Annotated in this window: 50 protein-coding genes, 3 pseudogenes and 1 riboswitch (1 of these 54 running past the window's edge); of the genes and pseudogenes, 35 read left to right on the top strand and 18 right to left on the bottom strand. The window is 31.3% G+C overall.

The window, feature by feature from the left end; all coding sequences use genetic code 11:
• A protein-coding gene (purH, locus tag ABWP78_RS04140) for a bifunctional phosphoribosylaminoimidazolecarboxamide formyltransferase/IMP cyclohydrolase (protein ID WP_353169402.1) crosses the window boundary here: on the bottom strand, positions 1-542 show its 5' portion. The gene continues 985 nt to the left of window position 1, outside the view; the window shows 542 of its 1,527 coding nt (coding positions 1-542); its start codon is at positions 540-542; the stop codon falls past the left edge of the window.
• A gap of 155 nt (positions 543-697) precedes the next feature.
• Here purH and ABWP78_RS04135 point away from each other — a divergent pair, with 155 nt between their 5' ends.
• Positions 698-1,948: an ABC transporter permease gene (locus ABWP78_RS04135; RefSeq protein WP_353169400.1), complete on the top strand. Its 1,251-nt coding sequence runs from the start codon at positions 698-700 to the stop codon at positions 1,946-1,948.
• Positions 1,949-2,021: 73 nt separating this feature from the next.
• Here the strand turns inward: ABWP78_RS04135 and ABWP78_RS04130 are convergent, their stop codons facing one another.
• The 3 genes from ABWP78_RS04130 to ABWP78_RS04120 form a co-directional block, all read right to left on the bottom strand.
• Complete coding sequence (locus tag ABWP78_RS04130; RefSeq protein ID WP_353169397.1) at positions 2,022-4,733, bottom strand: carboxypeptidase regulatory-like domain-containing protein; 2,712 nt, start codon at positions 4,731-4,733, stop codon at positions 2,022-2,024.
• A 13-nt stretch (positions 4,734-4,746) separates the two neighbouring features.
• On the bottom strand, positions 4,747-5,613 hold the full coding sequence (locus ABWP78_RS04125; RefSeq protein ID WP_353169395.1) for a GLPGLI family protein: 867 nt from the start codon (positions 5,611-5,613) through the stop codon (positions 4,747-4,749).
• Positions 5,614-5,709: 96 nt separating this feature from the next.
• Positions 5,710-6,546, bottom strand: a complete 837-nt coding sequence (locus ABWP78_RS04120; RefSeq protein ID WP_353169393.1) for a GLPGLI family protein — start codon at positions 6,544-6,546, stop codon at positions 5,710-5,712.
• Between the two features lie 117 nt (positions 6,547-6,663).
• On the opposite strand from ABWP78_RS04120, the gene ABWP78_RS04115 reads away from it, so the two are divergent.
• Together ABWP78_RS04115 and ABWP78_RS04110 are read left to right on the top strand one after the other, a co-directional pair.
• Positions 6,664-8,343 carry a sensor histidine kinase gene (locus tag ABWP78_RS04115; protein ID WP_353169391.1) on the top strand — a complete coding sequence of 560 codons (1,680 nt, stop codon included), beginning with the start codon at positions 6,664-6,666 and terminating at the stop codon, positions 8,341-8,343.
• Positions 8,336-9,013, top strand: a complete 678-nt coding sequence (locus ABWP78_RS04110) for a response regulator transcription factor (RefSeq protein WP_353169388.1) — start codon at positions 8,336-8,338, stop codon at positions 9,011-9,013. Before ABWP78_RS04115 ends, ABWP78_RS04110 begins: the two co-directional genes overlap by 8 nt.
• Before the next feature lie 4 nt (positions 9,014-9,017).
• On the opposite strand, the gene ABWP78_RS04105 is transcribed toward ABWP78_RS04110, so the two are convergent.
• Positions 9,018-9,935 carry a GLPGLI family protein gene (locus tag ABWP78_RS04105; protein ID WP_353169385.1) on the bottom strand — a complete coding sequence of 306 codons (918 nt, stop codon included), beginning with the start codon at positions 9,933-9,935 and terminating at the stop codon, positions 9,018-9,020.
• 87 nt (positions 9,936-10,022) lie between these two features.
• Between ABWP78_RS04105 and ABWP78_RS04100 the strand changes: the two genes are divergently transcribed.
• Positions 10,023-10,784, top strand: a complete 762-nt coding sequence (locus ABWP78_RS04100) for a hypothetical protein (RefSeq protein ID WP_353169382.1) — start codon at positions 10,023-10,025, stop codon at positions 10,782-10,784.
• A gap of 3 nt (positions 10,785-10,787) precedes the next feature.
• Positions 10,788-11,402 carry a deoxynucleoside kinase gene (locus tag ABWP78_RS04095; RefSeq protein WP_353169380.1) on the top strand — a complete coding sequence of 205 codons (615 nt, stop codon included), beginning with the start codon at positions 10,788-10,790 and terminating at the stop codon, positions 11,400-11,402.
• A gap of 39 nt (positions 11,403-11,441) precedes the next feature.
• Here ABWP78_RS04095 and ABWP78_RS04090 read toward each other — a convergent pair whose 3' ends face one another.
• The 7 genes from ABWP78_RS04090 to ABWP78_RS04060 all read right to left on the bottom strand — a co-directional run bounded on the left by ABWP78_RS04090 (position 11,442) and on the right by ABWP78_RS04060 (position 23,816).
• A complete protein-coding gene (locus ABWP78_RS04090; RefSeq protein WP_353169377.1) occupies positions 11,442-13,913 on the bottom strand; it encodes a beta-mannosidase in 2,472 nt (823 codons plus the stop codon).
• 19 nt (positions 13,914-13,932) lie between these two features.
• On the bottom strand, positions 13,933-14,604 hold the full coding sequence (locus ABWP78_RS04085) for a copper homeostasis protein CutC (RefSeq protein WP_353169375.1): 672 nt from the start codon (positions 14,602-14,604) through the stop codon (positions 13,933-13,935).
• Positions 14,605-15,603, bottom strand: a complete 999-nt coding sequence (locus ABWP78_RS04080; protein ID WP_353169372.1) for an isoaspartyl peptidase/L-asparaginase family protein — start codon at positions 15,601-15,603, stop codon at positions 14,605-14,607. It lies immediately after the preceding gene.
• 5 nt (positions 15,604-15,608) lie between these two features.
• Positions 15,609-17,189: a beta-N-acetylhexosaminidase gene (locus ABWP78_RS04075; protein ID WP_353169369.1), complete on the bottom strand. Its 1,581-nt coding sequence runs from the start codon at positions 17,187-17,189 to the stop codon at positions 15,609-15,611.
• Between the two features lie 93 nt (positions 17,190-17,282).
• Positions 17,283-19,841, bottom strand: a complete 2,559-nt coding sequence (locus ABWP78_RS04070) for a sodium-translocating pyrophosphatase (protein ID WP_353169366.1) — start codon at positions 19,839-19,841, stop codon at positions 17,283-17,285.
• 387 nt (positions 19,842-20,228) lie between these two features.
• Positions 20,229-22,709, bottom strand: a complete 2,481-nt coding sequence (locus ABWP78_RS04065; RefSeq protein WP_353169364.1) for a DUF5686 family protein — start codon at positions 22,707-22,709, stop codon at positions 20,229-20,231.
• A 129-nt stretch (positions 22,710-22,838) separates the two neighbouring features.
• Positions 22,839-23,816 carry a pyruvate dehydrogenase complex E1 component subunit beta gene (locus ABWP78_RS04060; RefSeq protein WP_353169361.1) on the bottom strand — a complete coding sequence of 326 codons (978 nt, stop codon included), beginning with the start codon at positions 23,814-23,816 and terminating at the stop codon, positions 22,839-22,841.
• A gap of 252 nt (positions 23,817-24,068) precedes the next feature.
• Here ABWP78_RS04060 and ABWP78_RS04055 point away from each other — a divergent pair, with 252 nt between their 5' ends.
• The 12 genes and pseudogenes from ABWP78_RS04055 (at position 24,069) to porT (ending at position 33,560) form a co-directional block, all read left to right on the top strand.
• On the top strand, positions 24,069-24,815 hold the full coding sequence (locus ABWP78_RS04055; protein ID WP_353169359.1) for an electron transfer flavoprotein subunit beta/FixA family protein: 747 nt from the start codon (positions 24,069-24,071) through the stop codon (positions 24,813-24,815).
• A 37-nt stretch (positions 24,816-24,852) separates the two neighbouring features.
• The gene (locus ABWP78_RS04050; protein ID WP_353169357.1) at positions 24,853-25,821 is read left to right on the top strand and encodes an electron transfer flavoprotein subunit alpha/FixB family protein; all 969 of its coding nucleotides are present in this window, start codon (positions 24,853-24,855) and stop codon (positions 25,819-25,821) included.
• A 120-nt stretch (positions 25,822-25,941) separates the two neighbouring features.
• Positions 25,942-26,556 carry a bifunctional nuclease domain-containing protein gene (locus ABWP78_RS04045; protein ID WP_353169354.1) on the top strand — a complete coding sequence of 205 codons (615 nt, stop codon included), beginning with the start codon at positions 25,942-25,944 and terminating at the stop codon, positions 26,554-26,556.
• 22 nt (positions 26,557-26,578) lie between these two features.
• The gene (locus ABWP78_RS04040; protein ID WP_353169351.1) at positions 26,579-27,895 is read left to right on the top strand and encodes a nucleoside permease; all 1,317 of its coding nucleotides are present in this window, start codon (positions 26,579-26,581) and stop codon (positions 27,893-27,895) included.
• 60 nt (positions 27,896-27,955) lie between these two features.
• Positions 27,956-28,330, top strand: coding sequence for a four helix bundle protein (locus ABWP78_RS04035; RefSeq protein ID WP_353169348.1), 375 nt, complete (start codon positions 27,956-27,958; stop codon positions 28,328-28,330).
• A gap of 30 nt (positions 28,331-28,360) precedes the next feature.
• Positions 28,361-29,185: a thymidylate synthase gene (locus ABWP78_RS04030; protein ID WP_353169346.1), complete on the top strand. Its 825-nt coding sequence runs from the start codon at positions 28,361-28,363 to the stop codon at positions 29,183-29,185.
• 210 nt (positions 29,186-29,395) lie between these two features.
• Positions 29,396-30,238: pseudogene (locus ABWP78_RS04025) on the top strand (DNA adenine methylase).
• Positions 30,231-30,962, top strand: a pseudogene (locus ABWP78_RS04020) (type II restriction enzyme); the annotation flags it as partial. The pseudogenes ABWP78_RS04025 and ABWP78_RS04020, both read left to right, overlap by 8 nt.
• The gene (locus ABWP78_RS09800; RefSeq protein WP_502905458.1) at positions 30,948-31,517 is read left to right on the top strand and encodes a DUF7226 domain-containing protein; all 570 of its coding nucleotides are present in this window, start codon (positions 30,948-30,950) and stop codon (positions 31,515-31,517) included. The pseudogene ABWP78_RS04020 and the gene ABWP78_RS09800, both read left to right, overlap by 15 nt.
• A gap of 63 nt (positions 31,518-31,580) precedes the next feature.
• A complete protein-coding gene (locus ABWP78_RS04010) occupies positions 31,581-32,075 on the top strand; it encodes a dihydrofolate reductase (RefSeq protein WP_353169338.1) in 495 nt (164 codons plus the stop codon).
• 51 nt (positions 32,076-32,126) lie between these two features.
• Positions 32,127-32,858: a bifunctional demethylmenaquinone methyltransferase/2-methoxy-6-polyprenyl-1,4-benzoquinol methylase UbiE gene (gene ubiE, locus ABWP78_RS04005; protein WP_353169336.1), complete on the top strand. Its 732-nt coding sequence runs from the start codon at positions 32,127-32,129 to the stop codon at positions 32,856-32,858.
• A 3-nt stretch (positions 32,859-32,861) separates the two neighbouring features.
• A complete protein-coding gene (gene porT / locus ABWP78_RS04000; protein WP_353169334.1) occupies positions 32,862-33,560 on the top strand; it encodes a type IX secretion/gliding motility protein PorT/SprT in 699 nt (232 codons plus the stop codon).
• Between the two features lie 32 nt (positions 33,561-33,592).
• On the opposite strand, the gene ABWP78_RS03995 is transcribed toward porT, so the two are convergent.
• A complete protein-coding gene (locus ABWP78_RS03995) occupies positions 33,593-34,318 on the bottom strand; it encodes an RNA methyltransferase (RefSeq protein ID WP_353169332.1) in 726 nt (241 codons plus the stop codon).
• Positions 34,319-34,332: 14 nt separating this feature from the next.
• On the opposite strand from ABWP78_RS03995, the gene tamL reads away from it, so the two are divergent.
• The 3 genes from tamL to accD all read left to right on the top strand — a co-directional run bounded on the left by tamL (position 34,333) and on the right by accD (position 38,968).
• Positions 34,333-36,903 carry a translocation and assembly module lipoprotein TamL gene (tamL, locus tag ABWP78_RS03990; protein WP_502905456.1) on the top strand — a complete coding sequence of 857 codons (2,571 nt, stop codon included), beginning with the start codon at positions 34,333-34,335 and terminating at the stop codon, positions 36,901-36,903.
• Positions 36,904-36,973: 70 nt separating this feature from the next.
• Complete coding sequence (gene fbaA / locus ABWP78_RS03985; RefSeq protein ID WP_353169328.1) at positions 36,974-38,041, top strand: class II fructose-bisphosphate aldolase; 1,068 nt, start codon at positions 36,974-36,976, stop codon at positions 38,039-38,041.
• 72 nt (positions 38,042-38,113) lie between these two features.
• Positions 38,114-38,968 (top strand): acetyl-CoA carboxylase, carboxyltransferase subunit beta, encoded by an 855-nt coding sequence (accD, locus tag ABWP78_RS03980; protein WP_353169326.1) that lies wholly within the window; start codon positions 38,114-38,116, stop codon positions 38,966-38,968.
• Positions 38,969-39,032: 64 nt separating this feature from the next.
• Here the strand turns inward: accD and metK are convergent, their stop codons facing one another.
• A complete protein-coding gene (metK, locus tag ABWP78_RS03975; RefSeq protein ID WP_353169323.1) occupies positions 39,033-40,304 on the bottom strand; it encodes a methionine adenosyltransferase in 1,272 nt (423 codons plus the stop codon).
• A gap of 338 nt (positions 40,305-40,642) precedes the next feature.
• A riboswitch (SAM riboswitch) is annotated at positions 40,643-40,750 on the top strand.
• 105 nt (positions 40,751-40,855) lie between these two features.
• On the opposite strand from metK, the gene ABWP78_RS03970 reads away from it, so the two are divergent.
• The 6 genes from ABWP78_RS03970 (at position 40,856) to ABWP78_RS03945 (ending at position 47,974) form a co-directional block, all read left to right on the top strand.
• A complete protein-coding gene (locus ABWP78_RS03970) occupies positions 40,856-41,863 on the top strand; it encodes a homocysteine S-methyltransferase family protein (RefSeq protein ID WP_353169321.1) in 1,008 nt (335 codons plus the stop codon).
• Between the two features lie 3 nt (positions 41,864-41,866).
• Positions 41,867-42,376: a hypothetical protein gene (locus tag ABWP78_RS03965; protein WP_353169319.1), complete on the top strand. Its 510-nt coding sequence runs from the start codon at positions 41,867-41,869 to the stop codon at positions 42,374-42,376.
• A 14-nt stretch (positions 42,377-42,390) separates the two neighbouring features.
• Entirely contained in the window at positions 42,391-45,072 is a 2,682-nt protein-coding gene (gene metH / locus ABWP78_RS03960) for a methionine synthase (RefSeq protein WP_353169317.1), read from the top strand.
• Positions 45,073-45,143: 71 nt separating this feature from the next.
• Positions 45,144-46,100 carry a methylenetetrahydrofolate reductase [NAD(P)H] gene (gene metF, locus ABWP78_RS03955; RefSeq protein ID WP_353169315.1) on the top strand — a complete coding sequence of 319 codons (957 nt, stop codon included), beginning with the start codon at positions 45,144-45,146 and terminating at the stop codon, positions 46,098-46,100.
• Positions 46,101-46,154: 54 nt separating this feature from the next.
• Entirely contained in the window at positions 46,155-47,243 is a 1,089-nt protein-coding gene (locus ABWP78_RS03950; RefSeq protein ID WP_353169313.1) for an acyloxyacyl hydrolase, read from the top strand.
• On the top strand, positions 47,240-47,974 hold the full coding sequence (locus ABWP78_RS03945; RefSeq protein ID WP_353169311.1) for a head GIN domain-containing protein: 735 nt from the start codon (positions 47,240-47,242) through the stop codon (positions 47,972-47,974). Before ABWP78_RS03950 ends, ABWP78_RS03945 begins: the two co-directional genes overlap by 4 nt.
• Positions 47,975-48,006: 32 nt before the next feature.
• Here ABWP78_RS03945 and ABWP78_RS03940 read toward each other — a convergent pair.
• Positions 48,007-48,660, bottom strand: a pseudogene (locus ABWP78_RS03940) (ATP-binding cassette domain-containing protein); the annotation flags it as partial.
• Between the two features lie 117 nt (positions 48,661-48,777).
• On the opposite strand from ABWP78_RS03940, the gene ABWP78_RS03935 reads away from it, so the two are divergent.
• From ABWP78_RS03935 to aroA, 9 genes are all read left to right on the top strand, one after another.
• Entirely contained in the window at positions 48,778-49,455 is a 678-nt protein-coding gene (locus tag ABWP78_RS03935; protein WP_353169309.1) for a TetR family transcriptional regulator C-terminal domain-containing protein, read from the top strand.
• Positions 49,456-49,470: 15 nt separating this feature from the next.
• Positions 49,471-50,778 carry an ABC1 kinase family protein gene (locus ABWP78_RS03930; RefSeq protein WP_353169307.1) on the top strand — a complete coding sequence of 436 codons (1,308 nt, stop codon included), beginning with the start codon at positions 49,471-49,473 and terminating at the stop codon, positions 50,776-50,778.
• Between the two features lie 8 nt (positions 50,779-50,786).
• Entirely contained in the window at positions 50,787-51,470 is a 684-nt protein-coding gene (locus ABWP78_RS03925) for an SDR family NAD(P)-dependent oxidoreductase (protein WP_353169305.1), read from the top strand.
• Positions 51,471-51,587: 117 nt separating this feature from the next.
• Positions 51,588-52,673, top strand: coding sequence for a chorismate mutase (locus ABWP78_RS03920; protein ID WP_353169303.1), 1,086 nt, complete (start codon positions 51,588-51,590; stop codon positions 52,671-52,673).
• A 66-nt stretch (positions 52,674-52,739) separates the two neighbouring features.
• Positions 52,740-53,717: a ribosome small subunit-dependent GTPase A gene (rsgA, locus tag ABWP78_RS03915; protein ID WP_353169300.1), complete on the top strand. Its 978-nt coding sequence runs from the start codon at positions 52,740-52,742 to the stop codon at positions 53,715-53,717.
• Between the two features lie 26 nt (positions 53,718-53,743).
• A complete protein-coding gene (dtd, locus tag ABWP78_RS03910; RefSeq protein ID WP_353169298.1) occupies positions 53,744-54,196 on the top strand; it encodes a D-aminoacyl-tRNA deacylase in 453 nt (150 codons plus the stop codon).
• A gap of 1 nt (position 54,197) precedes the next feature.
• Positions 54,198-54,383 carry a hypothetical protein gene (locus tag ABWP78_RS03905; RefSeq protein WP_353169295.1) on the top strand — a complete coding sequence of 62 codons (186 nt, stop codon included), beginning with the start codon at positions 54,198-54,200 and terminating at the stop codon, positions 54,381-54,383.
• Position 54,384: 1 nt separating this feature from the next.
• Positions 54,385-54,711 (top strand): nucleotide pyrophosphohydrolase, encoded by a 327-nt coding sequence (locus ABWP78_RS03900; protein WP_353169293.1) that lies wholly within the window; start codon positions 54,385-54,387, stop codon positions 54,709-54,711.
• 2 nt (positions 54,712-54,713) lie between these two features.
• Entirely contained in the window at positions 54,714-55,973 is a 1,260-nt protein-coding gene (gene aroA, locus ABWP78_RS03895) for a 3-phosphoshikimate 1-carboxyvinyltransferase (protein WP_502905455.1), read from the top strand.
• Here aroA and ABWP78_RS03890 read toward each other — a convergent pair.
• The 3 genes from ABWP78_RS03890 to ABWP78_RS03880 all read right to left on the bottom strand — a co-directional run.
• Entirely contained in the window at positions 55,970-56,737 is a 768-nt protein-coding gene (locus ABWP78_RS03890; RefSeq protein ID WP_353169289.1) for an ABC transporter ATP-binding protein, read from the bottom strand. The genes aroA and ABWP78_RS03890 overlap by 4 nt on opposite strands.
• Positions 56,737-57,483: an MlaE family ABC transporter permease gene (locus ABWP78_RS03885; protein ID WP_353169286.1), complete on the bottom strand. Its 747-nt coding sequence runs from the start codon at positions 57,481-57,483 to the stop codon at positions 56,737-56,739. Before ABWP78_RS03885 ends, ABWP78_RS03890 begins: the two co-directional genes overlap by 1 nt.
• A 3-nt stretch (positions 57,484-57,486) precedes the next feature.
• Positions 57,487-57,671: hypothetical protein (locus ABWP78_RS03880; RefSeq protein ID WP_353169284.1), on the bottom strand; the 185-nt coding region annotated here is incomplete at its 5' end.

Raw genomic sequence — 57,671 nt, 5'->3', positions numbered from 1 at the left:
AAGGCTTTTGTAGCTAATAATTTTCTTTGTTCAGTAGAAGTAGCACCTTGATTTTCAGTATAAAAATTTAAGAATGTAGCATATTCATCTACAGAAGCAACAATTACAGTATCTTTAAAGTTTTTCGCTGCAGCGCGAATTAATGAAATTCCGCCAATATCAATTTTTTCAATACTATCAGCTTCACTTGCACCCGAAGCTACTGTTTTTTCAAATGGATATAAATCTACAATTACCAAATCAATCTGAGGAATATCAAATTCTGTCATTTGAGCTACATCGCCTTCGTGATCTTGACGATTTAAAATGCCACCAAAAATTTTTGGATGTAAGGTTTTTACTCTACCGCCTAAAATTGATGGATAAGAAGTTACATCTTCTACAGCCACAACAGGAACTTGCAAATTTTTAATAAAATCTTCCGTTCCACCCGTAGAATAAATCGTAACATTATTTTGATGAAGGGCTTTAATGATTGGTTCTAAACCTGTTTTGTCAAATACAGAAATTAATGCTGATTTGATTTGTTTTGTGTGAGTCATTATGTTGTTGTTTGTTTTGAACTGCAAAAGTAACAATTTGAATAAGATAAACCAATAATTCCATTCTGTAAATGAGCAACTTTTTCAAATAATTTTCCTTTAAAAATTGTAACAAATTGTACTTTTTGACTACAAATATTTAAGATGTTAATTTTATGATACTATATATACGTTTACTTAAAGAAAGTTTTGCTTTTGCTTTTAATGCTCTGAGAAGTAATAAATTACGAACATTTCTTTCTTTGCTTGGAGTTACTGTAGGAATTTTTTCTATAATTGCTGTTTTAGCTGCGGTTGATTCTTTGAAGAAAAATATTGTAGACAGTTTAGACGGGATGGATAAAAACACCATTTATTTATTCAAATATTCTTTTGGGCCAACGGAAGTAGAAGAATGGAAGCGTGATCAATTTCCGCATGTAAAATATGATGAATATCAATATTTGCAAAAAAGTATGACAGATATTGATAAAATTTCATTTAATTTTTTTACAAGTAATCAAAATATAAAATATGATGAAAATACAGTAAATTCTATTCGTGTAAAACCTTCTACAAATGAATTTTTTGAAATTGAACCTTTTAAAGTAGATAAAGGAAGATTGTTCAATGAGGCAGAATCTAATTCAGGTACCTCAGTAATTGTTATTGGTAGTGAAGTTGCGGATGGATTATTTAAAGGCAATGAACCTATTGGAAAACAAATTCGGTTATATGGTCAACGATTTACAGTAATTGGTGTGTTGAAAAAAATGGGTCAAAACGCCTTCGGCGATTCCAATGATGTAGCGGTTTTTTTACCAGTAAATAATATTAGAAAATTATATGGTGACAACAGTACAAATTTTACACCAGCCATATTAATAAAACCAAAAGCCGGAGTTGATATTGAAGAGTTTAAAGCGGAATTGACTAATAAAATGAGAAATATAAGAGGTTTGCGAGCGGGAGAAATTAATAGTTTTTTTGTAAACATTCTGTCTGGTTTTACCAATTTTATTGATGATATAATTGGTAAAATGAATATTGCAGGTTGGGGAATAAGTATTTTTTCTCTTTTAGTTGGTGGCTTCGGAATTGCAAATATTATGTTTGTTTCTGTTAAAGAACGCACTAATTTAATTGGAATTCAAAAAGCTTTAGGCGCAAAAAACCGATTTATCTTGTTTCAATTTTTATTTGAAGCTGTTATTTTGGCCATGTTTGGTGGTTTAATTGGAATCGTTTTGGTTTGGTTAATTGCCTTAGTTTTAACAAACGTTTTAGATTTTGAGTTTGTTTTGAGTTCTTTTAATATTTTATTGGGTTCAGGTTTATCGATAATAATCGGTTTAATATCAGGAATTTTGCCTGCTATTTCAGCTTCAAGATTAGATCCTGTAGAAGCCATTCGTACAGGAATGTAATTCTTTTATTCAATAAAAAAACCCGATTTGTTTTTGATACAAATCGGGTTTTTTGGTTTTATACTTGTATTAATTATAACACGTATTTTATGCTAAATACCACAAAACGCGGTTGCACATAAAAACTTGAAAAGTTTGTAGACCCACCTAAGGCATTAAAACTATTGTCGTTTAGTGCTGTTGTATTTAATAAGTTGGTAGCACTTATTTTATATTCAAATTTACTATCTCTTTTTTGATATGATAATGATGCGTTTAAAAAATCATATTCGGTATCAATAGTTTTCGCTTTATCCCTATTGTGATAAAAATTATATTCTGTTGTAAATGAAAAGGCATCTAAAAAGAAATATTCTAACGTTACAGATGGATTATCTATATAAAATATTTGTTCTTGATAATCGTTTATATCGAATTCATATGTCAATTCTATATTTGGTAATTTTTTTAAATTGGTTGAAAATCCAATTTTATAATTTTGTGTAAATGATTCAGTGTTCTGAATAAACTCAGAATTATCAGGATTTACACGAATATTATTATTTGAGCTTTTACTCATACTTGCTGAACCATCTGCTTTAAAATATCTTGCAAAAGATCTACCATAATTAAATCTTCCTGAAAGCGACTCATTTGGAAAATTGGAATTAATATTTACAGAACTTGAAACCTGATTAACACCAGTTAATAAAGCACGGTTAGTAATAATTTCGGTTTGTTTTGTATAGGTTATATTAGCAGAAATATTTTCCATATTAAACATACTAAATTTAAAAAAACGCAAAGAGTGCACTTGTGAAATGGAATTTTCTAAAAATCTATTTCCGCTATATAAACTGTTATAATTAGAAAACACGTATCCTTGAGCCAATTTAACTACATCTGTAAAATTATTGGTTAACGAGAAATTATAGGTTAATGATTGTGATTTTTTCATTTGCCATAAGGCATAAAAATCAGGTAAAACTGTATTGAAGCTCATTTTATTTGTACTGTTCAATTGGGTGTCGTTAGTATTAAATTTATGTAAGGTAACACCTGGATTAAAAGTAAATTTCCCTACCAACATTTTGTAATGTAAGCCAACAAAAGCATCGTTAAAAACATAATTTACTTGATTGGTGTTTTTGCTATCGGACAAATTATTTTGTGAGCCATTATCTAAAATTTGGAACATATTAGTATTAAAATTTTGATACGAATACGTGTTACCAATTGTAACATTAATATTACTTTTTGGTGTTACCATGTAATAATAATCAAACTTTGCATCTGTTTTGTTTGTTTTTACAAATCTGTTTTGACTAATATTATTTCTTGTTTGAGTACTATTATAACCAGATAAAATAAAAGGTTGTATTTGTAAATTGGCATTGTAAAACGGATCTTCTTGTTGAAATAAGTTTTGCATTTCAAAAGCAAATACATTTTTGTCATTAAGCGTATAATAATAGTTTAAGTTTTGATTTAAAGAAATAGGTTGTTGATTTTTTTCTGTTAAAATATTCCCTTGCAAACTAGACACTACATTTTGTCTTTCCAACTGATCTGATGTTTTAAGTAATGCATCATAATCAAGGTGCATTTTAGCAGATGGTACGAAGCTACTACTTAATTTAAATAATCCTAAATTGTTTCTCTGTCTAGAAATGTCTTTACGTGTTTCCGAAATATTTACTGTAGAACCATTTGGCAATCTATCTACACGATTATATATGTTGTCCGTTTGTAAATCGGTTTTGCTGTACGAATAAATACCAAATCCGCTAATTGTCCATACTTTTGATGGATTATAGGAAAAGTTCGCCGCACCAAATTTTGTATCAATATTTTTTGCACGATTGTTTCTCAATCCCAAAATTCCCAAATCGTTTGAAGAAACATTGAAACTAGAACCTCCTTTTCGCATCATATTTTTAAATCCTCCAGTAAATTTAAAATAGTCTTGTGTGGTAAGTGGTAACTCGCCAATATTATTTAAATTTCCAATCAAATTTACGCTATATTTTGGACTGTAATAAAATAATTTTGGATTAACGATACTTCTGTTTTTCGAGTCTATAATTCCTTCACCAGCTAGCACATCACCAAACCAAAAGTTGGTTTTTCCTTGTTTTAGTTTTATATTAATAGCAATGTTTTCTTCATTATTTTCTAATCCTTTTAAATTAGAAACTTCGTTATAATTTCTTAATACTTGTATTTTATCAATGGCATCGGCAGGTATGTTTTTTACACCTAATTTGGTGTCACCATCAAAAAAATCTTTTCCATTAACCATTAATTTTTGTGCTGTTTTTCCTTCTACGGAAATTTCACCGTCTTTGTTAACAGATACGCCAGGTAGTTTTTTAAGTACATCTTCTAATTTCTTTTCGGTTCCATTAGTAAACGAATCGGAATTATAAATAATAGTATCGCCACTTATTCTTACAGGCATTTCTCGAACAATTTCAACCGTTTCAATGGTGTTTGAACTTGATAAAACAATATTAAAAGTTTGATTTTCTTTTGTAGTCGTAATTTTTTGTTCAAAAGGCGCATAACCTATATAACCGGCTTTAATAATATATTCTGTATTGGCTTTTAAGTTTAATGAAAATTCTCCTTTTTCACTGGTGATGTTGTACGCATCCATCGCTTTTGTAACTTGGTTTATGGCCATTACATTGGCTGTTTCTATAACCAAATTGTCGCTATCTTTTAGAATTCCTGAAACTTTTACCGATTGTGCGTAACTCATTCCGACAAGAAATAAGCTTAGTACTAAAATTATTTTTTTCATTTAAGTCTGTTTGTTAATTTTTTGTTTCACGAAACATAATTGTGCCGCCATTGTCTTCCATTTGTTTTTGCATTTTTTTCTCGTATTTTTCATACTCTTTTTTGGAAATGACTTTACCAGAATTCGGAATTTTTATTTTAACTATTTCGTTGTTTTTTAAGCTTACTTTGGTGCAAAAGTAAATATAATTTTCATTTTCAAGTTGTAATATTAATCCCGGTAAGCCCCATACGCCATTTGGACCAAAACTAACAGGTATTTCACTCGTGTACCAAGCTGTAATGGTTTTTGGTTCTGGTTTTTTCATTTCAAATAATGAAGATTTTCCGTTCTTTGTTTTTTCTTGATAACGTTCGTATGCCTCTAAATCATTTTTAGAAACGGGTTCAACATAAGTTGCTTTTACACACTTATAATCACCAATTATTTTTGTTTCGTTGGAAATTTCCCAAGCAATTTTTGGTAACGAATCTTTTATCACAAATTCATCACCAAAAATATCTTCTTCAGTGTATGAAATTTTATCTTTTGTATTCATGTATTTATTTCCGTCACCAGACATACTTACAGAAAAAGACACGCCACCTTGCGTTGGATTTGGTTTTTCTAATGCTACAACTTCTTCAAAAAGCGCTTCATTTTTATTGAAAGTTAATAAATAGTTTTTTTGAAATGCTTTTTTCATTGCATCTTCAAATGCTTCTTTATCTATCCCGGCTAAAGCATCTTCCGCTGAAGCTTTTTCAGATTCTTTTGAAATAGAAACTGTTTCTTTTTTAGATTTATTCTGAATCGTTTGGTATTCTACTTTTCCATAAAAATCTTGCCCAAAAAGGGTTGCAGAGAAAAGTAATAAAAAGAATTTAGGTAAATTTTTCATAGTATTTGGAAATTTAATTTTTAAGAATTACTAATATAAATAATTATTAGACTATTTTTTTATTTATTTGTTACAAAATTAATTAATCTTCATTTTTTAGAATTTAGATTTAAATTCTATAACTCCATTTTCATTTGTCATACTTTTTATTTTTTCTTCTTTTAATTGTTCAAATTCTTTCTGAGTTACTTTTTTGCCCGTTTTAGGTTTAATTATTTCCGTTTTTTCTTTTGGGTTTAAAATAACTTTAGAACATAAAATGGTTGTATTTCCATTATGTAATTCAAGAATTAATCCTGGAAGTCCCCAAAATTTATCTGGTCCATTGGAAATTGGAATATCCAAAGTATACCAGGCTTCAATAATTTTTTCTTTAGGCTCTTTTAATGTAATAAAATTAGTTTTTTCGCTTTCTATTCTTTTTTTAGATTCTTCGTAGTTTTTCCAATCTTTTTCTGTTACTGGAACTATAATTTGTGCTTTATAGCAATTGTAACTTCCTATTTGCTTTTGTTCATCTTTTATGATCCAATTCATTTTTTCAAGTGAATCACAAACCAAAAATTCTTTCCCAAATATATCTCCTTCGTTTATAAAATTATTTGTTTTTAAATTTTTATAATACTTTGTTTCATTACCTGAAAAATTAGATTGAACTTGAAATTCTCCACCTTTTGGTTTTGGCGAATCTAATTTTTTTTCCGTTTGATAAATTGATTCTTGCTCGTTAAACGTTAGAGTATACTCTTTTTCTTTACTTTTTTTTAAACTTTCCAATATTTTTTCTTGCATCCCAGGATCTAAAGTTGAACTTGAGATTTGAGTATCACTCATATTTCTAATTGAGGTATAATAAGCTATTCCTTGGAAATTTTGTGAAAAGCTATATGTACAGATCAGTGTGCATAGCGTAATTAAAACATTTTTTTTCATTTTTTCATTTTTGAGTTATTATGCAAAGAAAAGTTGTTTTGTTTTAACCGAGCGTTAATGATTGTTAACGATTGTTAACGTTCATATTTATTATAAAATTGTATATACCTTTGAAGAATGAAGTTAAATACTAAGAAAATATTCGCTTTTATTACCGGGATAATTTTATTTACAATTTGTTTGCAAGTCTATTGGAATTATAAGAATTATCAATCCAACGAAGTTAGACTTAAAAATGAGATTCAAATTGCTTTCGATAAATCTTTAGAGCTGTATTTTGATGAAGCTTCAAAAGATAAATTCATAACAGTCTTTAGTTCGGATTCTACAATTCAAATTGAAGATTTTATGAATAAAATTAAAACAGACACAATATTTGGTGAAAAAATTAAAAGAGAAAAGAAAACACCCAAATCCAGTACTCATTTTACTAATTTTACTGTTAATTTTAATGATATAAAAGATAATAATACCAAAAAAGCCACTGTTGTTTCACCGAAAATAGATACCATTGTTTTGTCAAAAAAAACAAGTCCAAAATACAATTTAGATTCATTTAGTATCAATACTCCAAGCATAAAATTAAGTGCTGTACAAATTGAACGTGATTCTTCAAAAAACTATAGTTTTACTAAAAATGCTAAAGCCATAAAACAATCTGATTCTCTTATTGTTTCAGATAAATTTATAATAGCTAAAAAAGACAAAAAAGACAATATTATTGTTTTGAAAGGGAAAAAAGCTATGGATTCCATTCAAAAAAACAAAAAGTATCGTAATAAAATTAGTATGACATTTGTTAATGATACTATTAAATATAAAACTTTAGACTCTATTTTTCAATCCGATTTAAAAAGAAAAAGTATTGTTTTAACTTATGAATTTAGTCATTTTAAAAACGATGCTCTTTTTTTTACTTACCTAAAAAGTAAAAATAAATTACCATTTCAAATCAAACCGAATTCCACTTACTTCAAACCTAAAGAGACAGTTTATCTTAATTATAATTACTCAAAAAGCATTATTATTAATCGTATGGGTGTAGAATTGATTTTGTCTTTATTGTTTTCTTTAGCGGTAGTAAGTTGTTTGTTTTTTCTTCTTATAATCATTAAAAAGCAAAAAAAGATTGACGAAATAAAAAACGATTTTATCAATAATATCACACACGAATTTAAAACGCCAATTACAACTATTGGTTCTGCCTTAGAAGGGATGAGTAATTTTAATCCAGATAATGATTTAGTTAAAAACAAAAAATATATTGATATATCATTTATGCAGTTGCAAAAACTAGAAAAAATGGTTGAAAAAATATTGGAAACGGCTATATTAAATGTCAAAGAAATTAAATTAAATAAGGAACAAATTAATATGGTTTCTTTTATTAAGTCAATTACAGAAAAACATTTAATGACTTCAAATAAATCGATTTCATTTCATTTTCAAGATAATATTATGTTATACAATGCAGAACCATTTTACTTAGAAAATGCCATATCAAATTTAATAGATAATGCCATAAAATATGGTGGTGATATTATAGATATTAGTTGTTTTAATTCAGAAAAATTATTGATTATTGAAATTAAAGATAATGGCAATTCCATTACAAAGGCAGATGAAAATCAAATTTTTGAAAAATTTTATAGAATTCCAAAAGGAAATTTACACGATGTTAAAGGATACGGCATTGGATTATATTATACAAAAACAATCCTCGAAATGCATAAGGGTAAAATTGATTTAATTCGAACAAATGAGACTAATTTTAGGATAGCGCTGCCAAATGAATAAAAAAATTAAAATATTGCTTGCTGAAGATGAAGCATCTTTGGGTATTATAATTAAAGAAAGTTTAGAAAGCAGAAATTTTGAGGTAATTTTATGTGAAGATGGTGAGCTTGCACTGAAGCACTTTAAAAAATCAAATTTTGATGCGCTTGTTTTAGATGTAATGATGCCCAAAAGAGATGGTTTTACTTTAGCACAAGAAATTAGACAAACAAACAAAAACGTTCCTATATTATTTTTAACAGCTAAATCACAAACAGAAGATGTAGTGAAAGGTTTTAAAATTGGCTGCAATGATTATATAAAAAAACCATTTAGCATCGAAGAGTTAATTGTACGAATAATTGCACTAACCAATAAAATTCAGAATACTAATTCTACAAAATTTTCTATCGGACTTTATACATTTGAAACAGAATCCCAGCAATTGATATTTAACGATAAAATATATAAACTTACCAATAGGGAATCTGTATTATTAGAGTTTTTTGTAAATAATAAGGGGCAAGTACTTGAAAGAGCTTTAATACTAAATGCTGTTTGGGGGAATGATGATTTTTTTAGTGGAAGAAGTATGGATGTATTTATAACTAAATTGAGAAAAAAATTAAGCCTCGACACTACAATTGAAATTATTAATTCTAGAGGACGAGGCTATAAATTGATATTTTAATATCCTATCTAGAAAATCTCATTTGCATACCACCTCTTGATCCAGGTCCGCCGCCCATTTCACTAATTTCTTTCATTTTTTTAATCATAATATCGTCATATTCTTTTTGAGTGACTTTATCACCACCAGTTGGTGCTTTAATTTCGATTTTTTCCTTTACATTTAGTACTAATTTCGAACACATAATTACTGTTTTTCCATCGTTAACTTCCATAATTAAACCTGGTAATCCCCAATATTCATCTGGACCTTGGTTTACAGGAATTTCTGGACAATACCAAGCGGTAACGGTAACTTCTTTAGGCATATCAATTTCATCAAAAAAATTGGTTTTCTTTTCTTCTTTTTTTTCTGTAGTTGCCTTTTCGTCTGTTTTGCCTTCTTCAGTATCTTTTTTAGGTGCTTCTTTTTTTCTTCTAAAATTTCTAAAATCCGTTTTACTGGCTTCTTTTACTGCTGTAGCTTTAAAACAAGTATAATCACCTATTTTTTTAGATTCATCGCTTAAAACCCATTTTAAATTAGGTAGCGAATCTTTAATTAAAAATTCTTTTCCAAAAACTTCTTTGTCAACTGTGTATTGTTTTTCTTTAACGTTTTTAAAATACGTTCCACCACCGCCCATAAAAGACGCCATCATTCTACCACCACCTTGTTGTCCAGGCGCATCAAGTTTTTCTTCTTCTTTATAAATAGATGCCGATTTATCGAAATTTAGAACAAATGTTTTTTCAAACATTTTTTTCATTCTTTCCATAATTTGATTTTTCATTTCTGGCGTCATGTCTTTGTTTCCGTCAAAATTCTTAGCAAATTCTGATGTAGATGTTTTAGATTCGTAAACCGCCATTCCTTGGAAGTCTTTTTGTGCAGTGGCCATAAAAGTAGTTAAACTCAGTACGGCTAAAAATATTTTTTTCATATTTTAGTTAATTTTATTCAACATTAGACTCTAAAAATAGCTATTAGTTACATTATAATTTGTTATTTTTGTGTTAATATTTATTGTATGCGAATTTTACTATTCTTTTTATTAATCACTTTTTATTCTTCAGCTCAAAATATTGAATCTGTTAAGATGTCAGCGAAACCTTTTAATTACGAAGTGTTTTGGGGAAATGACTTGTCAGAACAACATTATTTTTCAAAGCGTAATACATTATATAAAGCTAGTGAATCCGACACATTAAACTACGCAAATAATACCTTTGGAAAAATTTCAAGTGTAGAAACGTTTAATATGTTACAAACGCTTGTTTTTTATAAAGAAAATAATGCTTTTGTTTTGTTAGACGCCCAGCTTAACGAAATTAAGGCTACTATTTTTTCAGAAATTAATTGCGAATTTTTAAAACCTGCTTCTCAAAATGAATTGTGGTTTTTTGATAGTTTAAGTCAACAAATAGGATTGTATAATTTAAATTCTAAAAAATTAAATTTTTTATCTAACCCTATCAAAAACATTACACATTCTCAATCAGATTATAATTATTTTTATTGGATAGATACTGAAAACAATTGCAATTCAATTTCTAAATTTGGTAAAATAATTAATTTAGGAAAAGTAACTCCTTTTGAGAAAATAGTTTTTTTAAGTCAAAGCGATTTGTTTTACCTTTTTGAAGATAAAATTTATTATTATACCTTTGAGAATCAGTTGTCAACAAGAATTAATATTAATGAAAATTTGATAGCTAATTTTTTCTATAAAGATGGAATTTTTTCTATTTTTACAAATTATCAATTAATTACCTATCAAATAAAAAAATAAAATATGCATATAGCTATTGCCGGAAATATTGGGGCTGGAAAAACCTCATTAACTAGATTGTTATCTAAACATTTTAAATGGGAAGCCCATTTTGAAGATGTAGACGATAATCCATATTTAGATGATTTTTACCATTCCATGGAACGTTGGAGTTTTAATTTGCAAATTTATTTCTTAAACAGTCGTTTCCGACAAATTTTAGAGATTAGAAAATCAGGTAAAAAAACCATACAAGATAGAACCATTTACGAAGATGCTTTTATTTTTGCGCCAAATTTACACGCAATGGGTTTGATGTCAAATAGAGACTACACCAATTATAAATTACTTTTTGATTTGATGGAAGACCTAGTAGGCCCTCCGGATTTGCTAATTTATTTAAGAAGTTCAATTCCTAATTTAGTTGACCAAATTCATAAGCGTGGGAGAGATTACGAAAATTCTATTTCAATTGATTATTTAAGCAGATTGAATGAGCGCTACGAAGCATGGGTTACCACATACGATAAAGGGAAGTTGTTAATTATTGATGTAGATACTATTGATTTTGTGAACAGCCCTGAAGATTTTGGAAATATTATAAATAGGATAGATGCCGAAATAAACGGATTATTTTAAAAATTTAAACGCCTCATTTGAGGTGTTTTTTTTTATGTTTTATTCATTCATTGTATTAAATAAAGACAATACCTTAGTTTCTTGAGTTGGTTTTTCAGTCTTAATTATCTTTGGAATTCCAGGAATTAAATCAAAATAATTTTCTTCAAAAAAAGTATCTTTTGCTTTTAAGTACACGTTTTTTGCAAGTGTATTTGTTTTAAGTTCAATAAGTGTTTCACCCACAATTTTAACTTCAATGGTTGGTTGTTCTAGTTGTAAATCTTTTGGTTTTACAAAGTAATGATGCGCAATAGTTTTTTTCTGATTGCTAGTAAATTCTATTAGTAAAACCGTTTTATCTTTTTCAAATTTTGGTAATTCGGCAAAAGAAATCTGCAAGCAATTTGTATTTTTTTCTACATCCAAACTACATTTTTTTGAAGCAGTCCAAAGTTCTTTTCCAGAAAAATCAAGTAACTTAGCGGTTAACAATCCTTCTTTTACTTCCAAATTATCGTTACTTCCAATAATTGAATATCCATCCGCATTTTCTGTTACTGCTAAAAGTATCGGAGAAAAGCTTTCTTTGACTTGGTAATACGCCGCTTTCCAATTCCCATAGAAATCCAAAGTACTCCAAGAAGTTACAGGCCAACAATCGTTTAATTGCCAATATAAAGATCCCATGCAATAGGGTTTCGCTAATCGATGCGCTTCAATTGCGATTTTAATGCTTCGAGCTTGCAACAATTGCGAAACATAAAGATAATTTTCAAAATCTTTTGGCACCACATAATCGCGTTCCATATATTCGTTTATGGTTTCAAAACCAGTAGGATGTTTTTGATGATTTTTAAACGCTTCTGAAGTAAAATTAAAATCTTCTTTAGGAATTACTTTTTGCAACGTTTCCATATTAGGCATGCCTTGAAATCCATATTCGCTCATAAATCGTCCTACTTTTGTCTTATACATTTCAAACGGTTCTTTGCCCCACCAAACGCCCCAATAATGCGAATCGCCTTGAGTTAAACTTTCTTTTCTACCCCAACCAATTGAAGGTGAAGAAGGCCAATACAGATTCTTTTCTTTAGATAAAATACTATCTAAAGTATTCGGAATCATTTCATGAAATACTTTTTTGTAATCATCCCAAATTTGAGTCGAATCGACTTTTGAATAATTAAATTGTTTTTGCCAACCCCAATTGTGCCAACCTTCGTCGTTTTCGTTATTGCCACACCAAAGTGCTATACTTGGATGATTTTGCAAACGATTTACGTTATCAATTACTTCTTGTTTTACGTTTTCTATAAATTTTTCATCGCCGGGATACATCGCGCAAGCAAACATAAAATCTTGCCACACTAAAATTCCATTAGTATCACAAGCATTGTAAAATTCGTCATCGGCATATAAACCACCGCCCCAAACACGAAGCATATTCATATTGGCTTTTCTAGCGTTTTGAACTAATTCATAATAACTTGATGGCTTTTGTTTTGGAATAAAACTATCTTGCGGAATATAATTTGCACCTTTCATAAAAACAGGTTTGCCATTTAATTTGAAATAAAAACTTGTTCCAAATTCATCTTTATCTTGCACTAATTTAATGGTTCGAAGACCGATTTTTAGTTCTTTTTTATCTAAAATTTCACGATTTTGTTCTAATGAAAAATGAAACTCATATTGATGTGGTAATCCTAACCCGTTGCTCCACCACAATTTTGGATTCGAAATTTCAAATGGCATTTTTACTGTATTCGTTCCTTTTTTTAGATGGAATGTTTCTGCTTTTTCATTGATTTGTAGCTGAATCGTTTTTGTTTTGGAAACATAAATTTCGGTTGCGAATTCTAAAATTGCTTTTTTGTCATTCAATTCAACTTGACTGAATTTTATATTTTCGATTGTAGCCGAATTCCAAAATTTCAATTGCACTTTTTTCCATATACCAGCTGTTACAAATCGTGGACCCCAATCCCAACCAAACTGATATTGTGCTTTTCGAACAAAAATACGTTCTTTTTCAGGTAACGTATAAGTTAATTTTTCGGCTTCTTCTTTTCCTTTTTGAACAGCTGATAGAAATACAATTTTTAGATGATTTTTTCCTTTTTTTAGATGATTTTTCGCTGAAATTGTCCATTTTCGAAACATATTATCCGCTTCTAAAACCATTTTACCATTTATATAAACTCTAGCATAGGTGTCTAAACCATCAAATTCTAATTCGATATTTTCATTATAAATTTCATTTTCAGATAATGAAAATGTGGATTCGTATTCCCAATTTTCATTTTCAATCCATTGCAATCGTTTTTCATTGGCTCCGTAAAATGGATCAGGAATTAATTTGTTTTGATATAAATCGGTGTGAACGGTTCCGGGAATAGTTGCCTTGTGTTTTTTTGTTTCGTTTTGCTTATTGAATGTCCAGTTTTCATTCGATAAATTACGATAGGTAGTTTGTCCAAAAACGGAATAGCAGATGAAAATTATAAATAATGTTATTTTTTTAAACATATATGGCCTATGAGTTAATTTAAGATTGCAACTTATTCTTTAGTTCGATAATTTCATTTGTATTAGCAATTTCAGTTCCATCGGTAATAGCGGATGAATGATACCAATTTGCATTGACGATTTGATTCAATTCTGAAATATTGGTTGAACGCAAGCCACCACCTGGCATAATTTCGAGGCGATTTTTTGCTTGTTCAACTAATTTTTTCAAGACTTCTTTTCCTTCCGTAACATTAGAAAATGTGCCTGAAGTTAGTAAGGTTGAAAATCCGCAAGCAATAACATCTTCCATAGCTTGTTCATAATTAGAAACAGCATCAAAAGCACGATGATAAGAACAAGGAAATGGTTTTGCCAATTCAACTAAAGCTTTATTTTGTTCGATATTAATTGTTTTATCTTCATTTAAAATTCCAAAAACAAATCCGTTAACGCCAAGTTGTTTGATGTTTTCGATTTCCGATTTCATTTGTTTAAATTCTGCTTCTGAGTAAACGAAATCTCCTCCTCTTGGACGAATCATCACATAGATATCGATTGTCAAATGCTCTCGAGCTTGTTGAATGATTTCAATAGAAGGTGTTTTTCCTCCAACTGAAACATTGGCACATAATTCGACTCTATCCACACCTGCTTTTTGAGCTAGTAATGCTGATTCGAGATTGAAACAAGCGATTTCTATATGCTTCATTTATTTCAAAAAGTAAGTAGCATCTATTAATCTATTTCCAGTTGCGTCATAAACAGCATAATTGAAACCACCTTGTATACAATAGGAACCATATTCTCCTTTTTTATTCAAAGCAATAAATCCAACTTGAATGTCTTTTAAGTCTTTGCCTCGATTTTTAGTTAGTTTTACAATTCGCATTACCGCTTCTTCACAAGCTTTTTGAGGAGACAAACCTTGTCGCATTAATTCAACTACCAAATGGCATCCTGTAATTCGAATGACTTCTTCGCCATGTCCGGTAGCCGTTGCAGCGCCTATTTCATTATCTACATATAATCCCGCACCAATAATTGGGGAATCGCCTACACGGCCATGCATTTTAAACGCCATACCGCTTGTTGTACACGCACCTGACAAATTTCCTTTCGCATCTAAAGCAATCATTCCAATGGTGTCATGGTTTTCGATATTCGCAATGGGGTTGTATTGGCTGGTTTTTAACCAATCTTTCCATTCTTTTTCGGAAGCTTCAACTAATAAATTTTCTTTTTTAAATCCTTGTGAAAGTGCAAATTGTAAAGCTCCTTTTCCGACCAACATCACGTGTGGTGTTTTTTCCATAACTACTCTGGCGACAGAAATAGGATGTTTGATGTGTTCCAAACAGGCTACCGAACCAATATTAGAAAATTCGTCCATAATACAAGCATCAAGGGTTACTTTTCCATCTCTATCAGGTCGGCCACCATAGCCTACGCTGCGTTCGTTTGGATCGCCTTCTGGAATTTTCACACCAGCTTCTACGGCATCTAATGCCCGACCATTTTTGCTTAAAATTTCCCAAGCGGCAGCATTGGCTTCAATCCCGAATCGCCAAGTGGAAAGCACTATTGGTTTTTGAACCGTATTTAACTCCACTTTATTTTCAGCAGTTTCAGTTGTATTTTTGAAACTTGTTAACGCTATTCCAGCAGTAACTAAAGCGGTTTTCTTTAAAAAATTTCTTCTATTTGTCATCCTATTTATTCTGTAAATGAGGTTTTTCTATAATTAATATTGTTATTTTTAAGCCAAATTTCTTGTGCTTGTAAACGGTTTTTAAAATCAATAAAATTTTCTGGATTTGCGGTTCCCCATAAAACTTCGGCAAGTGCAGACATTCTTGGCATAATCATATATTCAACTTGTTCTGGAGTAAGAATGTATTCCGTCCAAACATTGGCTTGTGCGCCTAAAATATATTTTTGTTCTTCTAAATCAAGTTCTTTCGGCATTGGATTAAAATTATATACTTTTTCTAAAGAAGTAAATCCGCCAATGGCTAACGGTTCGTTTTCTGGTTTTCCTTGATAATGATCAAAATAACAATGTGAACCAGGTGTCATTACTACATAGTGTTTTTGCTTAGCTGCTGCAATTCCGCCTTCAGTTCCGCGCCAACTCATAACGGCAGCGTTTGGAGCTAATCCGCCTTCCAGAATTTCATCCCAGCCTATGATTTTTCGACCTTTACTATTTACAAATTTTTCAATGCGTTGGATAAAATAACTTTGTAATTCGTGTTCGTCATTTAATCCTTTTTCTTTTATAATTTTTTGGCAATGTGCACAACTTTTCCATCGTGTTTTTGGGCATTCATCACCACCAATATGAATGTATTCAGAAGGAAATAAAGCCAGTACTTCGGACAGCACATTTTCTAAAAACGTAAAAGTTTCTTCTTTAGGGCAATATACATCATCGAAAACGCCCCATTTTTTACCTACATCAAAAGGGCCTCCTGTACAAGATAATTCTGGATAAGCAGCCAATGCAGCAAGTGAATGTCCGGGCATTTCGATTTCTGGTACAATTGTAATGTGTCGTTGCGAAGCGTAAGCTACTACTTCTTTAATTTCTTCTTGCGTGTAAAAACCACCGTATTTTACATCATCAATTTTTTGGTCGTCATAACGCCCTACCATCGAACCATTTCGCCACGCTCCAACCTCAGTTAATTTTGGATATTTTTTGATTTCAATACGCCAACCTTGATCTTCGGTTAAGTGCCAATGAAAAGTATTCATTTTATAATGCGCTAAATAATCTATGTATTTTTTGATAAAAGTAATAGGGAAGTAGTGTCTGCAAACATCAAGATGCATTCCACGCCAAGCGTATTTTGGGGCATCTGTTATTTTTATCCAAGGGATCGCAATTTCGTTTTTTTTCTCAAACGGAACCATTTGTAATAACGTTTGAATACCATAAAAAAGTCCTTGATTAGTTAGGGCTGAAATAACTATTTCTGAATCAGACACTACTATTTCATGTAGCTCTTTGTTGAAATTTGCAATTTTAGGTTCTAGTAAAACCAAATGTATGTTTTTAGAATTATTTTTTGAAGTTATTTTTAAATTTAGTCCTGTTTGAATTTGTAATGCTTCTTTTAAATAATTAGCTTCAAATGAACTTTCATCGGCTTGAATATACGTTTTTGCGTTAATATAAAAACTACCTTTTCCTAATAAAGTGTTTTGTGGTTTTGGTATAATTGTAATATTGTTTTGAGAAAAACTCAACGAGATTAATAAAAATAATAGAAATGTATAGGTTGTTTTCATAAGTAATTATTTATGTACAGGATAAATATACAAAATAATTGCATAAAAAAAACCGCACATTGCTGTGCGGTTTTCTATTTTATAAAGAATCTTTTATTTCAAAGCTTCAACTTTAGCCTTAACATCTTCTAACGATCCTTCAAAAGTTTGAACATTTACACTCTTGTTAGTAGAAGTTGTAACTGTTGCTTTTGCTTTTCCATTATTATTTGTAATTTCTACTTTAACTTTTTTATCAGCGTCTTTAGAACTGCAAGATTTTTCTCCTTCTTTTCCAATGAATTTTCCATTAGCATCGTAATGAGACATACACATTTCTTTTTCTTCTGCAGAACAACCTAAAGAATCACACATTTTAGCACATTCATCTTTTGTCATATTTGCGCATTTTGTCATGTCGCATTTACCCATGTTTGAAGTATCATCAGCATTCATTTCAATAGTGTATTTCATTTCTTTTTTAGTTCCTTCAGAATGACCACCTAAAATAGGTGCGATTACCAATCCAATTAAACACGTTAATTTAATTAAGATGTTCATTGAAGGACCTGAAGTGTCTTTAAATGGATCTCCAACAGTATCTCCAGTTACTGCTGCTTTGTGCGCATCAGAACCTTTGAATGTCATTTCACCATTGATTTCTACACCAGCTTCGAAAGATTTTTTAGCATTATCCCAAGCACCCCCTGCGTTGTTTTGGAATACCGCCCAAAGTACACCCGAAACGGTAACTCCTGCCATATAACCACCTAACATTTCAGCGATTAATTGATTATCATCTGGGTAAACTAATTTTCCTAAAAGCACAATTGCAATTGGGAAACCAATCGTTAAAATACCTGGCAACATCATTTCGCGTAATGCGGCTTTTGTAGAAATTTCAACACATTTACCATATTCTGGTTTACCAGTTCCTTCCATAATTCCTGGAATTTCTTTGAACTGACGACGTACTTCATACACCATATCCATTGCAGCTTTTCCAACAGAATTCATTGCTAATGCAGAGAATACTACAGGAATCATTCCTCCAATAAATAACATCGCTAATACAGGTGCTTTGAAAATATTAATACCGTCAATTCCTGTAAACGTTACATAGGCAGCAAATAAAGCTAACGATGTTAACGCTGCAGAAGCGATTGCGAATCCTTTTCCTGTTGCAGCAGTTGTATTACCAACTGAATCTAAAATATCTGTACGAGTACGAACCTCTTTTGGTAATTCACTCATTTCTGCAATACCACCTGCGTTATCCGAAATAGGTCCGAATGCATCGATTGCTAATTGCATAGCTGTTGTAGCCATCATTGCAGAAGCCGCAAGAGCCACACCATAAAAACCTGCAAAAGCATACGAAGACCAAATTGCTGCAGCAAATAACAATACGGTTGGGAAAGTTGAAATCATACCCGTAGCTAAACCAGCGATTACGTTAGTTCCTGCTCCAGTTGAAGATTTTTGGACAATTGCCAATACTGGTTTTGTTCCTAATCCTGTATAATATTCAGTTACTGATGAAATAGCTCCACCAACTACTAATCCTACAATGGTAGCATAGAAAACACGCATAGAAGAAATATCTTTCAATCCTTCACCGTAAAATTCCATTTTCATAGTTGTTGGTAACATATAGTCAACTAAAAAGTAACACGCAACTAAAGTTAAAAGAATAGAAACCCAGTTTCCAACATTTAATGCTTTTTGTACTTGTGCTTCTTTAGCGTCATCGCTTGAAATTTTAACTAACATAGTTCCGATTATTGAGAATATAATTCCAAAACCAGCAATTGCCATTGGTAATAAAATTGGTCCGATTCCACCAAAAGCGTCTTCGATTTTACCACCCATATCTTTAATTACATAATTTCCTAAAACCATAGCAGCTAATACTGTTGCTACATAAGATCCGAATAAATCTGCACCCATACCAGCTACATCTCCTACGTTATCACCCACGTTATCAGCAATAGTCGCTGGGTTTCTTGGGTCATCTTCTGGAATACCTGCTTCAACTTTTCCTACTAAATCAGCACCTACATCGGCAGCTTTGGTATAAATACCACCACCAACACGTGCAAATAATGCAATTGATTCAGCTCCTAAAGAGAAACCAGCTAATGTTTCTAAAACTACGGTCATATCTTCCGTGTTCGTCCAAACACCGCCTGGCATAAAATATCTAAATAATAGTATGAAGAAACCTGTTAATCCCAATACGGCTAAACCGGCTACTCCTAAGCCCATTACTGTTCCTCCACTAAAAGAAACTTTTAATGCTTGAGGTAAACTAGTACGTGCGGCTTGTGTAGTTCTTACGTTTGTTTTAGTAGCAATTTTCATCCCCATATTTCCTGCTAATGCTGAAAAGAATGCTCCGAAAATAAATGCTACAACAATAAATAAATGTGTTTTTACGCCTGGAATAAAAGTAATTCCTGCTAAAACAATACTTGCAAGAATTACAAATATAGTCAATAATCTATATTCGGCTTTTAGAAAAGCCAATGCTCCCTCATAGATGTAATCTGAAATTTCTTTCATTTTACCGTCTCCAGCATCCTGTTTTAATACCCATGCGCGTTTCATTGCCATAAAAAGCAATCCTATAATTGCCATAACAATTGGCAAGTAAATCATAAAATCATTCATAGTTTTTTGTAAATAGTTAATTTTAATTTAATCGAGCAAAAATACACAAAAAAGGCAATTATTCTAATGATAATTGCCTTTTTTAATAAAATTAGGAGAATTTTTTATTTTATGCAAAATAATCCTTCTGGTTTGTTTTTAATTTTATCAAATCGTTGGCTACATTCTTTTAAGATAGCGTGCGCTTCATTTACTCCTTCTATAACCACTATTTCCCCCAAATCTTTACATACTTGAAAGAAGTGTTTATGGAATTTAATGTGTTTTTTTCGACGGAAAAGTTAGATAAAAGACAGAAGCTAAGGGTGAAGCCTGTATTTCATTTTTTATATTATAGATTTTGTGGTAATATAAATGTATTAATGAAGTTCCTTTTTACCTTACATTTTAAAAATAAAATCCAAAACCTACCCGTATTGTAAATTTTCTAGCATCTGGAATATTAAAATAGCTTCCTCGCCAAGAGGCATCCACTCGCATTACTTTAAAAATATTACCTATTCCTGCGGAATATTCGTAATAGCCATTTACGGGTGATTGATATATTTGTCCAGAAGCATTTAAAGCTTTATTTTCATTTGATACGGAACCATAAACGGCTTTTACGCCAATAATTTCTCGCCAATTTAATTTTCTAAAAAAAGGGACTCTTGAAAATAATTTTCCGTTGAAATTATGTTCTAAATGTAGTGAGGTATATTGGTCTGCTACAAAATCGTAATAGTTTAATAAATTATAGGTATTATCAATGATAAAATACGACTGATTACCAGGAATAATCCCCATTAAAGATAAAGGAACTGTTCCGAAAGTTTTCCCAACTTCTAAAGTCGAAAATAATCGTCCAAATCCACCAATTAATAATGGTTGACGATAAAAAAGTTGTAATTTAGAATACTTGAAGTCGCTATTTAAAACCCCTTTTAAACCTTGGGAATAACTTACAAATACTTTAGGATAATTTAAATCTACCTGCATTCGATCCACACCATAACCAATCATTTTTCTATTTGGCGTATAATTTACCATGAAATTGACTTCAGATTGAGTTATTTTGTTAGCTGTTTGACTAAAAGTGTCATCTGTAAAATAATCTAGTTTAAAATCTGGAGAGGCAGAGGATAAAGTTCTGTAAGAAAAACTACTTTCGAAAACCAAATTTTTAACAGGCTCTATTTCAAAACCTAAATTGGTTAAATTTACATTGGTTAGTTTATTGTTTGTGCCACTTGAGAAAAAGGAAGAAGAAGCAAAACTTCTCCCTAAAACATCATTAGAAGTGGTTAAGCTTACGCCAATTTGCTCCACATCTCTTCGGTTTCCAACAGATACAATAAATCGATTTTTTTTATCGAGCATCATACTAAAATTGAAGCCATATTTTATTTTTTGGTCTTTAAAACCATAAGCGGTATATCCTTGAATACGCCACGGGTCGTTTGGCCCAAAATACGTTCTTCCTCCTAATCTTATGCGTTGTCCTTCTACGTCATTATATCCAAATGTAGAAAAAATAGGGACAACATCAAATTTTCCAACTTGTATGTAGCCACTTCCTAAAATAGAAATTAAATTATAAAAACGTTTAATTTTTGGAACTGTTTTAAGGGTGTCGAGCATTTCATAAATTCCTTTTTCGTTTGAATTTAAACTTTCAAATCGATTTTCTTCCCAATATTCCTCAGTTTTGGTAAACGCTTCATTATTAAAATTGTTGATTTCTTCACGGTAAAATTTATCGTCTTTTTCTCGATTGAATTCATGATTTTTAAACATGGTTGTTCGTTTTCCGTACATACCATTTGAACCTTCTTTTTTGGTTAAGGCAAAATCCGTCATCATGTGATCCCGTTTCAATAAAAAAACCGAATCGTTAAGTACATCGAATTCTTGTTCAATATAAATATCTCGTACCCAGTTTATATTGGCACTTTTACTGGCTTCCATATTAATACTTTTTATGGCAAAAGTAGAATCGTTTACCCAAAAATCGCCTTTAAAAGTTAATTCGTTTTTTCTTCGCGGATAGTATACAATATTATAGCACCATTTTTTATCAATAAAAGTACTATCGGTTAAAACGTAATTATAAACTTGAATGCCTGTTCTAGATAATGGACTTGTGAAATCTTTATCGAAAAATTTTAAATAATTATTATAAATATCATAATCGGCATATAAATCTTTTAAAAAGACATTTACCCCATCATTATTTGCGTTTCCAAATCCTGAATATTTATTGGCTTCTACAACATCTTTTGTTTTGTTTTTAATGTTGTCACCATATACTTTGCTTTTGGTTTCATTTATAAAAATGGGTAAGAAATTTTTACCTGTAATGGCTGAAGTGTCCACGTGTTGAAAAATAAATTCTACATTTTTGAAGATTTTATTTTTCATAAATGTGCTATCTATAGAATTAATATCAAATTCGATTTTTTCATATTTATCGTATTCATATTGATTAAATTGTCGCAATCCATTTTTCTTTTTTCTTTCCCAAATTTTTCTAAGAATATCTATAGCAGGATTGTTTTTTTTGGATGTTTTTCCGCCATAAATTTTTACTTCCGCAATTTCATTTGAATTTTCTAAAACAATTTTTAAATCGTAATTAAATGTGCCAGAAAGTCCTATTTCTTTATCTTTATAGCCTACAAATGAAACAACTAATATAGGATATGTTTTTTTTGATTCCAGATAAAATTTACCATTTTCGTCTGCAATTACGCCTTCTGCGGAATTTTTAAAAGCAACCGTTGCATAAGAAACAGGTTGTTTTGCGTCGTCTAAAATGAAACCGCTTACTTTTGTTTGGGAAAAAACAAGTGATGAAATTAGAATAATAAGTAGTTGTAGGTACTTCATTTGGGTAATAATTATAAAAAATCCCGAAAAAATCGGGATTCAAATATACTTTATTTTAGAGTAGTAGACAAATTGAAAATTTTATTGTTAAAATAATTAGTATCTAAATAACGAATTATCTAATTACATTTATTTATACATTACTTTTTTAACAGCTTTTACTACATCATTACTATTTGGTAACCATTCTTTTAATAGAGTAGGTGAGTAAGGTGCAGGTGTGTCAGCAGTTGTAATACGTTGAATTGGCGCGTCTAAATAATCGAAAGCACGTTCTTGAACCATATATGTAATTTCTGAAGCAACAGAGGCAAACGGCCAAGCTTCTTCTAAAACGACTAATCTATTTGTTTTTTTGACTGAATTAATAATACAGTCGTAATCCATTGGGCGAACGGTTCTTAAATCGATAATTTCACAAGAAATTCCTGCTGCGGCTAATTCTTCAGCGGCTAAAAATGCTTCTTTGATTATTTTACCAAAAGAAACGATAGTTACATCAGTTCCTTCGCGTTTGATATCTGCTACACCAAGTGGAATAATGTAATCACCTTCAGGTACTTCTCCTTTATCACCATACATTTGTTCTGATTCCATAAAAATAACAGGGTCGTTATCACGAATGGCAGCTTTTAACAAACCTTTTGCGTCATAAACATTACTCGGAACAACTACTTTTAAGCCTGGAGTATTGGCAAACCAGTTTTCAAAAGCTTGTGAGTGTGTTGCGCCTAATTGTCCTGCAGATGCTGTTGGGCCACGAAAAACCATTGGCATAGGAAATTGTCCAGCCGACATTTGACGCATTTTCGCCGCATTATTTATAATTTGATCAATTCCTACTAATGAAAAATTGAATGTCATGTATTCTACAATTGGGCGGCATCCATTCATGGCTGAACCTACTGCAATTCCTGCAAAACCTAATTCAGCAATTGGCGTATCGATTACTCTTTTTGGTCCAAATTCATCAAGCATACCTTTTGAAGCTTTATAGGCTCCATTATATTCTGCAACTTCTTCTCCCATTAAGTACACCGTTTCATCACGACGCATTTCTTCGCTCATTGCTTCACAAATAGCTTCTCTAAACTGTATTGTTCTCATAAAATTAATTCTAAAACTTAGTGAATGGCAAAAATAATAAAATTTAATGACTACTATCATTATTATTCAATATTTTTACTCAATCGATTTCTTTAATAATATCTTATCAAATTCTTAATTTTACTTACTTAAATTCAACAATTCATAAAATTTATTTAATTTTTCAAAAAAAACAATATTTTATATGCGTGCATAATATTTTTTTAAAACATTTTTTGTAATTTCGTACCATCAATATAAATAAGTATAAAAATGAAAATATTAGTTTGCATCAGTCATGTTCCTGATACTACTTCAAAAATTAATTTTGTTAATAACGATACCGAGTTTGATACAAATGGGGTTCAGTATGTTATTAATCCCAATGACGAGTTTGGTTTAACCAAAGCTATAGTTTTAAAAGAGCAAAACGGGGCGCATGTAACCGTTGTTAATGTAGGTGGTGCAGATGCCGAAGCTACATTAAGAAAAGCACTGGCTATTGGTGCAGATGAAGCCATTCGTGTAAATATTCAGCCAAAAGATGGTTTATTTGTTGCAAAACAATTGGCTAACGTGGTGAAGCAAGCTGGGTACGATTTAATTATTGCAGGTACAGAATCTATTGATTATAACGGAGGAATGGTGCCTGGAATGTTAGCCGGATTGTTAGGATTCAATTTCATAAATGCTTGTATTGGAATTGAAATTTCTGGCACTGAAGCTACAACAATTAGAGAAATTGATGGCGGTAAAGAAACAGCCACATCAAGTTTACCTTTAGTTATAGCAGGTAAAAAAGGTTTGGTGGAAGAAAAAGATTTAAGAATTCCAAATATGCGAGGCATTATGACAGCTAGAACAAAAGCGTTAAATGTTATAGAACCTTCTGTAGATGAAAATGCCACGTCTTCAATAAAATTTGAAAAACCACCAGCAAAATCGGCAGTAAAATTAATCAGCGCAGACAATTTAGATGAATTAATTAATTTATTACACAACGAAGCTAAAGTAATTTAAGTGTAAATCGCAAAACGTAAATCGTAAATAAAAAGATATGTCAGTTTTAATATATACAGAATCAAACGAAGGTAAATTCAAAAAAGTAGCTTTTGAAATTGCTTCATACGCTAAAAAAGTAGCTGATATGCTTGGAACAACAGTTACTGCTGTTTCAATTAATGCTACAGAAAATAATGCTTTATCTGCTTACGGAGTGAGTAAAGTGTTAAAAGTAACAAATGATAAATTAACTTCATTTAATGCAAAAGCTTACGCAGATGTAATTAAGCAAGCAGCTGAAAAAGAGGGTGCTAAAGTGGTAATTTTAGCTTCAACTACAGATAGTTTACACATTGCGCCATTGGTGGCTGTTCATTTAAATGCAGGTTTTGCATCAAATGTAATTGAAGCGCCTTTAAGTGTAACTCCATTTCAAGTAAAAAGAAGTGCTTTTTCTAACAAAGCATTTAATTTATCTGAAATTGCAACAGACGTAAAAGTTTTAGGAATTTCTAAAAATTCATTCGGTTTGATTGAAAATGAAACTTCATTAAAAGAAGAAGATTTTTCACCAGCTTTATCTGATGCAGATTTTGGTGTTAAAGTAATCAATTCAGAAAAAACAACAGGTAAAGTAACCATTGCTGATGCTGAAGTTGTGGTGTCTGCAGGACGTGGATTAAAAGGACCAGAAAATTGGGGAATGATTGAAGAATTAGCCACTGTACTTGGTGCAGCAACAGCTTGTTCGAAACCCGTTTCGGATATCGGATGGCGTCCACACGGAGAACACGTAGGGCAAACAGGAAAACCAGTTGCAGCTAATTTATATATTGCTGTTGGAATTTCTGGAGCGATTCAGCATATTGCAGGAATCAATTCCTCTAAAGTTAAAGTAGTTATCAACACGGATGCCGAAGCGCCTTTCTTTAAAGTAGCCGATTATGGTATTGTAGGAGATGCATTTGATGTTGTTCCTAAATTGATTGAAAAATTAAAAGCTTTTAAAGCGGCAAACGCATAAATTTTTTATATATTGTGCCTCCTAAAAAGGCTATCTAAATACGATAGAAATATCCAATTTAGATAGCCTTTTTTTATAGAAAATATTTTATAGTATATTTGAATAAAGTTTAAATACAAAATGAGTTTAGTTAAATTAACCATTAAAGGAATATCGTATAGTCAAACACAAAATGGAGCCTATGCTTTAATTTTGAATGAAGTAGATGGCGACAGACAATTACCAATAGTTATTGGTGCCTTTGAAGCACAATCAATTGCTATTGCTTTAGAAAAAGAAATTACACCACCGCGTCCTTTAACTCACGATTTATTCAAAATCATTGCAGATAAATATGAAATCGTAATTACTCAAGTGATTATTCATAAATTGGTAGACGGTGTTTTTTATTCCAGTATTGTTTGCGAAAAAGAGGCAAAAGAAGAAGTAATCGATGCGAGAACTTCTGATGCAATTGCATTAGCCTTACGATTTAATGCACCTATATTTACCTACAAAAACATATTAGATAAAGCTGGAATTTTCTTAAATAAAAACAAACAAGATTTACATTCAGACGAAGAAATAGATGACGATGATATACTCTCTGAACCTGAAGTTTATGGTGAAGAAGAACCAGAAAACATATATTCAAAATTTTCTATTCAAGAGTTACATAATTTATTAGAAGAAGCCATTCAAAATGAAGATTACGAGAAAGCAGCCCTAATAAAAGCAGAAATCGATAGAAAATAATCACCAACCAAAATACTGCAAAATGAGCATAAAATTAAAATTAACTATTGTAAGTTTTTTACAATTATTTGTATGGGGTGCCTGGTTAACTACTTTGGCAAGTTATGGATTCGGTTTTAAACAATGGTCTGGTGCCGAATTTGGTATTGTATTTTCAACATTAGGAATCGGCTCTATTATTATGCCACCAATTTCTGGAATTATCGCAGATAAATATTTAAATTTAGAAAAATTATACGGCATACACCATATTTTATATGGTATCATTTTACTTTTTTTACCAGCCATTGATAGCCCATCTACTTTCTTTTGGGTATTACTAATAGGAATGCTGTTTTATATGCCAACGTTGTCGTTGTCTAACTCGCTTTCTTACGCGGTTCTTAAAAAATTTAATTTTAATGTTATTAAAGATTATCCGCCTATTCGAGTTTGGGGAACTATCGGTTTTATTGCAGCTATGTGGTGTACTAATCTTTTTAGTAATGTAAATCCGCCTTTTTCTTTCGGGATTGGAGTAGGAAAAGCGATTGCTTCTATAACCAATATGCCAGTAGAATGTAATCAGTTTTATATGGCGTCTTTTTTCGCAATTGTATTGGGAATTTTTTCTTTCACTTTACCAAAAATTGAACCAATAAAAGATGAAAGTAAAAACAAAACAGTCTCTCAAATTTTCGGTTTAGATGCGTTTAAATTGTTTAAAGAATCTAAAATGGCTATGTTTTTTATCTTTAGTATGTTTTTAGGTGCCGCTTTACAATTAACCAATATGTATGGCGAAACCTATATTAAAGATTTTGAAAACGTACCAAAATATGCAGAAACCTTTGTAGTAAAATCTGCAAATATTGTTTTGTCAATTTCTCAAATTTCTGAAACCATATTTATTTTAGCCATTCCGTTTTTCTTACGACGATATGGAATCAAAAAAGTAATGCTCTTCAGTTTAATTGCTTGGGTATTGCGTTTTGGATTTTTCGCTTATGGCGATCCAATTGGAAGTTTATGGATGATAATTATGTCGAATATCGTGTACGGATTGGCGTTTGACTTCTTCAATATTTCAGGTTCACTTTTCGTGGAAACCACAACCGATTCTAAAATTCGTTCCTCTGCACAAGGATTATTTATGATGATGACCAACGGTTTCGGAGCGATCTTAGGAAGTTTAGGAAGTGGATTTTTAATAGACACTTATTTTACAACTGCGACAGGAAAAGACTGGCACAACATTTGGCTAACATTTGCAGTTTATGCTTTAATAATAACTATTGCTTTTGCTGTATTATTTAAGCACGAACACAATCCAAAAGACGTAGAGGCTTTTAATCATTAATTGGGTAAAAGGTTAAGGGTTTTTGGTAAAAGGTTTTAAAAGATAATTTTTTATTTCAGAATGAGAAATTTTAGAGAATTAGATATTTGGAAAGAGAGTAGATTGCTTGTGGCTGCTACTTATATGATTATGAGGCAAATGCCAGACGATGAAAAGTTTGGATTGACTTCACAAATAAAACGTTCTGTAATTTCTATTCCATCTAATATTGCCGAAGGATGTGCTAAAAGTTCAGATAAAGATTTATGCAGATTTTTAGAAATTAGCTTAGGTTCTTGTTTTGAATTAGAAACCCAATTAATGTTATGTTCAGATATAAATTATTTAGATGAAAACATAGTTTCAAAACAAATTGAATCCATTCAAATACTTGAAAAAAGAATTGCCTCTTTTTTATCTTATTTAAAAAATAAACCGAATACCAAAAATCCTTAACCCTATACCCAACACCTTAAACCCATATAAATGAGACAATATCACGATTTAGTAAAACACGTTTTAGCAAACGGAACTCAAAAAGGCGACCGAACAGGAACAGGAACCATTAGTGTTTTTGGTTACCAAATGCGATTTGATTTAAGTGAAGGTTTTCCGTTGGTAACTACTAAAAAGTTACATTTAAAATCAATTATTCACGAATTGCTTTGGTTTTTAAAAGGCGAAACCAATATTGCGTATTTACAAGAAAATGGCGTGAAAATTTGGGATGCTTGGGCAGATGAAAATGGAAATTTAGGACCTGTGTATGGGCACCAATGGAGAAATTGGAATAGTGAAGAAATCGATCAAATTACCGAATTAATCGAAACCTTAAAAACCAATCCGAATAGCCGTAGAATGTTAATTTCGGCTTGGAATCCTTCTGTTTTACCAGATACTACCGTTTCGTTTTCAGAAAATGTGGCGAATGGAAAAGCAGCTTTACCGCCTTGTCACGCGTTTTTTCAGTTTTATGTTTCTGATGGGAAATTATCTTGTCAGTTGTACCAACGTAGTGCCGATATTTTCTTAGGCGTACCGTTTAATATTGCTTCGTATGCCTTATTTACGATGATGGTAGCCCAAGTTTGTGGGTTACAAGCGGGCGAATTCATACACACTTTTGGTGACGCACATATTTACAACAATCACATAGAACAAGTGAATTTACAATTGAGCCGTGAACCAAGAAAATTACCAATTATGAAATTGAACCCAAATGTAACCAACATTTTCGATTTCACTTTTGACGATTTCACCTTGGAAGGCTACGACCCACACGAGCATATCAAAGGAGCTGTTTCGGTATAAAAAAAATATCAAACACATAATAATTGAGCAAAGCTATTTGAAAATAGGAGGATATGCTCAACTAAATAACAAAAAACTGAGTATATAAACGATTTAGGCGATAGCTTATCTAAACATTCTGCATAAGAAAAGTACATTTTTAAATTTGGACAATACTATTTAAAATTCATATCTTGCAGACTGAAAATTAAAGCAAGAAAGAGCAATAAAATGGCTAAAACGAACAAACTAGTAGCACCGTTTTTAAAATGGGTTGGCGGCAAAAGACAACTTATGCCATCAATTCTTCAGCATTTGCCTGCAAATATTCAAAATTACAATTATGTTGAGCCTTTCGTTGGTGGCGGAGCTGTATTATTTCATCTAAACCCTAAAAATGCAATTATTAACGACTTCAATAAGGAACTTATTAATGTTTATGAGGTAATTAAAAATAATCTTGAGGAACTTATAGAAGATTTAAAAGTTCACGAAAACAATGCTGACTATTTTTACGAACTTCGTGGTTTAGACAGAACTGAAAAATTTTAAAATTTAACTTTAGTTCAAAGAGCATCAAGAATAATTTACCTGAATAAAACTTGTTTTAATGGACTTTACAGAGTAAATAATGCTGGAGAATTTAATTCACCGTTTGGGCGTTATAAAAATCCTAACATCGTTAATGAGCCAACTTTAAAAGCTGTAAATAAATATTTGAATTCTAATAATATTATAATTAAAAGTGGCGATTATTCAGAAGTTCTAAAGGAAGTAAATGAAAATTCATTCGTGTATTTAGATCCTCCATATCATCCAATTTCTGAAAGCTCAAATTTTACTGGTTATGTTCAAGGCGGTTGGAATATGTATGATCAAGTTGATTTAAGAAAAGCTTGTGATGAACTAAATGAAAAAGGTGTAAAATTTTTACTTTCTAATTCTTCAGCTGAATTTATAAAAGACCAATATAAAGATTATAAAATAAGTATTGTAAAAGCAAATCGAGCTATTAATTCAAATGGTGCTGATCGTGGTGAAATCGACGAAGTATTAATACGAAATTATGAGTAAATCTAAAAATGATATAGCTTGGGAGAAAATATTTGAAAAATACAAAATCATTGATAATGTATTAAATAATGGTCATTCAATAATTTCTTCAACAAACATAAATGAATTTAGAGAAGCAAGATTAATGACTAAATTTGATCATAAATCACAACTTCCAAAATTATTTGCTGAGAACAATTTATCAATTCTTCCAACTTCAAGAGGCGGTTATGTAATCGGAACTTTTGAAACTTTTAGTGATTTTAATATTGACGATGTTGCTATAACTCCAATAGAATTTCCAACATTTTTAGAGAGTTTAGATTATCGAGATATAACAAGTGAAGCAACGGCTATTAACTGTGCTTTTGTTTCCAAAATACTTCACGATTTTACAGAAGAAGATAGTTTGTTGCCAACTGTTAGTGGAAGAATGAGTTCTTCTTCATTTGATTTTAACATTAATTCAGGCAATGGGTTATTCAATGTAAATGTTGGTAATTCACAAATAGAAATTGATGGCGGCTATGAAGGAGACAATTCTTTAAATTTAATTGAAGCCAAAAATTATATTTCGGATGATTTTCTTGTTCGACAACTTTAGTACCCATATAAACTTTGGAGTGGAAAAATACACAAACAAGTTCGACCAATATTTCTAACTTATACAAATGGAATATTCCATTTAAGAGAGTATGCTTTTACAAACATAAATCATTATAACTCATTAATTTTAGTAAAGCATAAAAAATATGTTGTTCAAGATGGTGCTATTAATATTGAAATAATTCAAGAAATTCTTGACAAAACTAAAATAGTCAAAGAACCTGAAATTCCATTCCCACAAGCTGATAGTTTTGAAAGAGTAATAAATCTTTGTGAGCTTCTTAAACAAAAAGATTTCATCACAAAAGAAGAAATAACTCAAAGTTATGACTTTGATGCGAGACAAACTGACTATTATTCTAATGCTGGAAAGTATTTAGGACTTTTAGAAACTGGAAAAGATAGTTTATCTGGTCAAATTGGTTGCTACTTAACACCAAAAGGAAAACAAGTTTTTAGTATAAACCTTATCGACAGACAAAAGGAATTTATGAAAATTATTGTTTCTCATTCAGCTTTTAAGCAGACTTTGAAACTTTATTTTGAAAATGGAGAGATGCCAACTAAAGAAAATATTGTTGAAATAATGAAAAAATCTAAACTACACAAAGTAGGTTCTGATTCAACTTATTTCAGAAGAGCATCAACAATAACAGGCTGGATAAATTGGATTATGAATCAAATAGAAGAATAAAAAAGCCGAATGCACAACAGGCGTTTGGCAAAATCACTACCTTAGCACTTTAAATTTTCAACTATGCTAACACTTATCGCCGCAACATCTACAAATAATGCTTTGGGAAAAGACAACCAATTGGTTTGGCATTTACCAGACGATTTTAAACGTTTTAAAGCGCTAACTTCCGAGCATTATATCATTATGGGAAGAAAAACCTTTGAAAGTTTTCCAAAACCATTACCGAACAGAACGCACGTAATTATAACTCGTCAAAGTGATTATATAGCACCAGAAGGATGTATTGTGGTTTCAAGTTTAGAAGAAGCTATAGAAGCGTGTCCAAAAAATGAAGAAATTTTTATAATTGGCGGTGGCGAAATTTATAAACAATCTATCGATATGGCTGATAAAGTCGACCTTACTCGCGTGCATACTTCCGTAGAAGCCGATACGTTTTTCCCAGAAATTAATCCAGAACAATGGGAACTCGTTTTTGAAGAACACCATCCAAAAGATGAAAAACATGCGTTTGATTTTACGTTTCATACTTTTATCAAAGCAAATCGTAATTAGTAAATCGTAATTCATAATTTTGAATTACTTTTGTACTTCAAAAAAACAATCATGTCTGAAAGCATAAAACCTTATCAAGATTCCGAAAAAGGTAAGAAAGAGCAAGTGGCTCAAATGTTTGATACCATTTCCGAAAATTATGATGGATTAAATAAAATAATTTCTTTAGGAACAGATGCTACCTGGAAAAAGAAGATTCTACAAATGGTAAAACTTCAACACCCAACGTCGATTCTTGATATTGCTACTGGTACAGGAGATTTAGCTATATTATTTGCAGAAACCACGGCTACAGAAATTATCGGTTTAGATATTTCACAGGGTATGCTTGATATGGGTAAGAAAAAAATTTTAGAGAAAAACTTAGATTCAAAAATTCAAATGGTTTTAGGTGATGGAGAAAAAATCCCCTACACGGATAATTATTTTGATGTAATCACCGTGGCATACGGTGTAAGAAATTTCGAAAATCTTGAAAAAGGACTTTCTGAAATACTTCGTGTATTGAAACCAAATGGCACTTTTATTATTTTAGAAACGTCTGTGCCTACTACATTTCCTTTTAAACAAGGGTATTATGTGTATACCAATTTTATTATGCCAACCATTGGAAAACTGTTTTCTAAAGATAAAGCCGCTTATACCTATTTGTCTAATTCTGCACAAAATTTCCCTTTTGGCGAGGCGTTAAACAATATTTTACGAAAAATTGGGTTTATAGAGGTAAAGCACGAACCTCAAACTATGGGTGTGGCTACAATTTATAAAGCATCAAAAAAGTAAAAAATGCAAGTTAGATATCTTATTTTTATTGTATTATTCGCACTGAAATCTTTCGCTCAGGGCGGTACCTTTGGTAAAAATCCAATTATAAATGATGAAAATTTTGAGAAGAAAAAAATTCACTTTGGATATTATTTAGGATTTAGCAGTTATACTTATCAATTTAATTATAAAACGGTTGGAAAAGATATTGAGTTGAAGCCAGCTACTGGTTTTAATGTTGGTTTGGTAGTCAATTTAAGATTAAGAGAATTTTTCGATTTACGTTTCGAACCTGGTTTTTATGCCACGCAACGTAATTTAATTTACCCAAATATTGAAGACCGTGTTGATAAATTAAGAGAAGTAAAAGCAGCCAATTTACATTTCCCATTATTGTTAAAATATTCCGCATTACGAACTGGAAATGTACGTCCATATTTACTTGGAGGTGTATCTTCTACTTTAAATTTAGGAAGTAACGAAAAAGCCACAGACGATAATTCCGCAAATAGATTCCGAGTAAAAACTTGGACGCAAAATTACGAAGTAGGTTTTGGTTTGGATTTATATTTAGAATACTTTAAATTTTCTCCATCCATCCGTGGTGTTTTTGGAACGGGTGATGAATTAATTCGCGATGTGGATCCAAATTCTCCTTGGACAGGAAATATTAAATCGATGCAAACCAGAGCGGTATTTGTAAACTTTACATTTCATTAAGCAGATAGTCGTAAAGTCAAAAAGTTGATTTTTTATTCACTTCGTTTAAATTCCGATAAAAATATGGCGGTGGCTGTAGCTACGTTTAAACTTTCGGTTTGCTGTAAATTTCCAAATCTTGGAATCGCAATTTTTTGAGTAACTAATTGTTCTATTTCCGAAGAAATACCATTGGCTTCATTACCCATCACAATAATTCCTTTAGATGGTAACTTAGTTTTGTAAATGTTTTTTCCATCCATAAATGTTCCAAAAATTTCCTTATCAGTGGCTTTCAAATAAGCGACTAAATTGGTGTATTCTATTTGCACTCTGGCTAAACTTCCCATAGTAGCTTGTACTACTTTTGGATTATACATATCAACGGTTTCTTCAGAACAAACAATTTTTGAAATTCCAAACCAATCACATAATCTTATAATCGTACCCATATTACCTGGGTCTTTTATGTTGTCTAAAGCCAATTCTAATCCAGAAGTTGGTTTGAAAGCGGTTTCTTTTATTTCAAAAACAGCCAAACAATCATTTGCGGTAGTTAATGCGGTTATTTTTTTAAGTTCATTATCTGAAATAAGTGTTGCAGCAGGGTTGGTGTCAAACAAATCGGCTTTGGTTACAAATAAATACGCCAAGCTAAATTGCGCATCTAAAAGTTCTTGAATTACTTTTTTCCCTTCTGCTATGAAAAGATTGTGTAACTTACGGTACTTTTTTTGTTGTAAACTATTAATTAGTTTAATTTGGTTTTTGCTAACCATAAAAAATTGTATTTTTGATAAAAATTAAGCGTTTGAAGAATCTCACTCCAAAAATAGCACTATTTTTTCTTTTTGGACTACTTTTTTACTCTTGTTCTGAAGTGAGAAAGCTCCAAAAGAAACAATTGCTTATTGAAGATAACGAAATTATAGTAAATAACAAATCTACTAACTCAGAAGATTTGCACAATCAATTGTACCAAAAACCCAATAGTAAGTTATTGGGATTTAAACCCCGTTTGCAGTTGTATAATTTGAGTAAAAAAAATGCCGATTCGTCTTATCAAGCTTGGTTGCTAAAAAAACCAAACCGATTAGAAAGAATGACAAAATTGTATTCTAAAAAGCAAGTAAATCGTTTGGGTAAATCGTTTTTGGTTTCTGGATATAGTGATTTTTTTAAGGAAGTAGGGGAAGCACCTTCTATTTTGGATACAGCAAGAGTTAGAAAATCGGAAATTAGATTGCAATCGTACCAATTTAATAGAGGATTTTTTGATGTGAAAGTAGCATCTAAAATCGATTCGTTAAAAAATAAAAAAGTAAAAGTTACGTATCAAATAAATACCGGAAAACCGTATGTAATTGATAGTATTTTTAGAAATATTGAAACGCCTATTGTCGATTCATTATATCAAAATATTTCTGGAAATTCGTTAATAAAAACAGGAGAAACGTATACTGCCGAAAATATTAGCAACGAGAAAAAACGAATTGCCACAGAATTTAGAAACAGAGGATTGTATCATTTTCAAGAAAATTATATTAAACGTCCTGATGTGGATACAATCGGTAAAGCTAATAAATTGAACATTACGTTTAATATTGGAAATAGGGTAGTAAAAAGAGGCGATTCTACTTTTACCGAACCATTTAAGTTATATAAAATTAGTAAAGTCAATGTTTTTACGGATAAACAAGTAAAAGAGAAAGCTATCGGAATTGATAGTATTTCGTACAAAAAATTTAATTTCTACAGTTCTGGGAAACTAAAATATAAACCTAAAGCATTAGTAAATGCTATTTTTATTGAAGAAGGAAAACTATTTAGTGATCAAGATAAAACACTAACTACAAGAGCATTATCTAATTTAAGAGTATTTGCGTATCCTCGAATTCAATATGTAGAAGACGCTACTGGAAACGGATTAATTGCAAATATTATATTAACACCATTAAAAAAATATAATTTCAATATTAAAGGCGATTTTACACAATCAAACATTCAGTTGTTTGGTATTTCTGGATTTACAGGAATTACATTTAGAAATTTATTTAAAGGTGCCGAAATTTTAGATTTTTCGTTGCGAGGCAATTTGGGTTCCTCTAGAGATGCCAGCATAAAAAATAGTACGGATGCTTTTTTTAATATACTTGAATATGGTGCTGATGTAAAATTAAGTTTTCCAAGAATTTTCTTCCCTATAAATATGAATAAAATTATTAGTAAAGAATCGTTACCAAGTACTTCTATTACCTTAGGTTTATCAAAACAAACAAATATTGGTTTGGATAAAGAAAATTATTACGGAAGTTTTTATTACGATTGGGGGTTAAATAAAGATGAAACTAAAAAGTTTAAATTGGATTTATTTAACTTACAATTTGTTAAAAATTTAAATATTGATAATTATTTTAACGTGTATAATTATTCATACAATACGTTAAATAATTTAGCACAAACGTATAATACAAATGCTGCATTTGAAGATGACGCTGGAAATTTGACTTTTTCTGGAGCGGTAGATTTTATTAATGAAGTAAAAAGTGGTGGCATTAACGTAGCTGATGAAACGGATTTTAAAACCATCAACTCCATTGGAGAAAGAAGAAAAAGATTGATTGAAAACAATTTAATTTTATCATCAAGTTTTTCTTATAATTTAAGTACCAAAAGAAGCGTTAATGATGTTCAGTTTTATAATATTAAAGCTAAAATTGAAAGTTCAGGAAATATTTTAAATGTAATTGCAAAGCAAAAAAAAGAAGCCTTAAATAGTAACGACAATCAAACTGTTTTTGGTGTAGAATATGCGCAATATCTTAAAACGGAATTTGAATACATCAAACACTTACAGTTATATAAGAAAAGTTCCTTAGCATTTAGATTTTTTGGAGGAGTGGCTGTTCCTCATGGAAATTCAAATTCGGTGCCTTTTTCAAGAAGTTATTTTGCAGGTGGAAGTAATGATAATAGAGGATGGCAAGCCTATTCATTGGGACCAGGGTCAAGTTTAAGTGTAAATGACTTTAATGAAGCCAATTTAAAACTTTCTCTAAATTTAGAATACCGATTTAATATTTTTAATAGTTTAAATGGAGCTTTATTTACCGATGCAGGAAATATTTGGAATGTTTCAGATAACGTAGAAGATGAAAAATTAAAATTTAAAGGAACAAAATCTTTTCAAGAGGTTGCTTTAGGTACTGGTTTTGGACTTAGATATGATTTTGGTTTCTTTGTTATTCGTGGCGATTTAGGTTTCAAAGCTTACAATCCTGCTAAAGAATATTCGCAAAGATGGTTGAAAGATATGAACTTTTCTAAAACTGTTTTTAATATAGGTATCAATTATCCTTTTTAAAATTAATAAAATTCTTACTTTTGTAAATTCAAAAAAACAACATAAATAAATTATCAATAAATAAAAACGTATGAGTCATAATATCAAACCTGGAGTGGCCACTGGAAATCAAGTTCAAGAAATTTTTAATTACGCGAAAGAAAAAGGATTTGCTTTACCAGCTGTAAACGTTACAGGAAGTAGTACAATAAATGGAGTTTTAGAAACAGCAGCAAAATTAAATGCACCTGTAATTATTCAGTTTTCAAACGGAGGCGGTCAGTTTAACGCTGGAAAAGGAATGTCAAATGTTGGTGAAAAAGCAGCTATTTTAGGATCTATTGCTGGTGCAAAACACGTACATACTTTAGCTGAAGCTTATGGCGCAACCGTAATTTTACATACAGATCATTGTGCAAAAAAATTATTACCTTGGATTGATGGTTTATTAGATGCTTCTGAAAAACATTTTTCAGAAACAGGAAAACCATTATATTCTTCTCATATGATTGATTTATCTGAAGAACCAATTGAAGAAAACATTGAACTTTGCAAGCAATATTTAGCAAGAATGAGTAAAATGGATATGACATTAGAAATTGAACTTGGCATTACAGGTGGAGAAGAAGATGGAGTAGATAATTCGGATGTTGATAGTTCTAAATTGTACACACAACCAGAAGAAGTTTCTTATGCGTACGAAGAGTTAATGAAAATTAGTCCACGTTTTACTATCGCGGCTTCTTTCGGAAATGTTCACGGTGTGTATAAGCCAGGAAACGTAAAATTAACACCAAAAATTTTAAAAAACTCTCAAGAATATGTTCAAAATAAATTCAACACAGGAGCTAATCCAGTTGATTTTGTTTTCCACGGAGGTTCAGGTTCTACGATTGAAGAAATTAGAGAAGCCATTTCATATGGTGTAATCAAAATGAATATTGATACCGATTTACAATTTGCTTTTACAGAAGGAATTAGAGATTATATGACGTCTAAAATCGACTATTTAAAAACACAAATTGGTAGCCCAGAAGGAAGCGACAGTCCAAATAAAAAACATTACGACCCAAGAAAATGGATTCGTGAAGGAGAAGTTACTTTCAATACAAGATTAGAACAGGCTTTCGCCGATTTAAATAACGTAAATACTTTATAATTAACAATTGATAATTGAAAATTGATAATTATTTGATTGTCAATTTTCAATTGTCCATTATCCATTAAAACTATGGCTTGGTTTAAAAGAAAAGAAAAAGGAATTACAACTGCAACTGAAGACAAAAAAGATGTACCAAAAGGTTTATGGTACAAATCGCCAACAGGAAAAATTGTAGATTCAGATGAATTAGAAAGAAACTTATGGGTAAGCCCAGAAGACGATTATCATGTAAGAATTGGTAGTGCTGAATATTTTAGAATTTTATTTGATGATAATGAGTTTAAAGAATTAGATGCCAATTTAACTTCTGTAGATTCATTGAAATTCGTTGACACAAAAAAATATAGCGACCGTTTAAAAGAAGTTACCGAAAAAACAAAGCTAAAAGACGCAGTAAGAACAGGAGTAGGAAAATCTAAAGGAAATGACATAGTTGTTTGTTGTATGGATTTTGCTTTTATTGGTGGTTCAATGGGTGCTGTTGTTGGTGAAAAAATTTCCAGAGGAATTAATTATGCTATCAATAATAAATTACCATTTGTAATGATTTCAAAATCAGGTGGTGCTCGTATGATGGAAGCGGCGCAATCTTTAATGCAATTGGCTAAAACGTCTTCAAAATTAGCACAATTAGCAGAAGCAAAATTACCGTATATTTCATTATGTACTGACCCTACAACAGGAGGAACTACTGCTTCATACGCTATGCTTGGAGATATTAATATTGCGGAGCCAGGTGCTTTAATTGCTTTTGCAGGACCGCGTGTAGTTAGAGACACCACAGGAAAAGATTTGCCAGAAGGATTTCAAACCTCTGAATTTTTATTAGAACACGGTTTCTTAGATTTTATTTCACACAGAAAAGAATTAAAAGATAAAATTAATTTATATATAGATTTAATCTTAAATCAAGATATTAGATAAAAACAAAAACCCGATTTTCAAATGAAAATCGGGTTTTTTTATTCTGGCTTTAGAAAATAAAATATTAAATTCCAAAAGCAGTTTTAATATCTGCTACACGGTCTAATTTTTCCCAAGTAAATAATTCAACTTCTACTGTTTTTACAACACCATCTGGTGATTTAAACGTTTTTGTTACTACTTCATTTTTACGTCCCATATGTCCGTAAGCAGCAGTTTCACTATAAATTGGCGTTCTTAATTTTAAATTTTGCTCAATAGCATAAGGTCTTAAATCAAACAATTGTGCTACTTTATCTGAAATTTGAGAATCTAATAAACCATTTTTAGCTGTTCCGTATGTGTTTACATAAATGTTACAAGGTTTTGCAACACCAATGGCATAAGAAACTTGAACTAAAACCTCGCTTGCCACACCAGCAGCAACCAAGTTTTTAGCAATATGACGTGCAGCATAAGCAGCACTTCTGTCAACCTTACTTGGATCTTTACCTGAGAAAGCCCCACCACCGTGAGCACCTTTTCCGCCATAAGTATCCACGATAATTTTTCTACCTGTTAATCCAGTATCTCCGTGTGGTCCTCCGATTACAAATTTTCCAGTTGGGTTAATGTGGTATTCAATTTTATCATTAAATAAATGAGCATATTGAGGATATTTAGCTAAAATTCTTGGAATTAAGATGTCAATAATATCTTTCTTGATTTTTGCAAGCATAGAAGTTTCTTCATCAAAATCATCGTGTTGTGTAGAAACTACTATAGAGTCAATTCTAACTGGAACATTATCATCATTGTATTCTAATGTAACTTGAGATTTTGCATCTGGACGTAAATAAGTAATGGCTGAATTTTCTCTTCTTAATTCTGCTAATTCTTGTAATAATTTGTGTGCTAAATCTAATGCTAATGGCATTAAATCTACAGTTTCGTTTGTAGCATAACCAAACATAATTCCTTGGTCACCCGCACCTTGTGCATTGGCTTTTGATTCAAAATCTGTAGCTGCAGCTCTATCAACTCCTCTATTAATGTCATCAGATTGATCATGAATCGCAGATAAAACCCCACAAGAGTTGGCCTCAAACATATATTCGCTTTTTGTGTAGCCAATCTTTCTAATTACATCACGCGCAATAGATTGAACATCTAGATAGGTATTAGATTTTACCTCACCAGCCAAAATCACTTGCCCTGTAGTTACTAAAGTTTCACAAGCCACTTTTGAAGTTGGGTCAAATGCTAAAAAATTATCAATTAATGCATCACTAATTTGATCTGCAATTTTATCTGGATGTCCTTCGCTCACAGATTCCGACGTAAATAAATATGCCATAATTATAAAAATAAGTGTATAATAATTAACGAAAAAATTGCAAGGAAATACTAAAGTAGGGAAGATGCTGCTTTAGCATTTTTTTACGAGGTTGCAATCAGTTCAAATTTTTCCTCTTTAATTCTGCTGCAAAGTTATAAAATCAATTTGATTTTTAAATCATAAATTGTAATTTAAATTTTATTTTCAATATCAAACCTTATTTATAGATTAATTTTCCTAATATGATTATATTTAATGAAAAATAAACTGAATTTAGGTCTCAAAAAATTAAATTTTAGATAATATTTCTTTTTTCGTTTTTTTTATTACCTTTGCACTGTTCATAAACATACTGATTGTTATCACGAAAGGTGGAGGGATTAGACCCTTTGAAACCTTAGCAACCCTACACTTGTAGAAGGTGCTACATTCTATTCCGAATTTTTGTCGGAAACAGATAACTAGAAAATTTTACATTTTTCGCTGATATCAATTTTTAAGTTTAGATTCTTGCCCTTTCATTTTTTTGAAATCGTCAAGGTTTTTTAAAGTAAATAATATCGTTGAAAATGTCAAATTCACAAGAAACACAACAAATTAAAAGTAACATAAAGCAAGCCATAACCGAAAGAATTTTAGTTCTTGACGGTGCTATGGGTACGATGTTGCAACGCAATAAATTTGAAGAAGAAGATTTTCGAGGGGAACGATTCAAAGAGTTTCCTCATCCATTGAAAGGAAACAACGATTTACTTTCCATTACGCAACCAGAAGCAGTGAAAGAAGTCCATCGTTTGTATTTTCAGGCGGGTGCAGATATTTTAGAAACCAATACGTTTTCTGGTACAACAATTGGTATGGCCGATTATCATATGGAAGATTTGGTGTACGAATTAAATTACCAATCCGCAAAAATTGCAAGAGAAGTGGCTGATGAATTTACAGATAAACCTCGTTTTGTGGCAGGATCCATCGGACCAACTAACAGAACGGCTTCTATGTCGCCAGATGTAAATGATCCTGGCTATCGTGCCGTAACTTTTGACGATTTACGAATCGCCTACAAACAACAAGTTGAAGCTTTAATTGATGGTGGTTCGGATGTGCTTTTGGTTGAAACGATTTTCGATACTTTAAACGCAAAAGCGGCACTTTTCGCTATTGAAGAAGTAAAAGAAGATCGAAACATTGATATTCCAATTATGGTTTCAGGAACTATTACAGATGCTTCTGGAAGAACTTTATCAGGACAAACCGTCGAAGCTTTTTTGATTTCGATTTCTCACATTCCGTTATTGAGTATTGGATTTAATTGTGCCTTGGGAGCCGATCAGTTAAAACCTTATTTAAAACGTTTGGCACATCATACGCAGTTAAATATTTCGGCACATCCAAATGCGGGTTTGCCAAATGCCTTCGGAGAATATGACCAAACACCAATGGAGATGCAAGCTCTAATTAGGGAATATTTACAAGACAATTTAATAAATATTATTGGAGGTTGCTGCGGTACAACTCCAGAACACATTAAATTAATAGCAGAAGTTGCAGCAGAATTTAAACCAAGAAAAATTTAATATATGAAAAATTTAATAGCATTAATTTTTAGTATTGTTTTTAGTACTTTAGTTAGTTGTTCATCTACTGACAATTGTACAAAAACAATTACTATTCCAAGTAGAAATATAATTACACCAACTGGTTCAGCTTATATTCCCGAATCACAATTATTAGTTCCATGCGATTATGTGGCAACTCCAATTCAAGAGCAAGCGCCATTACAAAACTTTAGTTATGAAGTATTAAATTTCACTTTTATCCCCGATACAGGAAATAATACTAATAGGTTGAAATTTGATATCAAACTTAATAATCCAAATAATTTTGTGATTAAAGGTTTTCCTTATTTTACAGTTAATACTGACGGTCTTGTGTCTTCTTCAGGTTTTATAAATGGAGCAACTTCTACTTGTACTGAAATAAATCCTAACTCTAGTTGTATTTTTTCTTACGACAAACAAGCATCTCTTAATTTAGGTATTATTCAATCCATTCAGTTAGTTAATGTTAAGTATTATTTGACAGAGTAGACAAAAATAAAAATATGAATAGATCAAATAAAATAAATTTACAACTTTCAGGATTAGAACCGCTCTTTATTAATGAAGAATCTGTTTTTGTGAATGTTGGTGAACGAACCAATGTAACAGGTTCTCGTAAATTTCTTCGTTTAATTAAAGAAGAAAAATACGACGAGGCGCTTTCGGTTGCTAGAGAACAAGTAGAAGGTGGCGCTCAAATTATCGACATAAATATGGATGAAGGAATGTTAGATGGCGTTTATGCTATGACAAAATTCCTAAATTTAATTGCTGCCGAACCAGATATTGCTCGTGTTCCTGTAATGATAGATAGTTCGAAATGGGAAATTATCGAAGCAGGTTTAAAAGTCGTACAAGGAAAAGCGGTCGTAAATTCAATTTCTCTAAAAGAAGGCGAAGCGGTTTTTATTCATCACGCCAAGTTAATTAAACGCTATGGTGCGGCTGTAATTGTAATGGCTTTTGATGAAGTCGGACAAGCAGATAATTACCAAAGAAGAATTGAAATTTGTAAAAGAAGTTACGATATATTAGTAAACCAAGTTGGTTTTCCTGCCGAAGACATCATTTTTGATCCGAATATTTTTCCAGTAGCAACTGGAATGGACGAGCATAAATTAAACGCTTTAGATTTTTTCCAAGCAACAAAGTGGATTCGTGAAAATTTACCTTATGCCAATATTTCTGGCGGCGTAAGTAACGTTTCATTCTCCTTTCGTGGAAACGATAAAGTCCGTGAAGCGATGCATTCCGCTTTTCTATATCACGCCATTCAAAATGGGATGACTATGGGGATTGTCAATCCAGAAATGTTAGAAATTTACGATGAGATTGATAAGGTTTTATTAGAACACGTGGAAGATGTTTTGTTAAATAGAAGAGAAGATGCTACCGAACGATTATTAGATTTAGCCGAAAGTTTTAAAGGCGATTTTAAGATAAATGAAAAAGCAATAGCCGAATGGCGAAATGGTTCAGTTCAAGAACGATTAATGTATTCGTTAGTAAAAGGATTTGATGAATTTATTGAAATTGATGTAGAGGAAGCCAGATTAACCGCCAATAAAGCCATTGAAGTGATTGAAATCAGTTTAATGAATGGAATGAACGTGGTTGGCGATTTATTCGGTAGCGGAAAAATGTTTTTACCTCAAGTGGTAAAATCAGCACGAGTTATGAAAAAAGCTGTGGCGTATTTATTACCATTTATTGAAGAGGAAAAAGATTCAACCGCTTCGTCTTCTGCTGGAAAAGTATTAATGGCAACCGTTAAAGGTGATGTTCACGATATCGGAAAAAACATTGTTTCAGTAGTTTTAGCGTGTAATAATTTTGAAATTATCGATTTAGGCGTTATGGTTCCGCCAGAAAAAATTATTGATGCCGCCATTAAAGAAAATGTAGATATCATCGGTCTAAGCGGATTAATTACACCTTCTTTAGACGAAATGGTGTATTTGGCCAAAGAAATGGATAAGTTAAACATCAAAATTCCAGTGATGATTGGTGGTGCAACCACTTCACGCGCACATACAGCTGTGAAAATTGCTCCAGAATATGCTGCAACTGTAGTACACGTTAATGATGCTTCAAGAGCAGTAACTGTTGCTTCGAATTTATTAAATACGGATACAAAAATGTCGTATTCAGTTGCCTTACGCGAGGAGTACGATGCCTTACGTGAAGGTTATTTAAATAGAGCAAGAGAGAAAAATTTCTTAACGATTGAAGCAGCTCGTAAAAATAAATTAAAGATAGATTGGAACAATTACGAAGCTATAAAACCTAATTTTATTGGAACGAAAACAGTTGAGGTAGCATTATCAGATTTAGTCGATTTTATCGATTGGACACCGTTTTTTCAATCTTGGGAATTATATGGAAAATATCCTGCAATATTAACTGATGAGGTAGTGGGCGAACAAGCATCAGATTTGTTTAAAGATGCACAAAATATGTTATCAAAAATTGTCTCTGAAAAATGGTTTACAGCTAAAGGAATTTTAGGAATTTTTCCCGCCAACACCATAAATGATGATGATATTGAGATCAGCCCCCCAACCCCCGAAGGGGGAGATGTTTTCCTAACTTTACGCCAACAAAATTCTAAAACTGCTGGAGCCCCTAACATCGCTTTGGCCGATTTTATTGCTCCAAAAGAAATTGGCGTTCAGGATTATATGGGTTGTTTTTGTGTTACAACTGGTTTTGGCGTAGATGAGAAAGCAACAGAATTTGAAAAACAATTAGATGATTATAATGCCATTTTAACCAAAGCTTTAGGTGATAGATTAGCAGAAGCTTTCGCAGAATATTTACATTTAAAAGTTCGAAAAGAAATTTGGGGATACGCTTCTGAGGAACAACTTTCAAATCAAGAATTAATTAAAGAAAATTACAAAGGAATTCGTCCAGCACCAGGATATCCTGCTTGTCCAGACCATTTAGAAAAGCCAACCATTTGGAACATTTTAAACGTGGAGGAAAATATTGGTGTGAAATTAACTGAAAGTATGGCAATGTGGCCAGCTTCTTCCGTATCTGGATACTATTTTGCTCATCCAGAAAGTAAGTATTTTGGGTTAGGAAAAATAAAATCAGACCAAGTAGCAGATTACGCAAAAAGAAGAAATATATCAATAGAAACAGCAACTAAATGGTTAGCACCTAATATTGCAGATTAAAAATAGTTGTTTCAGGTTTAAAGTTTAAAGTTCAATAACCTGAAACCTGAAACTTGAAACAAAACAAAAAAATGAAAGTAACTGAACATATCCAAAACGCCAACGGAAAACCTTTGTTTTCTTTTGAAATTTTACCGCCTTTAAAAGGTCAAAATATTCAATCTATTTTTGATAGTATTGATCCGTTAATGGAATTTAATCCGCCATTCATTGATGTTACGTATCATCGAGAGGAATATGAATTTAAGGAATTAGAAAACGGTTTATTACAAAAGAAAATTGTAAAAAAACGACCAGGTACTGTTGGAATTTGTGCAGGAATTCAGAACAAATACAATGTAGATGCCATTCCGCATATTTTGTGTGGTGGTTTTACGAAAGAAGATACCGAAAATTTACTAATTGATTTAGATTTTTTAGGGATCAATAACGTTGTAGCGCTTCGAGGTGATGCGGTAAAAAGTGAAATTTATTTTAAACCAGAAAAAGATGGTCACGCATATGCCTCTGAGTTGGTTTCGCAAATTAACGATTTAAATAACGGAATTTATTTAGATGCCGATTTGCAAAATTCTTCTAAAACCGATTTTTGTATCGGAGTAGCAGGATATCCCGAAAAACATATGGAAGCACCAAGTTTAGATAGTGACATTCATTTTTTAAAACAAAAAATTAAAAACGGTGCAGAATACATCATCACTCAGATGTTTTTTGATAATCAGAAATTTTTCGAATTTGTTGCGAAGTGCAGAGCGGCAGGAATTACTATTCCAATAATTCCGGGTTTAAAGCCAATCTCTACCAAAAAACAACTAAATTTAATTCCACACCGATTTAGCATCGAATTACCAGATGATTTAATTATGTCTGTCGTGAAGGCCAAAGATAATGAGGCGGTAAAACAAATTGGTATTGAATGGTGTGCGCAACAAAGCAAAGAACTTGTGGCGGCAGGAATACCCGTACTTCATTATTACTCTATGGGTAAAGCTGAAAACATCAAAGCCATTGCCAGTCAAATATTTTAATTTTATTTTCTTTGTAATTACACTTCATAAACTATATTTGTCTTAAATATTTTTATGAAGCATTTTTTACTTTTATTCATTTTTGGAATTTCGTTTTCACAAAATCAATCGGACGCCTATTATATAGATGTTCAAGGATTTCGTGGAAATGTTTTCAAACATACACCAGAGGTTAGTCATTTGGCAACTGGACATCCAGACGGATTTTTGGTAAGTATAAATAAAAAATCATCAGGTAAAAAAGAATGGCAGCAAGTTTATGGTTATCCTGATTATGGAATATCATTTCAAGCTATCGACTTTAAAAATAACTATTTAGGTAAAAATTATGCGATAGGGTTACATTATAATTTTTACTTTTTAAAAAGACATTTACTGTTCCGAGTTTCACAAGGAATTGGATTTACAACAAATCCGTACGATAAAGAAACCAATAATAAAAACAACGCTTTCGGCTCGAAATTTTTAGACAACAACTACATTTTGTTACAATATCAAAAGCAAAACCTTCTTGGTCCAATTGGTATCCAAACAGGATTTATGCTTACCCATTTTTCGAATGCCCGATTTAAAGCACCAAATAGCGGTATAAATAGTTATTCCTTTACATTTGGATTGAATTATAATTTGGATAAAGACAAACCCATAATAAAAGATAGTTTGCCAAATTCAAAATCATATGCAGAAAAAATTAAATACAATTTGGCCTTCCGTACAGGAATTTCAGAAGCTCCTGTGGTAGGAATTGGTCAGCGTCAGTTTTATCACATTGGTTTATATGCAGACAAGCGATTTAATAGAAAAAGTGCCATTCAATTTGGAACAGATGTGTTTTTTTCAAGATATTTAAAAGACTATATTCAGTTTTCATCTGTCGCCTTTCCAAATAAAGAACCCGTTGATCCTAGTACGGATTATAAAAGAATTGGTGTTTTTGTGGGTCACGAATTATTTATTAATAAATTATCCATTGAAACGCAATTTGGTTATTATGTATACAAACCTTTTAAGTATGATATTGATATTTATCAGCGGTTGACACTAAAGTATTATATCAATAAGAATATATTTACAGGAATTGGTTTAAAAACGCATAAAGCAAAAGCAGAAGCGGCAGAATTAACTTTAGGAATTAGATTATGATAAAAAAATATATACTAGTTGTTTTTGTTCTCATTCTTTCCAGTTGTGGTATTTCAGAAGATTGTATAAAAAATGCAGGAAATCCAGTAACTAAAGAATTTGCTATTTCTGATTTCGATAAAATTCGTGTGCATTCAGGAATTTCTTTGGTTGTAAAAGAAGGATTAGATTTTAAAGTCATCATTCAATCAGGCACAAATATAATCGGTAATATTGAAGTAACTAAACAAGGTGATTTTTTAGTAGTAAAAGACAATTCAACCTGTAACTGGACGCGTGATTTTAAAGCTGCAACTGTTTATGTAACGGCACCAAATATTTCCGAAATTCATAGCAAAACCGAACAAGATATTTTTTCAGATGGGACGTTGACTTTTCCAATTCTGAGATTATTTGCTTTAAATGAAGAAGAAGCCGGTACTGGCGATTTCTATTTTAATATAAATAATGCACAAACCGTTATTGAATCGAATCACGTTTCTAATTTTTATATTTCTGGAAATACTGCGGAATTATTATGTAATTTCTATTTTGGTACAGGTAAATTTAAGGGAGAAAATTTCATTTGTCAAAACATAAAAATCTTTCAACGCGGTTCTAACGATATGATTTTAAAACCCATTCAATCTATTTCAGGAAAAATTTTAAATACTGGGAATGTGATTCTGAAAAATAATCCACCAATTATAAATGTAGATCAATTGTTTTCTGGACATTTGATAATGAATTAAGATTTTGTTTTTTCTCTAAACACTTTCTCTAAATTCTTACCTAAATCAGCAAGTTGCGCATCTTCTACAATTTTTCCTTTATGGATAATGATAATTCTATCGCAGATAGCTTCTACTTCTTGCATAATATGCGTAGATAAAAATACGGTTTTGTCTTTACCAATATTTTTAATTAATTCTCTAATTTCCACTAATTGATTTGGATCCAAACCGGTTGTTGGTTCATCTAAAATCAACACATCTGGATTGTGAAGTAAAGCTGTAGCCAATCCTACACGCTGACGAAATCCTTTAGAAAGTTCGCCAATTTTTTTATGACATTCTGGAGTTAAACCTGTCAATTCAATCACTTCTTGAATACGAGATTTATCTGTTTTATGAACATCAGCACTAAATTCTAAATATTCACGCACATACAAATCCAAATACAACGGATTGTGTTCTGGTAAATATCCAACAGATTGTTGTACGCTTTTTTGAGCTGAAGTCACGTCAAAACCATTTACGTTGGCTTCGCCTTCATCTGCTGTTAAATACGTGGTCAATATTTTCATCAATGTTGATTTTCCGGCACCATTTGGACCTAAAAAACCTACGATTTCTCCTTTTTTTACAGAAAAACTAACGTTGTCCAACGCTTTTTGAGTTCCGTACGTTTTGGTAATATTTTTGACTTCTATTGACATATACTTCTTTTCTACAAAAATAATAAATAAAAGCAATACTTTAATAGATAAATTTAAGTTAATATTCTTTTTGTTGTTTAATTTTTATGTAAATTTGTTCAACAAAAAAAGATTATTATGGCAGCACCTAAAAAAAAGAAAGTAATTACAGAAGATGTAATTGTTTCTGCATACACTGATTTTTGTTTAACAAACGCAAAAAAACCAAATTCGGTTTATGAATTTGCTAAGTTAAATAATATGGATGAAAGTGATTTTTATCACTATTTTGCTTCATTTGAATTGTTAGAAAAAAACTATTTTGTTTCGATGTTTGCTTATACATTAGAGTTACTTGAAAAAAATGAAGGATATAAATCCTATGATAGTGCTAATAAATTATCTGCGTTTTATTTTACATTTTTCGAAATGGCTACTGCAAATAGAAGTTTTATCATTCATTTATTGAAAGAAGATAAAAACCCAATGAAAAACTTAGGAAAGTTGTCTAAACTTCGAGAAGTGTATTTGGATTATGCTTTAACTATTTTAGAAAAACCAATTAAAATTGAACAAGAAACTGTTGTTAAAATCCAAGATAAAGTACTACAAGAAGCATCTTGGTTGCAATTTTTATCCATCTTCAATTTTTGGATGAACGACGAATCAAAAAACTTCGAAAAAACGGATGTTTTTATTGAAAAATCTGTAAAAGCTAGTTTCGATTTGGCTTATAATATTCCAACACAGAGTATCATAGATTTTGGAAAATTCTTATGGAAAGAACAAATGAATGGCATGTTTTCCAAATCATAAACACAACAAAAAATAATGAATAAAATAGATAGTATTCCAACTGGAAAAATGCAGCGTGTAACTAAATTAGTTACCACCGGAGTGAAAGTTGGAGGAAATTACCTAAAATATTACGGTGAAAAAGTCGTTAATCCGTCTTTAACTAAAGATAAATTACACGAAAGTAATGCTTCAGACATTTACGATGGGTTAAAGGAATTAAAAGGAAGTGCGCTAAAAGTTGCACAAATGTTAAGTATGGAAAAAAACTTGTTACCACAATCTTATGTAGATAAGTTTTCGTTGTCGCAATTTTCTGTACCGCCATTATCAGCACCTTTGGTTCGAAAAACATTTAAAACCTATTTTAAAAAATACCCAGAAGAATTATTTGATACTTTTTCTCCAGATTCAATAAATGCGGCAAGTATTGGTCAAGTTCATAAAGCTACAAAAGACGGCAAAAATTTAGCGGTTAAAATTCAATATCCAGGTATACGAGAAAGTATCGGTTCGGACATAGCATTAGTAAAACCAATTGCGGTTAGAATGTTTAATTTACAAGGAACTTCTGACGAATATTTTCAAGAAGTAGAGGAAAAACTAACCGAAGAAACAGATTATAAATTGGAAATTTCACAATCAATGAAAGTTATTGAAGATTGTGAGAAAATAGATAACTTATTATTTCCAAAATATTATCCAGAATATTCTTCGGACAAAATTATTACAATGGATTGGATGAATGGGATTCATTTATCAGAATTTTGTTCAAGTAATGCCTCTCAAGAACAACGTGATAAAGTAGGGCAGACGTTATGGAATTTTTACATGTACCAAATTCATCAATTGAAAAAATTTCACGCTGATCCGCATCCGGGTAATTTTTTAGTAGATACAAACGACAACTTAATTGCGATTGACTTCGGTTGTATGAAGGAAATTCCGAATAATTTTTATGTGCCTTATTTTGAAGTATCTACAACAGAATCTTTAAAAGATATGGACTATTTCAAAAAAAAATTATACGAATTAGAAATTCTTAAAAGTATAGACACACCTAATGAACTAGATTTTTTTACAAATCTGTTTCATGATTTACTTAGTGTTTTTACTCAACCCATTCAAGCGGTAGTATTTGATTTTGCCCAGCCTGAATTTCAAACTCAAATTACGGTATTAAGTGAAAAATTCGCTAGCGACAAAACATTACGAAAAATGAATGGCAACAGAGGATCTAAACATTTCATTTACGTAAACCGAACATTTTTTGGTTTATACAGTTTAATGTCGGACATCAAAGCAAAAGTAATAGTCAACGATTTTGAAAAATATTTAAATTAAAATTATATATGAAAAACTATTTAATAATTGGCGGAAGCAAAGGAGTTGGAGAACAAATTGTAAAAGAATTATCTGCTAAAGGTAATTTCTGTCATGTTATTTCTCGTTCCGAGCCTTCTTATACTTTTAATGGAAATTGGCATCAATTAGACGCTTTAACCGACAACTTACCTACAATTGAATCAATCGATGGTTTGGTATATTGTTTAGGAAGTATCAATTTGAAACCGTTTAATCGTTTAAGTTTAGAAGATTTCAATTCGGATTTAAATGTAAATTTTTTCGGAGCTTTAAAAGCGTTTCAACACTATTTACCAACTTTAAAAAAATCGGAACAAGCAAGCGTTGTAATGTTTAGTACGGTTGCCGTGCAATCCGGAATGCCATATCACGCAAGTATTGCTGCTGCAAAAGGAGCTGTTGAGGGTTTAGTAAAAAGTTTAGCTGCCGAATTTGCACCAAAAATAAGAGTCAATGCCATCGCACCCTCTTTAATAGATTCGCCATTGGCGGCAGGAATTTTACGTTCAGATCAAATTAGAGAGAATATGATTGCGAAACATCCTTTAAAACGAATTTTAAATCCAGTTGATGTGTCTCAAACCGCTTGTTTTCTTTTAACAGATGCTTCAAATGGAATCACTGGACAAATTATCGTTCAAGATAACGGTTTGGTAAGTTTAAGTTATTAAATATTTTATATATTTGTAATAGAATAAAAATCGCCAAAAAATTATGTAACCAATCAGTTATATAAAAGTTTATAAATTAATAAATCCCGATTTTTCGGGATTTTTTATTCAAATAAAATGGAAATTACAAAAGAACACAAACAATGGTTGGTTAATTTAAAATTAAATCATCCCTTAGTTATAGCTGGACCATGTAGTGCTGAAACCGAAGAGCAAGTTTTAAAAATTGCGCACGAATTAAAAAACTCTGATGTTTCTATTTTTCGTGCTGGAATTTGGAAACCCAGAACACGACCTGGAGGATTTGAAGGCGTGGGTAAAATTGGTCTAAAATGGCTACAAAAAGCCAAAGCTGAAACAGGTTTGTTGATGGCAATAGAAGTTGCCAATGCCAATCACGTTCAATTAGCTTTACAATATGATATTGATGTACTTTGGATTGGTGCACGAACTACAGTAAATCCGTTTGCAGTGCAAGAAATTGCAGATGCATTAAAAAACACAGATAAAATTGTGTTGATAAAAAATCCAGTGAATCCAGATTTGTCATTATGGATTGGCGGATTGGAACGCTTATATCAAGCTGGAATTAAAAATTTAGGAGTCATTCACAGAGGATTTTCAACCTATGAAAAAACAAAATATAGAAACAATCCAGAATGGCAAATAGCAATTGATTTACAAAACAGATTCCCGAATTTGCCTTTAATTTGTGATCCATCGCACATTACGGGTAAACGTGAAATGATTCAAGAAGTTGCACAACAAGCTTTAGATTTAAATTACGACGGATTAATTATTGAAACTCATTTCGACCCAGATAATGCTTGGAGTGACGCTGCACAGCAAGTAACACCAAAAGTTTTGAAGCAAATTTTCATCGATTTAAAAATGCGAAAAGAAACCGATGAAAATGCAGAATGGAATAAAGAAATGGCTTTACAACGGGCCTATATTGACGAATTAGACACAAAATTAATTGAGATTTTAGGAAAACGCATGAAGTTAGCAGAGAAAATTGGACAACTTAAAAAAGAGAAAAACGTAGCGATTTTGCAAAACAAACGCTGGAATGAAATTTTAGGAAGAATGATTATAGATGGAGAAAATAAAGGACTAAACGAAGAATTTGTATTGAAAATTTATAAAGCGATACATCAAGAAAGTATTGCGCATCAGGAAAAAATAATGAATAAAATTTAAATAAATATCAATTTTACATTTTGAATAATAAAGAGTAAATTTGTAATTCATCGTTTAAAATTAAAAATGACAGGAACCGTATATAAATCTACAGGAAGTTGGTATTACGTAAAATCTGAAGAGAACCAATTTTACAATTGTCGAATCAAAGGTAAATTTCGTATAAAAGGCATTAAAAGCACCAATCCAATTGCGGTAGGCGATGTGGTAGACTTTGATTTAGACGAAACTGTAGATGAAGTAAACGGAATTATTACGCATATTCACGATAGAAAAAATTATATCGTACGCAAGTCGGTAAATTTATCTAAGCAAACACATATAATTGCTTCAAATATTGATATTGGTTTCTTAATTGTAACTATCAACAATCCAATCACCACAACTAGTTTTATTGACAGATTTTTAGTTACTGCAAAGGCGTATGGCATTGAAGCGATTATAATTTTCAATAAAATAGACACCTTTGACGAGGCTACTTTAGAAGAGCAATTGTATTTACAACATATTTATACAGAAATTGGGTATAGATGCTTGCGAGTTTCGGCAACCGATAACAAAGGCGTTGCAGAATTAATGGATATTATGAAAGGAAAAGTATCCATGTTTTCAGGGCATTCTGGTGTGGGAAAATCAACGTTAGTAAACGCAATTGAGCCTACATTAAAATTGAGAACTAAAGAAATATCTAATTCCCACGCGCAAGGGCAACATACTACCACTTTTGCTGAAATGTTTGATTTGTCAAATAATATCCGAATTATTGATACGCCAGGAATTCGTGGTTTTGGAATGGTAGATATGGAAAAACAAGAAGTTTCGGATTACTTTCCAGAACTTTTTGCTTTAAAAGAAGCTTGTAAATTCAACAATTGTTTGCATAAAGAAGAGCCGCATTGTGCTGTAAAAAAGGCACTTGATGAAGATAAAATTACTTGGAGCAGGTACCAAAGTTATTTAAAAATTTTAGAAGGCGACGAAGAGCAATACCGTAATGATATTTACGGCGAAGACCGAATAGCAAGTGATGAAACGAGAAAATAATTCATAATTTATAATTTACCATTATTTTGAAAGTAGTTATTCAAAGAGTTTCCGAAGCTTCCGTTACTATTGATTCACAAATAGTGGCTCAAATACATCAAGGGCTTTTAATTTTAGTTGGAATTGAATCATCAGACAATTTGGAAGACATTAATTGGTTGGTTTCTAAAATTGTATATCTTCGTATTTTCGGAGACGAAATGAATGTTATGAACCTTTCTGTAAAAGATAGTAAGGGCGAAATCATTGTTGTAAGTCAATTCACGCTTCACGCGTTAACTAAAAAAGGAAATAGGCCAAGTTATATTAAAGCAGCAAAACCAGAAATTGCTATTCCGATGTATGAAAAATTCATACAACTTTTAGAATTGGAATTAGGGAAAAAAATCCAAACAGGACAATTTGGAGCCGATATGAAAGTAGCATTAGTTAATGACGGACCCGTAACTATTATTATTGATAGTAAAAATAAAGAGTAATATGAAAAATTTCAATCTAAAAAGATTCATAATCGAGATGCTAATTTACGCAGTAGTTTTTGGTGTAATCATGTATTTTGCAGAATATGAAGATGTTCAAAAAGCTACAACAGCTGGTTTGTTTTATGGTTTTTTTATGTCAATATTTAATTCATTTGTCTTACCCAAATTACAAAAAAAGAAATAAGATGGACATAAAAAATGCACAACTAGACGTTGACAACTGGATAAAAAATCACGGCGTTCGCTATTTTAACGAATTAACCAATATGGCTCAGCTTTCAGAAGAAGTAGGTGAAGTAGCTCGAATTATAGCAAGAAGATACGGAGAACAATCTGAAAAAGAATCGGATAAAAATAAAGATTTAGGCGAAGAATTAGCAGATGTAGTGTTTGTCGTTTTATGTTTAGCCAATCAAACCGGAATTAATTTGCAAGACGCTTTTGATAAAAAACTCGACTTAAAAACCAATCGAGACCACGACCGCCATCAGAATAATGAAAAACTTAAATAATTGTGAATTTAAAACTTAGTTATAAGCTTCAAACTTCAAACTTGAAACTAAAAATTTCCGGTTCCAAATCAGAAACCAACAGGTTGTTAGTTTTACAAGCATTATACCCAAATTTAGTTTTAGAAAATTCATCAACTTCAGATGATTCGGAAGTTATGATAAAAGCTTTGGGCGCCCAATACCCAATACCCAAAACCCAATACCCAAAAATTGATGTTCACCACGCCGGAACAGCAATGCGATTTTTAACTGCCTACTTTGCTGCACAAGACGGCTTTGAAGTCCAACTTACAGGTTCTTCAAGAATGAAAGAACGCCCAATTAAAATTTTGGTTGATGCACTAAATCAATTGGGAGCCGAAATCACATATGAAGAAAAAGAAGGATTTCCACCATTAAAAATCAAAGGGAAAAAACTTACAAAAAACAAAGTTTCAATTAAGGCAAATGTGAGTAGCCAATATATTTCGGCTTTGTTGTTAATCGCACCAAAACTTGAAAACGGATTGGAAGTAATTCTGGAAGGCAATATAACATCGGTTTCTTACATAAAAATGACATTGGCGTTATTAAATGAAATTGTTGTAGAAACATCATTTGTAGAAAATAAAATTATAGTAAAGCCGCAATCTGCATTTCAGAATTTAAAATTTACTATTGAATCCGATTGGTCATCAGCCTCTTATTGGTATTCAATTATTGCCCTTTCTGAAATTGGTACGCAAATTACCTTATCAAGTTTTAAAGAAAATAGTTTACAAGGCGACGCAGTTTTAGTAGAAATGTATAAAAATTTTGGAGTGGAAACCATTTTCAATGACAATAATTCAATAACGATTTCAAAAATCAATACTAAATTTCAAAAATCATTTAATTTCAATCTTCAATCGTCACCCGATATTGCACAAACTATTGCAGTAACCTGTTTTGGATTAGGAATCATCTGTCATTTAACGGGTTTGCACACGCTGAAAATTAAAGAAACAGACCGACTTGAAGCTTTAAAAATAGAATTAACTAAATTAGGTGCAACTATTTCAATTACCAATGATTCATTAATTCTGGAACAATCAGAAAATATAAATTCTAACGTTAGTATTTCTACCTATCAAGATCACAGAATGGCTATGGCTTTTGCTCCTTTAGCTTTAAAAGTGCCGATTGTTATTGAAAATGCTGAGGTAGTTTCAAAATCGTATCCTGCTTTTTGGGAAGATTTTAAGCAATTTGGATTTGTATTAGAAGAAAACGCATCTAATTAAACATCGTCATCCAAGTACATTTTTCTAACACGTTTAAATAATTCACTTGAATAAACAAAGTCGGTAACAGCAGCATTATCGGTTTTAAAAATTTCTTTGTTAGTGCCTTCCCATTCTAATAAACCGTTTTTTAGAAACACAATTTTTTCTCCAATTTCCATTACAGAATTCATGTCGTGCGTGTTTATCACAGTTGTTATATTATATTCTTTTGTAATTTCTTGAATTAAATTATCAATCACAATTGCCGTTTTTGGATCTAAACCAGAGTTTGGTTCGTCACAAAATAAATATTTCGGATTGTTTACAATAGCTCTTGCAATAGCTACGCGTTTTTGCATTCCTCCAGAAATTTCAGATGGTTTTTTATGATTGGCATTAACCAAATTCACTCTATCAATAACAAAATTCACTCGTTCTTTAATTTCAGAGGGCGATTTATTAGTAAACATTTTTAAAGGGAAACCAATGTTTTCTTCCACCGTCATACTATCAAATAAAGCACTTCCTTGAAAAACCATACCAATTTCTGTACGAATATCCCGTTTTTCATCTTTATTTAAATCTTTATAAATTCGATTATCGAACGAAATATAACCGCTATCAATTTCGTGAACGCCTAATAATGATTTTATAAAAACTGTTTTTCCAGAGCCACTCTGACCAATGACCAAACTGGTTTTGCCAGCTTCAAAACTTGTGCTAATTCCTTTTAGAATCATTTGATCCCCAAAACTTTTTTTAATGTTATGTACTTCAATCATTAGCTTAAAAGTAATTGAGTTAAAATATAGTTCATTAAAATGATTACTACCGAGGTCCAAACAAATGATACGGTGCTAGCTTTTCCAACTTCTAACGCACCACCTTTCATATAAAAGCCGTGAAAGGAAGGAATTGTAGCTAACAAAAAGGCAAACATTAAAGTTTTAATAAACGCATAAACAATATGGAAAGGAATAAATTCTTTTTGAATACCTATAATAAAATCTGTGCTTGAGGTAAAATTACCATAAACACCTGCTAAATAGCCACCAAAAATGCCTAAAAACATAGCAATTCCAATCACGAAAGGATACAATAAAACCGCTATCATTTTTGGAAACACCAAATAATTTAAAGCGTTTACACCCATAACTTCAAGTGCTTCTATTTGTTCCGTAACGCGCATAGAGCCAATGCTTGAGGTAATAAACGAACCCATTTTTCCCGCCATAATGATAGAAATAAAAGTAGGAGCAAATTCTAACACGATCGATTGTCGTGTTGCAAAACCAATTAAATATTTTGGTATTAATGAATTGGTTAAGTTTAATGCCGTTTGAATAGCTACAACACCACCCACAAAAAACGAAATGAAACATACAATTCCTAGGGAATCAATAATTAAATCATCAATTTCCTTTAGTATAATTTGTTTCATCACAGGCCATTTTACCGGACTATTGAATACCTCTTTCAACATTATGAAATAACGACCAATTTGCGATAAATATCTAATGAGCATCATAGTTTAAAAATATCTGCTAAAATAGGAAGAAGTTGTCAATTTTAAATGATAAGTTAAGAATAATTTTGGCGTTCCCTTCCAGGTCGTGTCTTCCGCTATATCTTTTTGTTTTGTTGCCTTCGAGTGCCTCAGGTGCATATTCCGGTGATATTGACCACCCAATTCCAATTTAAAGTGACCACCTGATT

The sequence above is a fragment of the Flavobacterium sp. genome (assembly GCF_040402955.1).
GTDB lineage: Bacteria > Bacteroidota > Bacteroidia > Flavobacteriales > Flavobacteriaceae > Flavobacterium.
This window is presented reverse-complemented; position numbering and strand designations above follow the sequence as displayed.

Coding starts and splice junctions, on each gene's coding strand:
- ABWP78_RS04135 (WP_353169400.1), top strand. CDS start 698: ATGATACTATATATACGTTTACTTAAAGAAAGTTTTGCTTTTGCTTTT.
- ABWP78_RS04130 (WP_353169397.1), bottom strand. CDS start 4,733: ATGAAAAAAATAATTTTAGTACTAAGCTTATTTCTTGTCGGAATGAGT.
- ABWP78_RS04125 (WP_353169395.1), bottom strand. CDS start 5,613: ATGAAAAATTTACCTAAATTCTTTTTATTACTTTTCTCTGCAACCCTT.
- ABWP78_RS04120 (WP_353169393.1), bottom strand. CDS start 6,546: ATGAAAAAAAATGTTTTAATTACGCTATGCACACTGATCTGTACATAT.
- ABWP78_RS04115 (WP_353169391.1), top strand. CDS start 6,664: ATGAAGTTAAATACTAAGAAAATATTCGCTTTTATTACCGGGATAATT.
- ABWP78_RS04110 (WP_353169388.1), top strand. CDS start 8,336: ATGAATAAAAAAATTAAAATATTGCTTGCTGAAGATGAAGCATCTTTG.
- ABWP78_RS04105 (WP_353169385.1), bottom strand. CDS start 9,935: ATGAAAAAAATATTTTTAGCCGTACTGAGTTTAACTACTTTTATGGCC.
- ABWP78_RS04100 (WP_353169382.1), top strand. CDS start 10,023: ATGCGAATTTTACTATTCTTTTTATTAATCACTTTTTATTCTTCAGCT.
- ABWP78_RS04095 (WP_353169380.1), top strand. CDS start 10,788: ATGCATATAGCTATTGCCGGAAATATTGGGGCTGGAAAAACCTCATTA.
- ABWP78_RS04090 (WP_353169377.1), bottom strand. CDS start 13,913: ATGTTTAAAAAAATAACATTATTTATAATTTTCATCTGCTATTCCGTT.
- ABWP78_RS04085 (WP_353169375.1), bottom strand. CDS start 14,604: ATGAAGCATATAGAAATCGCTTGTTTCAATCTCGAATCAGCATTACTA.
- ABWP78_RS04080 (WP_353169372.1), bottom strand. CDS start 15,603: ATGACAAATAGAAGAAATTTTTTAAAGAAAACCGCTTTAGTTACTGCT.
- ABWP78_RS04075 (WP_353169369.1), bottom strand. CDS start 17,189: ATGAAAACAACCTATACATTTCTATTATTTTTATTAATCTCGTTGAGT.
- ABWP78_RS04070 (WP_353169366.1), bottom strand. CDS start 19,841: ATGAATGATTTTATGATTTACTTGCCAATTGTTATGGCAATTATAGGA.
- ABWP78_RS04065 (WP_353169364.1), bottom strand. CDS start 22,709: ATGAAGTACCTACAACTACTTATTATTCTAATTTCATCACTTGTTTTT.
- ABWP78_RS04060 (WP_353169361.1), bottom strand. CDS start 23,816: ATGAGAACAATACAGTTTAGAGAAGCTATTTGTGAAGCAATGAGCGAA.
- ABWP78_RS04055 (WP_353169359.1), top strand. CDS start 24,069: ATGAAAATATTAGTTTGCATCAGTCATGTTCCTGATACTACTTCAAAA.
- ABWP78_RS04050 (WP_353169357.1), top strand. CDS start 24,853: ATGTCAGTTTTAATATATACAGAATCAAACGAAGGTAAATTCAAAAAA.
- ABWP78_RS04045 (WP_353169354.1), top strand. CDS start 25,942: ATGAGTTTAGTTAAATTAACCATTAAAGGAATATCGTATAGTCAAACA.
- ABWP78_RS04040 (WP_353169351.1), top strand. CDS start 26,579: ATGAGCATAAAATTAAAATTAACTATTGTAAGTTTTTTACAATTATTT.
- ABWP78_RS04035 (WP_353169348.1), top strand. CDS start 27,956: ATGAGAAATTTTAGAGAATTAGATATTTGGAAAGAGAGTAGATTGCTT.
- ABWP78_RS04030 (WP_353169346.1), top strand. CDS start 28,361: ATGAGACAATATCACGATTTAGTAAAACACGTTTTAGCAAACGGAACT.
- ABWP78_RS04010 (WP_353169338.1), top strand. CDS start 31,581: ATGCTAACACTTATCGCCGCAACATCTACAAATAATGCTTTGGGAAAA.
- ubiE (WP_353169336.1), top strand. CDS start 32,127: ATGTCTGAAAGCATAAAACCTTATCAAGATTCCGAAAAAGGTAAGAAA.
- porT (WP_353169334.1), top strand. CDS start 32,862: ATGCAAGTTAGATATCTTATTTTTATTGTATTATTCGCACTGAAATCT.
- ABWP78_RS03995 (WP_353169332.1), bottom strand. CDS start 34,318: ATGGTTAGCAAAAACCAAATTAAACTAATTAATAGTTTACAACAAAAA.
- fbaA (WP_353169328.1), top strand. CDS start 36,974: ATGAGTCATAATATCAAACCTGGAGTGGCCACTGGAAATCAAGTTCAA.
- accD (WP_353169326.1), top strand. CDS start 38,114: ATGGCTTGGTTTAAAAGAAAAGAAAAAGGAATTACAACTGCAACTGAA.
- metK (WP_353169323.1), bottom strand. CDS start 40,304: ATGGCATATTTATTTACGTCGGAATCTGTGAGCGAAGGACATCCAGAT.
- ABWP78_RS03970 (WP_353169321.1), top strand. CDS start 40,856: ATGTCAAATTCACAAGAAACACAACAAATTAAAAGTAACATAAAGCAA.
- ABWP78_RS03965 (WP_353169319.1), top strand. CDS start 41,867: ATGAAAAATTTAATAGCATTAATTTTTAGTATTGTTTTTAGTACTTTA.
- metH (WP_353169317.1), top strand. CDS start 42,391: ATGAATAGATCAAATAAAATAAATTTACAACTTTCAGGATTAGAACCG.
- metF (WP_353169315.1), top strand. CDS start 45,144: ATGAAAGTAACTGAACATATCCAAAACGCCAACGGAAAACCTTTGTTT.
- ABWP78_RS03950 (WP_353169313.1), top strand. CDS start 46,155: ATGAAGCATTTTTTACTTTTATTCATTTTTGGAATTTCGTTTTCACAA.
- ABWP78_RS03945 (WP_353169311.1), top strand. CDS start 47,240: ATGATAAAAAAATATATACTAGTTGTTTTTGTTCTCATTCTTTCCAGT.
- ABWP78_RS03935 (WP_353169309.1), top strand. CDS start 48,778: ATGGCAGCACCTAAAAAAAAGAAAGTAATTACAGAAGATGTAATTGTT.
- ABWP78_RS03930 (WP_353169307.1), top strand. CDS start 49,471: ATGAATAAAATAGATAGTATTCCAACTGGAAAAATGCAGCGTGTAACT.
- ABWP78_RS03925 (WP_353169305.1), top strand. CDS start 50,787: ATGAAAAACTATTTAATAATTGGCGGAAGCAAAGGAGTTGGAGAACAA.
- ABWP78_RS03920 (WP_353169303.1), top strand. CDS start 51,588: ATGGAAATTACAAAAGAACACAAACAATGGTTGGTTAATTTAAAATTA.
- rsgA (WP_353169300.1), top strand. CDS start 52,740: ATGACAGGAACCGTATATAAATCTACAGGAAGTTGGTATTACGTAAAA.
- ABWP78_RS03905 (WP_353169295.1), top strand. CDS start 54,198: ATGAAAAATTTCAATCTAAAAAGATTCATAATCGAGATGCTAATTTAC.
- ABWP78_RS03900 (WP_353169293.1), top strand. CDS start 54,385: ATGGACATAAAAAATGCACAACTAGACGTTGACAACTGGATAAAAAAT.
- ABWP78_RS03890 (WP_353169289.1), bottom strand. CDS start 56,737: ATGATTGAAGTACATAACATTAAAAAAAGTTTTGGGGATCAAATGATT.
- ABWP78_RS03885 (WP_353169286.1), bottom strand. CDS start 57,483: ATGATGCTCATTAGATATTTATCGCAAATTGGTCGTTATTTCATAATG.